At 70.2% G+C, this 55867-nt stretch carries 51 protein-coding genes and 2 pseudogenes (2 of these 53 cut by a window edge); 28 read left to right on the top strand and 25 right to left on the bottom strand.

What is annotated here, in order from left to right:
- The 3 genes from ACZ3TS_RS16650 to ACZ3TS_RS16640 form a co-directional block, all read right to left on the bottom strand.
- Positions 1 to 1648, bottom strand: partial view of an ABC transporter permease gene (locus ACZ3TS_RS16650; protein WP_467618339.1) — the 5' portion only. The gene continues 635 nt to the left of window position 1, outside the view; the window shows 1648 of its 2283 coding nt (coding positions 1-1648); its start codon is at positions 1646 to 1648; the stop codon falls past the left edge of the window.
- Positions 1649 to 1711: 63 nt separating this feature from the next.
- Positions 1712 to 2461, bottom strand: coding sequence for an ABC transporter ATP-binding protein (locus ACZ3TS_RS16645; RefSeq protein WP_467618337.1), 750 nt, complete (start codon positions 2459 to 2461; stop codon positions 1712 to 1714).
- On the bottom strand, positions 2458 to 2973 hold the full coding sequence (locus tag ACZ3TS_RS16640; RefSeq protein WP_467618334.1) for a PadR family transcriptional regulator: 516 nt from the start codon (positions 2971 to 2973) through the stop codon (positions 2458 to 2460). The genes ACZ3TS_RS16645 and ACZ3TS_RS16640 overlap by 4 nt, the downstream gene beginning before the upstream one ends.
- A 124-nt stretch (positions 2974 to 3097) precedes the next feature.
- On the opposite strand from ACZ3TS_RS16640, the gene ACZ3TS_RS16635 reads away from it, so the two are divergent.
- The 5 genes from ACZ3TS_RS16635 to ACZ3TS_RS16615 all read left to right on the top strand — a co-directional run bounded on the left by ACZ3TS_RS16635 (position 3098) and on the right by ACZ3TS_RS16615 (position 9764).
- Positions 3098 to 4369: an ABC transporter substrate-binding protein gene (locus ACZ3TS_RS16635; protein ID WP_467618332.1), complete on the top strand. Its 1272-nt coding sequence runs from the start codon at positions 3098 to 3100 to the stop codon at positions 4367 to 4369.
- A gap of 130 nt (positions 4370 to 4499) precedes the next feature.
- Entirely contained in the window at positions 4500 to 6182 is a 1683-nt protein-coding gene (locus ACZ3TS_RS16630; RefSeq protein ID WP_467618330.1) for a glycoside hydrolase family 13 protein, read from the top strand.
- A 52-nt stretch (positions 6183 to 6234) separates the two neighbouring features.
- The gene (locus tag ACZ3TS_RS16625) at positions 6235 to 7560 is read left to right on the top strand and encodes an ABC transporter substrate-binding protein (RefSeq protein ID WP_467618328.1); all 1326 of its coding nucleotides are present in this window, start codon (positions 6235 to 6237) and stop codon (positions 7558 to 7560) included.
- A gap of 6 nt (positions 7561 to 7566) precedes the next feature.
- Complete coding sequence (locus tag ACZ3TS_RS16620; protein ID WP_467618327.1) at positions 7567 to 8928, top strand: ABC transporter permease; 1362 nt, start codon at positions 7567 to 7569, stop codon at positions 8926 to 8928.
- On the top strand, positions 8925 to 9764 hold the full coding sequence (locus ACZ3TS_RS16615; RefSeq protein WP_467618324.1) for a carbohydrate ABC transporter permease: 840 nt from the start codon (positions 8925 to 8927) through the stop codon (positions 9762 to 9764). The genes ACZ3TS_RS16620 and ACZ3TS_RS16615 overlap by 4 nt, the downstream gene beginning before the upstream one ends.
- 73 nt (positions 9765 to 9837) lie before the next feature.
- Here the strand turns inward: ACZ3TS_RS16615 and pgl are convergent, their stop codons facing one another.
- Genes pgl through tkt form a run of 5 tightly spaced genes read right to left on the bottom strand, consistent with a single transcriptional unit; the run spans position 9838 to position 16461 of the window.
- A complete protein-coding gene (pgl, locus tag ACZ3TS_RS16610; RefSeq protein ID WP_467618322.1) occupies positions 9838 to 10620 on the bottom strand; it encodes a 6-phosphogluconolactonase in 783 nt (260 codons plus the stop codon).
- Complete coding sequence (opcA, locus tag ACZ3TS_RS16605) at positions 10617 to 11672, bottom strand: glucose-6-phosphate dehydrogenase assembly protein OpcA (RefSeq protein ID WP_467618320.1); 1056 nt, start codon at positions 11670 to 11672, stop codon at positions 10617 to 10619. Before opcA ends, pgl begins: the two co-directional genes overlap by 4 nt.
- Complete coding sequence (gene zwf / locus ACZ3TS_RS16600; RefSeq protein WP_467618317.1) at positions 11669 to 13201, bottom strand: glucose-6-phosphate dehydrogenase; 1533 nt, start codon at positions 13199 to 13201, stop codon at positions 11669 to 11671. Before zwf ends, opcA begins: the two co-directional genes overlap by 4 nt.
- Before the next feature lie 4 nt (positions 13202 to 13205).
- Complete coding sequence (gene tal, locus ACZ3TS_RS16595) at positions 13206 to 14324, bottom strand: transaldolase (RefSeq protein WP_467618315.1); 1119 nt, start codon at positions 14322 to 14324, stop codon at positions 13206 to 13208.
- A 34-nt stretch (positions 14325 to 14358) separates the two neighbouring features.
- Positions 14359 to 16461: a transketolase gene (gene tkt / locus ACZ3TS_RS16590; RefSeq protein ID WP_467618313.1), complete on the bottom strand. Its 2103-nt coding sequence runs from the start codon at positions 16459 to 16461 to the stop codon at positions 14359 to 14361.
- A 370-nt stretch (positions 16462 to 16831) separates the two neighbouring features.
- Here tkt and ACZ3TS_RS16585 point away from each other — a divergent pair, with 370 nt between their 5' ends.
- The 3 genes from ACZ3TS_RS16585 to ACZ3TS_RS16575 all read left to right on the top strand — a co-directional run bounded on the left by ACZ3TS_RS16585 (position 16832) and on the right by ACZ3TS_RS16575 (position 19527).
- The gene (locus ACZ3TS_RS16585) at positions 16832 to 17818 is read left to right on the top strand and encodes a heme o synthase (protein ID WP_467618353.1); all 987 of its coding nucleotides are present in this window, start codon (positions 16832 to 16834) and stop codon (positions 17816 to 17818) included.
- Positions 17819 to 17884: 66 nt separating this feature from the next.
- On the top strand, positions 17885 to 18241 hold the full coding sequence (locus tag ACZ3TS_RS16580) for a hypothetical protein (RefSeq protein ID WP_467618311.1): 357 nt from the start codon (positions 17885 to 17887) through the stop codon (positions 18239 to 18241).
- Positions 18242 to 18420: 179 nt separating this feature from the next.
- Complete coding sequence (locus ACZ3TS_RS16575) at positions 18421 to 19527, top strand: amidohydrolase family protein (RefSeq protein WP_467618308.1); 1107 nt, start codon at positions 18421 to 18423, stop codon at positions 19525 to 19527.
- Between the two features lie 36 nt (positions 19528 to 19563).
- On the opposite strand, the gene ACZ3TS_RS16570 is transcribed toward ACZ3TS_RS16575, so the two are convergent.
- The 4 genes from ACZ3TS_RS16570 to ACZ3TS_RS16555 form a co-directional block, all read right to left on the bottom strand.
- Complete coding sequence (locus ACZ3TS_RS16570) at positions 19564 to 20553, bottom strand: COX15/CtaA family protein (RefSeq protein ID WP_467618350.1); 990 nt, start codon at positions 20551 to 20553, stop codon at positions 19564 to 19566.
- A gap of 279 nt (positions 20554 to 20832) precedes the next feature.
- Entirely contained in the window at positions 20833 to 21549 is a 717-nt protein-coding gene (locus ACZ3TS_RS16565) for an ABC transporter permease (RefSeq protein ID WP_467618348.1), read from the bottom strand.
- A gap of 50 nt (positions 21550 to 21599) precedes the next feature.
- Positions 21600 to 22523 carry an ABC transporter ATP-binding protein gene (locus ACZ3TS_RS16560; RefSeq protein ID WP_467618306.1) on the bottom strand — a complete coding sequence of 308 codons (924 nt, stop codon included), beginning with the start codon at positions 22521 to 22523 and terminating at the stop codon, positions 21600 to 21602.
- 52 nt (positions 22524 to 22575) lie between these two features.
- Positions 22576 to 23367 carry an AAC(3) family N-acetyltransferase gene (locus ACZ3TS_RS16555; RefSeq protein ID WP_467618303.1) on the bottom strand — a complete coding sequence of 264 codons (792 nt, stop codon included), beginning with the start codon at positions 23365 to 23367 and terminating at the stop codon, positions 22576 to 22578.
- 161 nt (positions 23368 to 23528) lie between these two features.
- Between ACZ3TS_RS16555 and ACZ3TS_RS16550 the strand changes: the two genes are divergently transcribed.
- From ACZ3TS_RS16550 to ACZ3TS_RS16515, 8 genes are all read left to right on the top strand, one after another.
- Positions 23529 to 24299, top strand: a complete 771-nt coding sequence (locus ACZ3TS_RS16550; protein WP_467618300.1) for a helix-turn-helix transcriptional regulator — start codon at positions 23529 to 23531, stop codon at positions 24297 to 24299.
- Complete coding sequence (gene sufB / locus ACZ3TS_RS16545) at positions 24296 to 25717, top strand: Fe-S cluster assembly protein SufB (RefSeq protein WP_467618298.1); 1422 nt, start codon at positions 24296 to 24298, stop codon at positions 25715 to 25717. The genes ACZ3TS_RS16550 and sufB overlap by 4 nt, the downstream gene beginning before the upstream one ends.
- An 84-nt stretch (positions 25718 to 25801) precedes the next feature.
- Positions 25802 to 27022 (top strand): Fe-S cluster assembly protein SufD, encoded by a 1221-nt coding sequence (gene sufD, locus ACZ3TS_RS16540; RefSeq protein ID WP_467618295.1) that lies wholly within the window; start codon positions 25802 to 25804, stop codon positions 27020 to 27022.
- Positions 27019 to 27348, top strand: coding sequence for a non-heme iron oxygenase ferredoxin subunit (locus ACZ3TS_RS16535; RefSeq protein WP_390742277.1), 330 nt, complete (start codon positions 27019 to 27021; stop codon positions 27346 to 27348). Before sufD ends, ACZ3TS_RS16535 begins: the two co-directional genes overlap by 4 nt.
- A 7-nt stretch (positions 27349 to 27355) precedes the next feature.
- Complete coding sequence (gene sufC / locus ACZ3TS_RS16530) at positions 27356 to 28120, top strand: Fe-S cluster assembly ATPase SufC (RefSeq protein ID WP_467618293.1); 765 nt, start codon at positions 27356 to 27358, stop codon at positions 28118 to 28120.
- Positions 28117 to 29373 (top strand): cysteine desulfurase, encoded by a 1257-nt coding sequence (locus ACZ3TS_RS16525; protein WP_467618291.1) that lies wholly within the window; start codon positions 28117 to 28119, stop codon positions 29371 to 29373. Before sufC ends, ACZ3TS_RS16525 begins: the two co-directional genes overlap by 4 nt.
- Before the next feature lie 18 nt (positions 29374 to 29391).
- Entirely contained in the window at positions 29392 to 29859 is a 468-nt protein-coding gene (gene sufU, locus ACZ3TS_RS16520; protein ID WP_467618288.1) for a Fe-S cluster assembly sulfur transfer protein SufU, read from the top strand.
- Positions 29856 to 30191 (top strand): metal-sulfur cluster assembly factor, encoded by a 336-nt coding sequence (locus tag ACZ3TS_RS16515; RefSeq protein WP_189315932.1) that lies wholly within the window; start codon positions 29856 to 29858, stop codon positions 30189 to 30191. The genes sufU and ACZ3TS_RS16515 overlap by 4 nt, the downstream gene beginning before the upstream one ends.
- An 84-nt stretch (positions 30192 to 30275) precedes the next feature.
- On the opposite strand, the gene ACZ3TS_RS16510 is transcribed toward ACZ3TS_RS16515, so the two are convergent.
- The gene (locus ACZ3TS_RS16510; RefSeq protein ID WP_467618286.1) at positions 30276 to 31133 is read right to left on the bottom strand and encodes an AbfB domain-containing protein; all 858 of its coding nucleotides are present in this window, start codon (positions 31131 to 31133) and stop codon (positions 30276 to 30278) included.
- Positions 31134 to 31699: 566 nt separating this feature from the next.
- Between ACZ3TS_RS16510 and ACZ3TS_RS16505 the strand changes: the two genes are divergently transcribed.
- The 3 genes from ACZ3TS_RS16505 (at position 31700) to dapD (ending at position 33659) form a co-directional block, all read left to right on the top strand.
- Positions 31700 to 32020 carry a DMT family transporter gene (locus ACZ3TS_RS16505; protein WP_467618284.1) on the top strand — a complete coding sequence of 107 codons (321 nt, stop codon included), beginning with the start codon at positions 31700 to 31702 and terminating at the stop codon, positions 32018 to 32020.
- Positions 32020 to 32553, top strand: coding sequence for a TetR/AcrR family transcriptional regulator (locus ACZ3TS_RS16500; RefSeq protein ID WP_467618282.1), 534 nt, complete (start codon positions 32020 to 32022; stop codon positions 32551 to 32553). The genes ACZ3TS_RS16505 and ACZ3TS_RS16500 overlap by 1 nt, the downstream gene beginning before the upstream one ends.
- Before the next feature lie 116 nt (positions 32554 to 32669).
- Positions 32670 to 33659: a 2,3,4,5-tetrahydropyridine-2,6-dicarboxylate N-succinyltransferase gene (gene dapD, locus ACZ3TS_RS16495; RefSeq protein ID WP_467618279.1), complete on the top strand. Its 990-nt coding sequence runs from the start codon at positions 32670 to 32672 to the stop codon at positions 33657 to 33659.
- A gap of 175 nt (positions 33660 to 33834) precedes the next feature.
- Here the strand turns inward: dapD and ACZ3TS_RS16490 are convergent, their stop codons facing one another.
- The 3 genes and pseudogenes from ACZ3TS_RS16490 to dapA all read right to left on the bottom strand — a co-directional run bounded on the left by ACZ3TS_RS16490 (position 33835) and on the right by dapA (position 36578).
- On the bottom strand, positions 33835 to 35037 hold the full coding sequence (locus ACZ3TS_RS16490; RefSeq protein WP_467618277.1) for an aminotransferase class V-fold PLP-dependent enzyme: 1203 nt from the start codon (positions 35035 to 35037) through the stop codon (positions 33835 to 33837).
- 359 nt (positions 35038 to 35396) lie between these two features.
- A pseudogene (locus ACZ3TS_RS16485) lies at positions 35397 to 35615 on the bottom strand (hypothetical protein); the annotation flags it as partial.
- 57 nt (positions 35616 to 35672) lie between these two features.
- Positions 35673 to 36578, bottom strand: coding sequence for a 4-hydroxy-tetrahydrodipicolinate synthase (gene dapA, locus ACZ3TS_RS16480; RefSeq protein WP_467618276.1), 906 nt, complete (start codon positions 36576 to 36578; stop codon positions 35673 to 35675).
- Between the two features lie 478 nt (positions 36579 to 37056).
- On the opposite strand from dapA, the gene ACZ3TS_RS16475 reads away from it, so the two are divergent.
- From ACZ3TS_RS16475 to ACZ3TS_RS16455, 5 genes are all read left to right on the top strand, one after another.
- Entirely contained in the window at positions 37057 to 37197 is a 141-nt protein-coding gene (locus ACZ3TS_RS16475) for a hypothetical protein (protein WP_467618273.1), read from the top strand.
- Positions 37194 to 37856 carry a hypothetical protein gene (locus ACZ3TS_RS16470; RefSeq protein ID WP_467618271.1) on the top strand — a complete coding sequence of 221 codons (663 nt, stop codon included), beginning with the start codon at positions 37194 to 37196 and terminating at the stop codon, positions 37854 to 37856. Before ACZ3TS_RS16475 ends, ACZ3TS_RS16470 begins: the two co-directional genes overlap by 4 nt.
- A gap of 146 nt (positions 37857 to 38002) precedes the next feature.
- A complete protein-coding gene (locus ACZ3TS_RS16465; RefSeq protein ID WP_467618270.1) occupies positions 38003 to 38707 on the top strand; it encodes an antibiotic biosynthesis monooxygenase in 705 nt (234 codons plus the stop codon).
- Positions 38708 to 38815: 108 nt separating this feature from the next.
- On the top strand, positions 38816 to 39496 hold the full coding sequence (locus ACZ3TS_RS16460; protein ID WP_467618267.1) for an ArsR/SmtB family transcription factor: 681 nt from the start codon (positions 38816 to 38818) through the stop codon (positions 39494 to 39496).
- A gap of 29 nt (positions 39497 to 39525) precedes the next feature.
- Positions 39526 to 40260: an SRPBCC family protein gene (locus ACZ3TS_RS16455; protein ID WP_467618265.1), complete on the top strand. Its 735-nt coding sequence runs from the start codon at positions 39526 to 39528 to the stop codon at positions 40258 to 40260.
- An 83-nt stretch (positions 40261 to 40343) separates the two neighbouring features.
- On the opposite strand, the gene ACZ3TS_RS16450 is transcribed toward ACZ3TS_RS16455, so the two are convergent.
- The gene (locus ACZ3TS_RS16450) at positions 40344 to 42170 is read right to left on the bottom strand and encodes an endonuclease/exonuclease/phosphatase family protein (protein WP_467618263.1); all 1827 of its coding nucleotides are present in this window, start codon (positions 42168 to 42170) and stop codon (positions 40344 to 40346) included.
- 350 nt (positions 42171 to 42520) lie between these two features.
- Between ACZ3TS_RS16450 and ACZ3TS_RS16445 the strand changes: the two genes are divergently transcribed.
- From ACZ3TS_RS16445 to ACZ3TS_RS16435, 3 genes and pseudogenes are all read left to right on the top strand, one after another.
- Positions 42521 to 43948 (top strand): hypothetical protein, encoded by a 1428-nt coding sequence (locus ACZ3TS_RS16445; RefSeq protein WP_467618261.1) that lies wholly within the window; start codon positions 42521 to 42523, stop codon positions 43946 to 43948.
- Between the two features lie 313 nt (positions 43949 to 44261).
- Complete coding sequence (locus tag ACZ3TS_RS16440; protein WP_467618258.1) at positions 44262 to 45704, top strand: alkaline phosphatase PhoX; 1443 nt, start codon at positions 44262 to 44264, stop codon at positions 45702 to 45704.
- Between the two features lie 158 nt (positions 45705 to 45862).
- A pseudogene (locus ACZ3TS_RS16435) lies at positions 45863 to 46461 on the top strand (pyridoxal-phosphate dependent enzyme); the annotation flags it as partial.
- On the opposite strand, the gene ACZ3TS_RS16430 reads toward ACZ3TS_RS16435, so the two are convergent.
- Positions 46446 to 47909, bottom strand: a complete 1464-nt coding sequence (locus ACZ3TS_RS16430; RefSeq protein ID WP_467618256.1) for an MFS transporter — start codon at positions 47907 to 47909, stop codon at positions 46446 to 46448. The pseudogene ACZ3TS_RS16435 and the gene ACZ3TS_RS16430 sit on opposite strands and share 16 nt — an antisense overlap.
- 161 nt (positions 47910 to 48070) lie before the next feature.
- Here ACZ3TS_RS16430 and ACZ3TS_RS16425 point away from each other — a divergent pair, with 161 nt between their 5' ends.
- The gene (locus ACZ3TS_RS16425) at positions 48071 to 48637 is read left to right on the top strand and encodes a TetR/AcrR family transcriptional regulator (RefSeq protein ID WP_467618254.1); all 567 of its coding nucleotides are present in this window, start codon (positions 48071 to 48073) and stop codon (positions 48635 to 48637) included.
- 62 nt (positions 48638 to 48699) lie between these two features.
- On the opposite strand, the gene ACZ3TS_RS16420 is transcribed toward ACZ3TS_RS16425, so the two are convergent.
- From ACZ3TS_RS16420 to ACZ3TS_RS16390, 7 genes are all read right to left on the bottom strand, one after another.
- Complete coding sequence (locus ACZ3TS_RS16420) at positions 48700 to 49905, bottom strand: TerD family protein (RefSeq protein ID WP_467618346.1); 1206 nt, start codon at positions 49903 to 49905, stop codon at positions 48700 to 48702.
- Positions 49906 to 49996: 91 nt separating this feature from the next.
- The gene (locus ACZ3TS_RS16415; protein WP_467618252.1) at positions 49997 to 50986 is read right to left on the bottom strand and encodes a zinc-dependent alcohol dehydrogenase family protein; all 990 of its coding nucleotides are present in this window, start codon (positions 50984 to 50986) and stop codon (positions 49997 to 49999) included.
- A complete protein-coding gene (locus ACZ3TS_RS16410; RefSeq protein ID WP_467618250.1) occupies positions 50983 to 51828 on the bottom strand; it encodes a carbohydrate ABC transporter permease in 846 nt (281 codons plus the stop codon). The genes ACZ3TS_RS16415 and ACZ3TS_RS16410 overlap by 4 nt, the downstream gene beginning before the upstream one ends.
- Positions 51825 to 52763, bottom strand: a complete 939-nt coding sequence (locus ACZ3TS_RS16405; protein ID WP_467618248.1) for a carbohydrate ABC transporter permease — start codon at positions 52761 to 52763, stop codon at positions 51825 to 51827. Before ACZ3TS_RS16405 ends, ACZ3TS_RS16410 begins: the two co-directional genes overlap by 4 nt.
- Positions 52760 to 54130: an ABC transporter substrate-binding protein gene (locus ACZ3TS_RS16400; protein ID WP_467618245.1), complete on the bottom strand. Its 1371-nt coding sequence runs from the start codon at positions 54128 to 54130 to the stop codon at positions 52760 to 52762. The genes ACZ3TS_RS16405 and ACZ3TS_RS16400 overlap by 4 nt, the downstream gene beginning before the upstream one ends.
- 96 nt (positions 54131 to 54226) lie before the next feature.
- On the bottom strand, positions 54227 to 54997 hold the full coding sequence (locus ACZ3TS_RS16395) for a DeoR/GlpR family DNA-binding transcription regulator (RefSeq protein ID WP_467618244.1): 771 nt from the start codon (positions 54995 to 54997) through the stop codon (positions 54227 to 54229).
- A 256-nt stretch (positions 54998 to 55253) separates the two neighbouring features.
- Positions 55254 to 55867: the 3' portion of an NAD-dependent epimerase/dehydratase family protein gene (locus ACZ3TS_RS16390; RefSeq protein WP_467618241.1), read on the bottom strand. It continues 196 nt past the right edge of the window; only the last 614 of its 810 coding nucleotides appear in the window; the start codon falls outside the window, past its right edge — the gene reads right to left on this strand; the stop codon is at positions 55254 to 55256.

Raw genomic sequence — 55867 nt, 5'->3', positions numbered from 1 at the left:
GGATCTGCGGCTGGTCGCCCACCGTCATCCGCACCCAGTCGCCGACGCCCACGTCGAGCAGGTCGAGCAGCCCCTGCCCGGCCACGGCCTCGTCGCGGCCCCGCGCGGGTCGGCCCTCGGCCAGGGCGTAGGGGTACGGATCCTGGCGGGTGCCCAGGCCACGCAGGGCGATCGTGGCCGTCTGGCCCGGCACCAGGGCCGCCACCTCGACGCCCGGATAGGCGTCGGCGACCCGCGGGTTGCTCTCCAGCAGGGAACGGGCTGCCGCGGCGTCCAGGCTGCCGTCGGGGCGGACGGTGAGAGCGGCGGCGAGGCCGACCTCCTCGGGCCTGCTGTGGAAGCGGTCGATGGTGGTCCACGCGCTCATCGCCACCACGATCAGCAGCAGCGGCAGTGCCAGCCGGGCGACCGTGGCCAGCGACCGGGGCCGGCGGGTGAACGCCTTGTGCCAGCCCAGGACCAGAGCGGGCGGCAGGCGCAGCCCGAGGGCCCCGCGCGCCACGCCCGTCAGGCGCCCGCCCGCCGGGGCCGCGGACCGTGGCACCGGTACGGGAGGCACCCGCCCCGCGCGCCAGGCCGCGAGGCCGGTGGTGACGGCGATGAACAGCACCGCAGCCACCGGTACCGCGAACAGGGCCACGGTGTGTCCCGGCAGCCCCTGCCACACACCGACCGCGTCCCCGAGACGGCCCGGGACACGGCTGCCCCAGCCCTGCGTGAGTGCCGCCGCGGCCACGGCGCCGAGCAGCGCGTACGCGACGTGCTGGAGGAGGAAGATCCGAACGACCTGGCCGGGCGTGAAGCCGATCGCCTTCAGCACGGCTATGTCCCGCAGATGCCCGCGGATGCGGGTGCCGATCGCCCCGTGCACGGCGAACCCGGCGGCAACGAGCGCGCCGAGACCGAACAGGCCCAGCACCTGACCCAGCAGCCGGTTGTCGCCCTGCGCCTCGGCCCGCGCCTGCTGCCACGTCGAGACCTCGCTGACCCTGCCCGCCCCGAGCACGGTGACGGCGCGCTGGACGGCGTAGTCCGTGTCCCCGGGATCGGCCAGGCGCAGCCCGGTCACCTCGCCACCGGGATCGCGCACGGCGGACGGCGGCGCCCAGACGAGCCCCGGCTGTTCACCCGGGCTGTAGCGGGGTTCGGCGCTGTCCGCGATGCCCACGACCGTCAGCGTCCGGGCCGTGCCGGCCACCGTCAGGATGTCGCCGGGCTCGGCCAGCAGTGCCCGGGCGAGCCGGCTCTCCAGCACCACGCCGTCGGGCTGCGCCGGGCTCAGCCAGTGGCCCGAGGTGAGCAGCGGGCGGCCGACCGACGGCAGCCGGGGCGAGCCGCGCAGTTCCACCGAGGCGCGGGTGCCGCGGGAGGCAAGGGTCGCGGACTCGGTGGGATAGGGCCCGGCGACGGACTCGACGCCGTCCAGACCGGCCAACTTCGCCGCGTCGGCACCGCGGTCCGTGTGGATCAACACATGGGCGCCCCTCGCCTGTGTGAAGACCCGCTGCCAGGGGTTGGTCGCATACCCGAGGAGCGATGTGGCCAGCAGCAGGGAGGCGACGATGCCGGCGGTGGCGAGGACGATGAACAGTGCCTCGCCGCGATGCGTCCGCAGATCGGAGTGCGCCCAGCGCAGGGTGGCTCGCACGGCGTCAGCCCCTCGGCTCGCGCGGGACGGAACGGTTCACCCTCGGATCGTCGTGCACCGCTGTCAGCCCTTCAGCTCCAGCACACCGGATGTCCCGGTCCTGCGCGACGGGGTGCCGTCCAGTTCCGCGTCGTCGACGATCCGGCCGTCGAAGAAGCTGATCACCCGGTCGGCGGCACTCGCCAGCCGGGCGTCATGGGTGACCAGCAGGATCGTCTGGCCGCGCTGGTGGAAGCGGGAGAGCAGCCGCATGACCTCGCGGGTGCCCTTGCTGTCGAGGCTGCCCGCGGGTTCGTCGGCGAGCAGCAGCGGCGGATGGTTGACCAGGGCCCGGGCCAGCGCGACCCGCTGCTGCTCGCCGCCGGACAGCTCGCCCGGCATGCTGCGCTCCTTGCCGGCGAGACCCAGCTCGGCCAGCAGCTCCTCCCGCTCGGCCCGCGCCTGCTTCGGCGGCCGGCCGGCGAGCAGCGCGGGCAACTCGACATTGTCCGCCACCGACAGGTTGGACACCAGGTTGAAGAACTGGAAGACGATCCCGATGCGCTTCCTGCGCTCCACGGCCCAGCGCGCCTCGGTGTAGGAGTCCGTGGACTCGCCGTCCAGCCGGATACTGCCGCTGTCCGGCCGCTGCAGGCCGCCCAGCAGGTGCAGCAGCGTCGACTTCCCGGCGCCGGACGGGCCGGTGACGGCCACGAACTCGCCCCGGGTCACGCACAGGTCGACCCCGCGCACGGCGTGGGCGGGTGCGCCCTCGCCGTAGTGGGTCTTGACGAGGCCCTCGGCCCGCAGCAGAGGAGTGGGGCGCTCGCTCACTCCGGCTCCTCCAGTTCCTCCTGGCACCGCTCCAGCCAGTCGAGGTCGGCCTGCAGGTGCAGCATCGCGCCCTCGATCAGCAGATGGGCCATCCGGTTGTCGCGGTCCTCGGCGGCGGCCAGTTTCGACAGGTTGCGCATGGTGTTGAGGTACTGGCGCCGTTGCTTGTTGATCAGGGCGATCTGGTCGGCGAGACCGGTCTGCGGAGCGAGTGCCAGCTTCATGAAGAACTCGTCCCGCACCCGCGGCTCGTCGGCCGTCTCCTCATACCAGGCGCGCAGCGCCTCCCGCCCGGCGTCGGTGAGGTGGTAGATCTTCTTGTTGGGCCGGCTGGACTGCTCGACCTCCTCGCCCTCGATCAGTCCCGACTTCTCGAGGCGGCCGAGGGTCACGTAGATCTGGCCGACGTTCGGCTGAGGGTACGCGGAGCCCAGCAGTTGCTCAAGGTCCTGCTTGAGCTCGTAGCCATGGGCTGGGCCGCGCGCGAGGAGGGCCAGGAGGGGCAGGCGCACTCGTGCTGTCCTCCTCGGGTCCTCGTATTGTGTTCCAGGCCCTAGTATCGCCCATACCTAACAGGTATACATGGCCTCTGATTCCGGGCAAGGATGCCCGGTGCCGGTGTACAGGGAGGAACCTATGCGGTGGATGCGCGCCGCCGGTAGGGGCCTTCTCGTCCTCGCCGTGGTCCTGACCGGCTACGTAGCCTCCGGCGCCCGTGCCGACGACGGGACCGTGGGCGGCCGCGGCCCGCTCACCCTGGCCACCGCCGGAGACCTCACCGGCTATCTCGGACCGCTGCTGGAGGGCTGGAACCGCACCCACCCCGGCGAGAGGGTCACCCTCGTCGAGCTCCCGGACTCCGCCGACGAGACCCACGCGCAGATGACCACCGACCTGCGCGGCGGCGACCGCAGCCGGTTCGACGTCCTCAACATCGACGTCGCCTGGACCTCGGAGTTCGCCGCGGCCGGCTGGATCCGTCCGCTGCCGCGCGACCGTTTCCCGCTCGACAGCTTCCTGCCACCCGTCGTCGACACGGCGACCTACGACGGCCGGCTGTACGCGGTGCCCTACGTCACCAACGCCGGTCTGCTCCTGTACCGCAAGGACATCCTCGCCAAGGAGGGCGTGGCACCACCGCGCACCTGGGCCGAACTGGAGCGGGACGCGAAGACCATCGCCCCGAAATACGGACTCGACGGCTACGCGGGGCAGTTCCTGCCGTACGAGGGTCTCACCGTCAACGCCGCCGAGGCGGTGTACTCGGCGGGCGGCACGATCCTCGGGGCCGAGGGCGAGCGGGTCACCGTGAACTCGGCCGCGGCGCGCGAGGGCATCGGTTTCCTCGCCCGGGGCCTGCGCGAGGGCTGGATCCCGAAGGAGGCGCTGACGTACAAGGAGGAGGAGTCCAAACAGGCCTTCCAGGACGGCCGGCTGCTCTTCCTGCGTAACTGGCCGTACGCGTACGTCGTCGCCTCCGCCAAAGGGTCCGAGGTCGCCGGGAAGATAGGCGCCGTACCGCTGCCGGGACCGCACGGGCCGGGAACCAGCGTCCTCGGCGGGTCCAACCTGGCGGTCAACACCCATGCACGGCACCCCGAGTCGGCCGCGCGTCTGATCGCGTACCTGACCGGCGAGGGCGTCCAGCGCGAGGTGCTCACACGCGGCGCTCTGCCGCCCGTACGCGCCGCGCTCTACGACGACCCGGAGCTGGTACGGCAGTTCCCGTATCTGCCGACCCTGCGCGCCGGCGTCCTCGCCGCCGCCCCGCGCCCCAAGAGCCCCCGCTACGACCAGGTGAGCCTGGCGGTGCAGGCGGTCGTGCACGATGCGCTGACCGGGCGGGAGACGCCCGAGAGCGCGGTGCGGCGGCTGGCGGGTGAGCTGGCCGCCATCTCGCGGCGCTAGTTACTTGTTAGGTAACGCGGATATCTCATTACTGCTCTCTGCGGGCTGATATGTCCGGATATGGTTCCCCAACTTCCGGGAGATCTCTATCTGTTCGTTGACACTTGCTCGACACCTCTACCTAACATGCATGCATAACCGTAAGCACGCACAGACAGGTCGACGGGTGAGTCTCCAGCGCATCCGCACCCACCACTGGTGGCGCGACGCAGTGATCTACCAGGTGTACGTCCGCAGCTTTCTGGACAGCACGGGTGACGGGATCGGTGATCTGGCCGGGGTCAGGGCCGGGTTGCCGTACCTGAAGAAGCTCGGCGTCGACGGGATCTGGCTGAGCCCCTTCTACCCCTCGCCGCAGCACGACCACGGCTACGACGTGGCCGACTACTGCGACGTCGACCCGCTCTTCGGCGACCTCGCCGAGTTCGACCTGCTGGTGGCGGCCGCCCGGCGGCTCGGCATCAAGGTGCTCCTGGACATCGTCCCCAACCACTGCTCCAGCGAGCACCCGTGGTTCAGCGAGGCGCTCGCCTCCGCTCCCGGCAGCGCGGCCCGCGCGCGCTTCCACTTCGCCGAGGGGCGGGGCCCCGACGGATCCGAGCCGCCCAACAACTGGCACGCCATGTTCGGCGGCCCGGCCTGGACCCGGGTCACCGGGGCGGACGGGCGCCCCGGCCAGTGGTACCTGCACATGTTCACGCCCCAACAGCCCGACTGGAACTGGCGCGACCCCGAGGTCGCCGCCGAGTTCGACCGGGTGCTCCGCTTCTGGCTCGACCGGGGCGTCGACGGCTTCCGCATCGACGTCGCGGCCGGTCTCTTCAAGCACCCGGAGTTGCCGGACTCGCCGGACCCCGAGGCCGACGCCCGCACCCGTGACTCGGTCAACCCGCTCGCCTGGAACCAGCCCGAGGTGCACGACGTGTGGCGGCGCTGGCGTGCGGTGTGCGAGGAGTACACGGCGCGCGACGGCCGCGAACGCCTGCTCGTCGGCGAGGTCTCCGTGCCGACCGCTCGCGAACACGCCCAGTACGTCCGCCCGGACGAACTGCACCAGGCGTTCTTCTTCGACCTGCTCAGCGCCCCCTGGAACGCCGACTCCTTCCGCAAGGTCATCTCGGAGGCCATGCAGGACATAGCCGGCACGGGCTCCACGGTCACCTGGGTCCTCAACAACCACGACCAGGTCCGCACCGTCACCCGCTACGGCGAACCGGCAACAGAGCGCAGCGGCCTGGGCGCCGCCCGGGCCCGTGCCGCCGCGCTGCTGATGTTGGCGCTGCCCGGCGCCGCGTACATCTACCAGGGCGAGGAACTGGGCCTGCCCGAGGTCGTCGACCTGCCCGACGACGTGCTCACCGACCCGATCTTCCGCCGCACCGGCAGCCGCGCCCGCATCCGCGACGGCTGCCGAGTGCCGCTGCCGTGGTCGGGACAGGCCTCCCCGTTCGGCTTCACCTCCGGCGCCGAGGGGGCCAAGCCGTGGCTGCCGCAGCCCGAGTGGTTCGCCGAGCACGCCACCGACCGGGCCCTCGCCGACACCCGCTCCTTCTGGCACCTGTACCGCGACGGCCTGCAACTGCGTGCCGCGCTCTCCCAGTTGGGCGAGGGCACCCTGCGCTGGCTGGACTCCCCGCCCGGCGTCCTCGCCTTCGTGCGCGGCGGCGACCTCGTCTGCGCCGTCAACTTCACCACAGCTCCCATGCCCGCGCCGGTCTCCGGCACGCCCCTGCTGGCAAGCGGTCCCTGCCCGCCCGGGTTGCTGCCCGGCTCGACGGCCGCGTGGTGGATCAGCGACGGCACCGACCTCTGACCAAGCCCCTCCGAAGCCCGTCAACTCCGCATTCCCCGAAGGGACATCAACGATGATGCGACGACGCACCACCCTGCTCACCGGCTGCACCGCGCTCGCCCTGACGCTCGGCGCCACCGCCTGCGGCGGCGGTCCCGTCACCGCGGGCGGCGGCGACAAGGCGCTCAGCGGTCAGACGGTCACCGTGGCCGGCGTCTGGTCCGGCAGCGAGCAGAAGAACTTCCAGAAGGTGCTGGACGCGTTCTCCGCGAAGACGGGCGCCAAGACGCAGTTCGTGTCCACCGGCGACAACGTCTCCACCGTCGTCGGCAGCAAGATCGAGGGCGGCAACGCGCCCGACGTGGTGATGGTCCCGCAGGTCGGCGTGCTCCAGCAGTTCGCGAAGAAGGGCTGGCTCCAGCCCCTGTCCAAGACCGCCCAGCAGACTGTCGACGCCGACTACGCGAGCGTGTGGAAGAACTACGGCAGCGTCGACGGCACCCTCTACGGCTTGTACTTCAAGGCCGCCCACAAGTCGACGGTCTGGTACAGCCCGGACGCCCTCACGCAGGCCGGGGTCAAGCCGCCGACCACGTACGAACAGATGCTGCAGGCCGGGCACACGGTCTCCGACTCGGGCCTCGCCGCCTTCGCGGTCGCCGGGCAGGACGGCTGGACGCTCACCGACTGGTTCGAGAACATCTACCTCTCCCAGGCCGGTCCCGAGAAGTACGACGCCCTCGCCGCCCACAAGCTGAAGTGGACCGACGCGAGCGTGGTCAAGGCGCTCACCACGCTCGGCAAGCTCTTCAAGGACAAGCAGCTGATAGCGGGCGGCCAGAAGGAGGCACTCAACACCGACTTCCCGGGCTCCGTCGAGAAGGTCTTCGGGCCCAAGCCCGAAGCCGGAATGGTCTACGAGGGCGACTTCGTGGCCGGCGTCGCCAAGGACCAGTTCGGGAAGACCATCGGGAAGGACGCGAACTTCTTCCCGTTCCCGGCGGTCGACGGCGGTACGGCACCCGTGGTCAGCGGCGGTGACGCCGCGGTCGTCCTCAAGGACGGCAAGAACGCCAAGGCCGGCATGAAGCTCCTGGAGTACCTGGCGGGTCCGGAGGCCGCGGCCGTATGGGCGAAGGCGGGCGGTTTCCTTTCGCCGAACAAGAAGCTCGACCTCGCCTCCTACGGTGACGACGTCACCCGCGCGACGGCCAAGTCCCTCGTCGACGCCGGTGACTCGGTCCGCTTCGACATGTCCGACCAGGCACCGGCGGCCTTCGGCGGCACGAAGGGCGCCGGCGAGTGGAAGCTCCTGCAGGACTTCCTGCGTGACCCGTCCGACCCGAAGGCGACCGCGGCCCAGCTGGAGGACGCGGCGGCCAAGGCGTACCAGGGCTGAGCGGACATGACCGCCACCTCCCTCGTGAAAGAGGCGAGTTCCCCGCCCGTCGCGCTCGCCGACCGCGTTCGGCGTACGCGACGGCGCGGGCGGATCATCGCCCTGCTCTTCGTCTTCCCCGCGCTGCTGCTGCTCGGCGCCCTCGTCGTCTATCCGGTGCTCTTCTCGATCGGGCGCAGCTTCTTCGACGCCTCCGGTACCCGTTTCGTGGGCGGCGGCAACTACACCGAGATGTTCCGTGACCCGGCGACGCTCAAGGCCATCCGGAACACCACCATCTGGGTGGTCGTGGCGCCGGCGCTGCTGACGGGGCTCGGCCTGATCCTGGCCGTCCTGGTGGAGAAGGTCCGCTGGGCGACGGCGTTCAAGTTGCTGCTGTTCATGCCGATGGCCGTGTCCTTCCTCGCCGCGGGCATCATCTTCCGGCTCGCCTACGACGAGGATCCGAACAAGGGCGTGCTGAACGCCGCCGTGGTCTCGGTCCATGACGCCTTCAAGGGGACCTCGTCGTATCCGACGGCCCGTGCCCGCGAGGGGCAGGGGCTGACGCTCGGCCGCGACGGCGCGTACCGGACGAACGCGAGTGTCTCGCCGGGCGACTCGGTGGCCCTCGGGCTGGTCGGGGTGCTGCCCAAGGACCTGCCCGAGGGTGCCGGGCCCGCGTACGCGGCGGCCGGGAAGAGGGCCGCCGCGCACGAACTGCGCGGGGTGGTCTACCTGGACTTCACGCCCGGCGGGGGCGGGAAGCAGGGCAAGGTCGACCGACGGGAGAGCGGGCTGCCGGAGATGAAGGTCGAGGCGGTGCGTGACGGGCGGACCGTCGCGAGCACGACGACCGCGTCCGACGGCTCCTTCCGCTTCCCGGGAGTGGCCTCCGGCACGTACACGGTGAAGCTGTCGGCGTCGAACTTCTCGCCGCCGTACCAGGGTGTGTCCTGGCTCGGGCCGACGCTGGTCACCCCGGCGATCATCGGGGCCTACCTGTGGATCTGGACCGGCTTCGCGATGGTGCTGATCGGTGCGGGTCTCGCGACGCTGCCGCGGGACGCGCTGGAGGCGGCGCGGATGGACGGGGCCAACGAGTGGCAGATCTTCCGGCGGATCACGGTCCCGCTGCTCGCACCGGTGCTGACCGTGGTCTTCGTGACGCTGGTGATCAATGTGATGAAGGTCTTCGACCTCGTCTACATCATCGCGCCCGGGCCGGTGCAGGAGGACGCGACCGTGCTCGCGACGCAGATGTGGCTGGTGTCCTTCGGTGGCGGCAACAACCAGGGGCTCGGCAGCGCGCTCGGGGTGCTGCTCCTGCTGCTGGTGATCCCCGCGATGGTCTTCAACGTCCGCCGTTTCCGAAGGAGTCAGCGATGAACGCGGTCAGGCGTGGCCTGGGCAACGGGGTGGTGCAGGGCTTCCTCGTCGTGATCGGCCTGATCTGGCTCACCCCGCTGGCAGGGCTGTTCGTCTCGTCGCTGCGGTCGGTCGAGGACACGGCGAAGGGCGGCTGGTGGACGGCGCTGGCCAGTCCCGGGCAGCTGTCCTTCGACAACTACTCGGCGCTGCTGAAGAACGCCGGGATGACGCAGGCGTTCTGGAACACGGTGCTGATCTCGGTGCCGGCGACCGCACTGGTCGTCGTGATCGCCGCGCTCGCCGGATACGCCTTCGCGTGGCTGGACTTCCCCGGGCGCGAGCCGCTCTTCCTGCTGGTGGTCGCGTTGCTGGTGGTGCCGGTGCAGATCGGTCTGCTGCCGGTCGCCAAACTCTTCGGTCAGCTGGGTCTGTTCGGGACGATCCCGGGAGTGGTCCTCTTCCATGTGGCCTACGGTCTGCCGTTCGCCGTGTTCCTGCTGCGGAACTACTTCGCCGAGATGCCGAAGGAGATGCTGGAGGCGGCACGCATGGACGGCGGCAGCGAGTGGCGCGTCTTCACCCGGCTCGTGCTGCCCGTGGGCCGCCCCGCCATCGCCAGCCTCGCCGTCTTCCAGTTCCTGTGGGTGTGGAACGACATGCTGGTGGCGCTGCTGTTCGCCGACAGCTCCTCCCAGCCGCTGACGGTGGAACTCCAGTCCCAGATACGGCAGTTCGGCAGCAACATCGATGTGCTGGCGCCCGGGGCGTTCCTGTCGCTGATCGTTCCGGTGGTGGTGTTCTTCGCGTTCCAGCGGCACTTCGTGCAAGGGGTCATGGCGGGGTCGGTGAAGTAGCCCCTCGAAGCCGAACGCCGGACGGGCTGAATCCAGCCCGTCCGGCGTTCGGCATGCGAGAGGAGGCCGTTCCTCAGGCCGACGCCGGCGGGTACAGCGACCGCGGAAGCTTCGACGCCGCCGCCGCGTCCAGCAGCCACAGCGTTCGCGACCTGCCGTACGCGCCCGCCGCCGGGGCCTGGATCTCACCCGCGCCGGACAGAGCGATGGCCACCGCCTGTGCCTTGTCCTCGCCGGCCGCCAGCAGCCACACCTCGCGGGCGGACCGGATCGCCGGCAGCGTCAGCGTGATCCGGGTCGGCGGCGGCTTGGGCGCGCCGTGCACGCCGACCACCGTCCGCTCGGTCTCCCGCACCGCGGGCAGCTCCGGGAAGAGCGAGGCCACGTGTGTGTCCGGACCGACGCCCAGCATCAGGACGTCGAAGGTGGGCACCGAGCCGTGGTTCTCGGGGCCCGCGGCCCGCGCCAGCTCCGCGGCGTATGCTTCGGCCGCCGCTTCGGCGTCCGCGCCGTACGGGCCGTCCGACGCGGGCATGGGGTGCACGCGCTTCGGGTCCAGCGGCACGACGTCGAGCAGCGCCTCGCGGGCCTGGGTGTAGTTGCGCTCCGGGTCGCCCTCCGGCAGGTAGCGCTCGTCGCCCCACCACAGGTCGATGCGGCCCCAGTCGATCGCGTCCCGGGCGGGCGCGGCGGCGAGCGCGGCCAGCAGGCCGTTGCCGTTGCGCCCGCCGGTGAGCACGACCGAGGCGGAGCCGCGCGAGGCCTGCGCGTCCACGACCTTCGTGATCAGCCGGGCCGCCGCGGCCTGGGCCATCAGCTCCTTGTCGCGGTGCACGACGAGCTGCGGAGTACTCACTTCGCCGTCGCCTTCTTCGCGGGTTCCTGCACCGTGGCCGGTGCCGGTGCGACGGCCGTCACCGCTTCCTCGGTGACCGAGCCGCCGGCCACGGCTTTCGCGGCCGGAGCCCCGGCCGGCTCAGCCTCGGCGCCCAGCCGGTCCACGCCGTAGCGCAGCGCCGACGCGTAGGTGTCGTCCGGGTCGAGCCGCCGCAGCTCCTCGGCGATCAGTTCCGCCGTGTCGCGGCGCTTGAGCGCCACCGCGCGGTCCGGCTGGCCCTCGATCGACAGCGTGGCCAGGGAGCCGTCGGCGCGGTCGAGGACGATCGGGCCGCAGCTCGTGTCCATCCGCACGGCGGTGAGTCCCGGGCCGGGGGAGAGGGAGCGTTTGACGGGGACGCTCAGCCGGTCCGCGAGCCACATGGCCAGCAGCTCGCAGCTCGGGTTGAACTCCTCGCCCTCCACCTCGACACCCTCGACCTCACAGGTGACCTGATCGAGGGCCGCCGCCAGCATCGAGCGCCAGGGCGTGATGCGGGTCCAGGACAGGTCGGTGTCGCCGGGCGTGTAGGCGTCGGCACGGGCGCTCAGCTCCCGTACGGGTGCCTCGGCCGTGTAGGTGTCCGTGACCCGGCGCTGCGCGAGCGCACCGAGCGGGTCGTTGGCCGGGTCGAGCGGTGCGTTCACCGGCCACCAGGCGACGACCGGGGCGTCCGGCAGCAGCAGCGGCAGCACCACGGACTGGGCGTGGTTCAGGACCTCGCCGTACAGCCGCAGCACCACCGTCTCGCCGGTGCCCGCGTCCGCGCCCACCCGTACCTCGGCGTCCAGACGCGAGGACGTGCGGTCGCGTGGCGAACGCGAGACGCGCTTGATGACCACGAGAGTGCGCGAGGGGTGCTCGCGCGAGGCCTCGTTGGCGGCCTTCAGGGCGTCGTAGGCGTTCTCCTCGTCGGTGACGATGACCAGGGTCAGGACCATGCCGACGGCGGGGGTGCCGATGGCGCGACGCCCCTGCACCAGCGCCTTGTTGATCTTGCTGGCCGTGGTGTCCGTGAGGTCGATCTTCATGGCCGGCGCCAGCTCCGTCCGTCTCGTTCGAGCATCTCGTCGGCCTCGCGGGGCCCCCATGTGCCGGCCGGGTACTGCGCGGGCTTGCCGTGCTTGTCCCAGTACTCCTCGATCGGGTCGAGGATCTTCCAGGACAGCTCGACCTCCTCGGTGCGCGGGAACAGGTTCGAGTCGCCGAGCAGGACGTCCAGGATCAGGCGCTCGTACGCCTCGGGGCTGGACTCCGTGAAGGACTCGCCGTAGGCGAAGTCCATGGACACGTCCCGGATCTCCATCGAGGTGCCCGGCACCTTGGAGCCGAAGCGGACGGTGACGCCCTCGTCGGGCTGGACGCGGATGACGACCGCGTTCTGCCCGAGCTCCTCGGTGGCGGTGGTGTCGAAGGGGGAGTGCGGGGCGCGCTGGAAGACGACCGCGATCTCGGTGACCCGGCGGCCGAGGCGCTTGCCGGTGCGCAGATAAATGGGGACGCCCGCCCAGCGGCGGTTGTCGATCTCCAGCTTGACCGCGGCGTAGGTGTCGGTCTTCGACTTGGGGTCGATGCCCTCCTCCTGGAGGTAGCCGACCGCCTTCTCGCCGCCCTGCCAGCCGGCCGTGTACTGCGCGAACACGGTGTCGCGGCCGAGGTCCCTGGGCAGCCGGACGGCACCGAGCACCTTGGTCTTCTCGGCGGCCAGCGCGTCCGCGTCGAAGGAGGCGGGCTCCTCCATGGCGGTGAGGGCCAGCAGCTGGAGGAGGTGGTTCTGGATGACGTCACGGGCGGCGCCGATGCCGTCGTAGTAACCGGCACGGCCGCCGATACCGATGTCCTCGGCCATGGTGATCTGCACATGGTCCACGAAGGACCGGTTCCAGATCGGCTCGAACATGGTGTTGGCGAACCGCAGCGCCAGGATGTTCTGGACGGTCTCCTTGCCCAGGTAGTGGTCGATGCGGAAGACCTGGTCCGGGGCGAAGACCTCGTGCACGATCGCGTTGAGCTCCTCGGCCGACTTCAGGTCGTGGCCGAAGGGCTTCTCGATGACCGCGCGCCGCCAGGAGCCGCCGGTCTGGTCGGCCAGGCCGTGCTTCTTCAGCTGCTGGATGACCACGGGGAAGGACTTCGGCGGCACGGACAGGTAGAAGGCGAAGTTGCCGCCTGTGCCCTGCGCCTTGTCCAGCTCCCCGATCGTGGAGCGCAGCCGCTCGAACGCGTCGTCGTCGTCGAAGGTGCCCTGGACGAAGCGCATGCCCTGGATGAGCTGCTGCCAGACCTCCTCGCGGAACGGCGTACGGGCGTGCTCCTTGACCGCGTCGTGAACCTCGTTGGCGAAGTCCTCGTCCTGCCACTCGCGGCGGGCGAAGCCGACGAGCGAGAAGCCCGGCGGCAGCAGACCGCGGTTGGCCAGGTCGTAGACGGCAGGCATCAGCTTTTTCCGTGACAAATCGCCCGTAACGCCGAAGATGACCAGGCCCGACGGCCCCGCGATACGCGGAAGCCGTCGGTCCGCGGCGTCACGAAGCGGATTCGCTCCGTGTATGGATGTCAAGGTGTCAGCCCTCCGAGGGGGCGAGGCGCTGCAGCTCCGCCTCGGTCGACTTGAGCAGGTCGTTCCAGGAGGCCGCGAACTTGTCGACGCCCTCGACCTCCAGGAGCTGGACCACGTCGTTGTACGAGATCCCGAGCTTCTCGACGGCGTCGAGACCGGCGCGCGCCTGTTCGTAGGTGCCCGCGATGGTGTTGCCGCGGATCTCGCCGTGGTCCTCGGTGGCCAGCAGGGTGGCCTCCGGCATGGTGTTCACCGTGTTCGGCGCCACCAGCTCCTCGACGTACATGGTGTCCTTGTAGGCCGGGTCCTTGACGCCGGTGGAGGCCCACAGCGGACGCTGCTTGTTGGCCCGCGCCTTGTCGAGGGCCAGCCAGCGGTCGCTGCCGAACACCTCTTCGTACGCCTGGTAGGCGAGCTGCGCGTTGGCGATCGCCGCCTTGCCGCGCACCGCCTTCGCCTCGGGAGTGCCGAGCTCGTCGATCCTCTTGTCGATCTCGGTGTCCACACGGGACACGAAGAAGGACGCCACCGAGTGGATCTTGGACAGGTCCAGGCCGCGCTCCTTAGCCTTTTCGAGGCCGGTCATGTAGGCGTCCATGACCTCGCGGTAGCGCTCGAGCGAGAAGATCAGCGTGACGTTGACACTGATGCCGTTGGCGATGGTCTCGGTGATCGCCGGGAGGCCCGCCTTGGTGGCCGGGATCTTGATGAGCGTGTTAGGGCGGTCGACGAGCCAGGCGAGCTGCTTGGCCTCGGCGACGGTGGCCCGGGTGTTGTGCGCCAGGCGCGGGTCGACCTCGATCGACACCCGGCCGTCCTGGCCCTGCGTGGCGTCGAACACCGGGCGCAGGATGTCCGCCGCGTCCCGGACGTCCGCCGTGGTGATCATGCGGACCGCCTCTTCGACGGTCACCTTGCGGGCGGCGAGGTCGGCGAGCTGCTGCTCGTAGCCGTCGCCCGACGAGATCGCCTTCTGGAAGATCGTCGGGTTGGTGGTGACGCCCACGACGTGCTGCTGGTCGATCAGTTCGGCGAGGTTGCCGGACGTGATCCGCTTGCGCGACAGGTCGTCCAGCCAGATCGCGACGCCTTCTTCGGAGAGGCGCTTGAGTGCGTCTGTCATGGAAAATGCATCTCCTACATATCGTATATCAGCGTCAGCGCTGGGCTGCGGCGATCGATTCCCGGGCGGCGGATGCGACGTTCTCGGCAGTGAAGCCGAACTCGCGGAAGAGGACCTTGCCGTCGGCCGAAGCACCGAAGTGCTCCAGGGAAACGATGCGGCCCGCATCCCCGACGAACCGGTGCCAGGTCAGACCGATCCCGGCCTCCACCGCGACCCGCGCCCTCACCGACGGCGGCAGGACGCTGTCCCGGTACCCCTGGTCCTGCTCGTCGAACCACTCCACGGACGGCATCGACACGACTCGCGTCGGAACACCCTCGGCCTGGAGCTGCTCGCGGGCCTCGACGGCCACGTGCACCTCGGAACCGGTGGCGATCAGAATGACCTGCGGCCCCGTGCTCTGCCCGTCGGGCCCTTCGGCCTCGAACATCACGTAACCGCCGCGCGCGGTGTCCTCGTTCGGCTCGTACGTCGGCACGCCCTGGCGGGTCAGCGCGAGACCGTGCGGGGCACCCTTGCCGAACTCCTTGGTCCAGCGCCGCAGCACCTCGCGCCAGGCGATCGCGGTCTCGTTGGCGTCGGCCGGGCGGACGACGTTCAGGCCCGGGATGGCGCGCAGCGAGGCCAGATGCTCGACGGGCTGGTGGGTCGGGCCGTCCTCACCGAGGCCGATGGAGTCGTGCGTCCACACGTACGTCACCGGCAGGTGCATGAGCGCCGACAGACGCACCGCGTTGCGCATGTAGTCGGAGAACACGAGGAACGTGCCGCCGTAGACGCGGGTGTTGCCGTGCAGCGTGATGCCGTTCATCTCCGCGGCCATGGAGTGCTCGCGGATGCCGAAGTGGATCGTGCGGCCGTACGGGTTCGCGCCCGGGAGCGGGTTGTCCGCCGGCAGGAAGGAGCTGTTCTTGTCGATGGTCGTGTTGTTCGAGCCGGCCAGGTCGGCCGAGCCGCCCCATAGCTCCGGGATGACCGCGCCGAGGGCCTGCAGCACCTTGCCGGAGGCGGCACGCGTGGCGACACCCTTGCCCGCCTCGAAGACCGGGAGCTTCTCCTCCCAGCCGGTGGGCAGCTCACCCTTGCTCATGCGGTCGAACTCGGCGGCGCGCTCCGCGTTCTTGTCGCGCCACTCCTGGAACGACTTCTCCCACTCGGCCTTCGCCTCACGGCCGCGCTCGAGGGCCTTGCGGGTGTGGTTGATGACCTCGTCGGTCACCTCGAAGCTCTTGTCCGGGTCGAAGCCCAGCACACGCTTGGTGGCCGCGACCTCGTCATCGCCGAGCGCCGAGCCGTGTGCGGCCTCGGTGTTCTGCGCGTTCGGGGCCGGCCAGGCGATGATCGAGCGCATCGCGATGAAGGACGGCCGGTCCGTGACCTTCTTGGCCTCCTGGATCGCGTCGTAGACGGCGTGCGGGTCCAGGTCGCCGTCCGGCTTGGGGGCGACGCGCTGGACGTGCCAGCCGTACGCCTCGTAGCGCTTGACGGTGTCCTCGGAGACGGCCGTCTCGGTGTCGCCCTCGATCGAGATGTGGTTGTCGTCCCACAGCAGGACCAGATTGCCGAGCTTCTGGTGGCCGGCCAGCGAGGAGGCCTCGGCGGAGATGCCCTCCTGGAGGCAGCCGTCACCGGCGATGCAGTAGATGAAGTGGTCGAAGGGCGAGGCGCCCTGCGGGGCGTCCGGGTCGAACAGGCCGCGCTCGTACCGGGAGGCCATGGCCATGCCCACCGCGTTCGCGACACCCTGGCCCAGCGGGCCGGTCGTCGTCTCCACGCCGCGCGTGTGCCCGTACTCGGGGTGGCCGGGGGTCTTGGAGCCCCAGGTGCGGAAGGCCTTCAGATCGTCCAGCTCCAGCCCGAAACCGGCCAGGTAGAGCTGCGTGTAGAGGGTCAGGGACGTGTGGCCGGCGGACAGTACGAAGCGGTCACGGCCCACCCACTCGGGATCCACCGGGTCGTGGCGCATCACCTTCTGGAAGAGGGTGTAGGCGGCCGGAGCAAGGCTCATCGCCGTACCGGGATGGCCGTTGCCGACCTTTTGTACGGCATCGGCGGCCAGGACGCGGGCGGTGTCGACGGCCCGCTGGTCCAACTCGGTCCACTCGAGGTCTGTTGTGGTCGGCTTGGTGCTCACCCTGGGTCAGGGCTCCTCTCCACATGTCGAATGCCGGTGCACTGGGCGCCCACCGGCCGTTGCTGAGCCTACCCCCGTAAGTACGTGCGTCTTTTCGAGTCATTCCAGACTGCCGGGAGTCGCCGGGATCCGCCTCCCGACCGGGTTGATCCGTAGTCGGCATCTGAATACGGAGCCGCTCATCCGACTGCTCAATCGAGCGAAGTCCGGCTCGTGTCCTGCCGCTCTTTCGCCGACCGCACGACCGCTGCCAACACGACCCACCCCCGCGAAGGGGGCGCTGTGGGCAACGTCTAAAGTTGCGTGAGTACGCGCGAGCCTTTACCCGGAATTCACAGCCGGCGGGCTTGCTGGGATGTCTCTGTCAGGGGTGTACGTGACGGCCGTCGAATCCCGTCCAACGGGTGGGGGCACCGCCCACGCCCTTAAGGCTGTGGAGGAGCTCGGGACGAGCAGCAGCCTGGGCCAGCGGCCGTTTGGGGCCCGTGTCAAGGCGTTCGTGGCGCTGACCAAGCCGCGGATCATCGAGCTGTTGCTGATCACCACCGTCCCGGTGATGTTCCTCGCCCAGCAGGGGGTGCCGAGCCTCAGGCTGGTGCTGCTCACCTGTATCGGCGGTTACCTCTCGGCGGGCGGCGCCAACGCGCTCAACATGTACATCGACCGTGACATCGACGCGCTCATGGAGCGCACCTCGCAGCGCCCCCTGGTCACCGGCATGGTCAGCCCTCGTGAGTGCCTCACTTTCGGCATCACATTGGCAGTCGTCTCGACGCTGCTGTTCGGATTCACCGTCAACTGGCTGTCCGCCTGGCTGTCGCTCGGAGCGCTCCTTTTCTACGTCGTCGTCTACACGATGATCCTCAAACGGCGTACTTCGCAGAACATCGTCTGGGGCGGCATCGCCGGCTGTCTTCCGGTCCTCATCGGCTGGTCGTCCGTCACGAACTCCCTGTCGTGGGCGCCGGTCATCCTCTTCCTCGTCATGTTCTTCTGGACGCCGCCGCACTACTGGCCGCTGTCCATGAAGGTCAAGGAGGACTACGCGCGCGTGGGCGTGCCGATGCTGCCGGTCGTCGCCTCCAACAAGGTGGTCGCCCGCCAGATCGTGATCTACAGCTGGGTGATGGTCGTGGTCTCGCTGCTGCTCACCCCGCTCGGTTACACCGGCTGGTTCTACACGGTGGTGGCGCTGGCGGCCGGCGGGTTCTGGCTGTGGGAGGCGCACGGACTGCAGAACCGGGCCAGGGCCGAGGTGACGGGCGTCAAGCTCAAGGAGATGCGCCTGTTCCACTGGTCCATCACCTATGTGTCCATCCTCTTCGTCGCCGTCGCGGTGGATCCCTTCCTGCGCTGAGGGCGTGGCCCAGCACACGCCCCCGTGCTCTCGCCAGTCGATCTACCCGTGAGTAGCATCCTGACCATGGCAGACACCAAGCAGGTTGACGAGGGCACCGACGCCAAGCGGGCCGCCAAGGCCGAGCGCAGGGCGGCCCGGCTCGCCAAGGAGATCAGCGCCTTCGCCAAGGCGCACGGCGGCGCCGAGGGACAGGTCGCCTACATCGGGGAGCGAGGCGCCCGGATCGTGCTCGTCGGCGAGGACGGCGGTTGGGGCGACCTCGTCGCATCGACGTACGAGATCGCCGAGAAGGCCGTGCAGAAGGCCGGAATCACCGTCCATGAGGCGTTCGACGGCGAGTTCGCGGGCAAGGTGAAGACCGGCCCGTACGAGTGGACGCGCATGGCGGGAATCCAGCTCGGTGGCCCGGCCAACAGCTGAACAACTGACCGAAGGGCGCGGCGCCGTGACGATATGCGGCTCCGTCGCGTGGGCGTGACCAGCCACGACGGCCCGCAGGCGCCGAATCACTCGCACCCCCCGAACGGCCCCCAACACCTACACCCCGGTTCACCCGTTAGGACCTGTAAGGCAAGCGCAGCGTCCACGCGGGAGTCCGGATGATCGAAACGCCGTCCCTGGTGGACCAGTACTGCCATGGCGTGCTCCGTACCGAGCTGGGCCTCGGTACCTTCGAGGCCCACCTCGCCCGTACCGAGGGCCCGCCTGCGGCCGGCACCACCCTCTTCGACACGCAGACGGGCTTCGCCGTACGCCGCTGGTGTCCGCCGCTGCTCGGTCTGGAGCCGCACTGCCCGCCCGCCCGCTACCTCGCCCGGCGCCGTGAACTCGGCGTCCTGGAGGCGGGGCGCAGACTGCTGCGGGGCAGCGGCATCACGACCTACCTCGTCGACACCGGGCTGCCCGGCGACCTCACCGGGCCCGCCGAGATGGCCTCCGCAGGAGCCGCCGAGGCGCACGAGATCGTCCGCCTGGAGTTGCTCGCCGAACAGGTGGCCGACACCTCGGGCACGGTGGAGTCCTTCCTCGCCAACCTCGCCGAGTCGATCCACGGGGCGGCGGCGCACGCGGTGGCGTTCACGTCGGTGGCGGGCGTACGGCACGGTCTGGCGCTCGCGCCCGAACCGCCGGGGCCGGGTGAGGTACGGGGCGCGGCCGGCCGCTGGCTCGCGGGGCGCCGGGTGGGCGGGACCCTGTCGGACCCGGTCCTGCTCCGCCATCTGCTGTGGAGCGCGGTGGCCTCGGGGCGGCCCCTCCAGCTCCACGCCGGCCTCGGTGAACCGGGCCTGCGCATCGACCGCACCGACCCGGTCCTGCTCACCGACTTCGTACGCGCCACGGCGGGGCTCGGCACGGACCTCGTCCTGCTGCACGGCTATCCGTACCACCGGCACGCGGCGCATCTGGCCGGGGTGTTCCCGCACGTGTACGCGGACCTGGGCGCGGTGCTCGTCCGCACGGGCGCCCGGGCCGCCGACGTGCTGGCCGAGATCCTGGAACTGGCCCCCTTCGGCAAGCTCCTCTTCTCCAGCGGCGCCCACGGCCTGCCCGAGCTCCATGTGGTGGGTGCCCGCCTGTTCCGTGAGGCGCTCTCGCGACTGCTGGGTGGCTGGGTCACCGAGGGCGCCTGGTCGCTGGCGGACGCGCAGCGGGTGGCGGGGATGATCGCGGCGGGGAACGCGCAGCGGGTGTACGGGCTGAAGTGAGCCGCCGGGGCCGTGCTTACGGCTCCGGAGGGGGCGTCAGGCGGCGGTGAGGGCCGACTCCGCCGAGGGACCCGGGAGGTCCGCCGTCACCTCGGACCGTTCGCGCAGCGACAGCAGAACCCGGAGCACCCCGATCCACACCAGACAGGAGCCGAGCATGTGCAGGCCGACCAGGACCTCGGGAAGGTGTGTGAAGTACTGGACGTAGCCGATGACGCCCTGGCCGAGGAGGACCAGGAACAGCTCCCGTGTGCGGTGGAGCGGGCCCCTGGGTGCGTCGACCGCCTTCAGGACGAACCAGAGGGCGAAGGTCAGCGTCACCACGATCCAGGCGAGCACGGCGTGCAGCTTGGCGACGGTCTCCCAGTCGATCTGGATGCGCTCGACGTCGCTGGAGTCGCCCGCGTGCGGGCCCGCGCCGGTGACCACCGTGCCGACTGCGATCAGCAGGACCGAGGCGACGACCAGGAACCACACCAGCTGCTGCACGGCCTTGCCGACCAGCGGACGCGGTGCCGCGTCACCCTCCCGTGTGCGCTGCCACATGACGGTCGCCACCGTGATGAGCGCGGTGGAGAGCAGGAAGTGGGCGGCGACGGTGTACGGGTTGAGGCCCACGAGGACCACGATGCCGCCGAGGACCGCGTTGCTCATGACGACCCAGAACTGGGCCCAGCCGAGTCGGGTGAGACCGCGTCGCCACGGCTTCTGCGAGCGCGCGGCAATGATCGCCCAGCCGACCGCCGCGCACAGCACGTACGTCAGCATGCGATTGCCGAACTCGATGGCGCCGTGCATGCCCATGGCGCTGGTCGTGGTCAGCGAGTCGTCCGTGCACTGCGGCCAGGTCGGGCAGCCGAGCCCCGAACCCGTGAGGCGTACGGCACCGCCGGTGACGACGATGACCACCGACATGACGAGCGCGGCGAGTGCCGCCCGCTGAACGGTCCGGGGCTCCGGGGTCCAGCGTGCGGCGATGAAGGCGAGCGGGTTGCGCACGGCCGCTACGGCGTCGGCGCGGGTCACGTTTGGCACGCCCCCATCGTAGGGGGGCGCTTGTGCACGAATTCACGTGGGTGTGCCACGGCCCGAACGGGCGGGTTCCGCTGCCGGGACGCTCGGACGTGAGCACCCGTAGCCGGCGCCTCACGCACATGGGGAGCGCGTGATCCGTGCCGTACGCCTGCTCGTAGCGCCGTAGCGCCGTAGCGCCGTAGCGCCGTAGCGCCGTAGCGCCGTAGCGCCGCGCCCGGTACGTCGACCGCCGGGCCCTCGTGGCCCTGGGCGACGCCCCTTCCGGGCTGCTCACTCCCAGCGGAAGAACCGGCCGGCCGCAGCCAGCCCCACGACCGCCCACACGGCCAGTATTCCCAGGTCGCCGACGGGCATGCCGCCGCCGTGCTGGAGGACGCTTCGCAGGCCGTCCGACAGCGCGGAGATGGGGAGCAGACCGAGGACGTCCTGGGCGCCGGAGGGGAACTTGTCCAACGGCACGATCACGCCGCCGCCGACGAGCAGCAACAGGAAGACCAGGTTGGCGGCCGCCAGGGTCGCCTCGGCCTTCAGCGTGCCCGCCATCAGCAGGCCGAGACCGGAGAAGGCCGCGGTCCCCAGGACCAGCAGGAGCAGCACGGACAGCGGGTCACCGTGCGGCGACCAGCCGAGGGCGTAGGCGATCACCGTCAGCAGGATCACCTGGAGGACCTCGGTGACCAGGACGGAGGCCGTCTTGGCGGACATCAGCCCCCAGCGGGGGAGCGGCGAGGAGGCGAGCCGCTTCAGCACGCCGTACCGGCGCTCGAAGCCGGTCGCGATGGCCTGCCCCGTGAACGCGGTCGACATCACGGCGAGCGCGAGGATGCCGGGTGTGAGGAAGTCGACGGCCTTGCCGGCACCGGTGTCCACGATGTCGACGGAGCCGAAGAGGACCAGCAGCAGTGTCGGGATGACGACCGTCAGGAGCAGCTGCTCGCCGTTGCGCAGCAGCATCTTCGTCTCGAGCGCGGCCTGTGCCGCGATCATGCGCAGAAGGGGGGCGGCGCCGGGCTTCGGCGCGTAGGTACCGGCGGTGGTCACGAACGCAGCTCCTTGCCCGTCAGCTCGAGGAAGACGTCTTCCAGGGTGTGCCGTTCGACGGAGATGCTGTCGGGCATCACCCCGTGCTGGGCACACCAGGAGGTGACCGTCGCGAGCAGCTGCGGGTTGACCTTGCCCACGACACGGTAGGCGCCCGGCGTCAGCTCCCCCGCCGTGCAGTCCGCCGGGAGCGCCTTCAGCAGGGACGCCACGTCGAGGCCCGGGCGGCCCGTGAAGCGCAGGGTGTTCTCGGCGCCGCCGCGGCACAGCTCCTCCGGGGAGCCCTGCGCGATGACCCGGCCCCCGTCGATGATCGCGACGTCGTCGGCGAGCTGCTCGGCCTCATCCATGTAGTGCGTCGTCAGGATCACGGACACGCCGTCGGCGCGCAGATCGCGTACGAGGTCCCAGGTGGCCCGGCGGGCCTGGGGATCGAGGCCGGCGGTCGGCTCGTCCAGGAAGACCAGGTCCGGGCGGCCGACGACGGCCATGGCGAGCGCCAGCCGCTGCTGCTGTCCGCCCGACAGGCGCCGGTAGGCCGTGCGTCCGCAGCCGCCCAGCCCCAGTCGCTCGATGAGAGCCTCCACGTCCAGCGGGTGTGCGTGCAGCTTGGCGACATGGCGGAGCATCTCGTCGGCCCGGGCGCCTGAGTAGATGCCGCCGGACTGGAGCATGACACCTATGCGGGGACGCAACGCCGAGGCTTGGCGGACCGGGTCGAGGCCCAGGACGCGCACCGTGCCGGAGTCCGGCTTCCGGTACCCCTCGCAGGTCTCGACCGTGGTCGTCTTGCCCGCCCCGTTGGGGCCGAGCACGGCGGTGACACCCGCCCGGGCCACCAGGTCGAGGCTGTCCACCGCGGTCTTCCCGCCGTACCGCTTCACCAGGGACTGGACCTGGACGACCGGCTCACTTCGCATGGGTCCAGAGTCTAGGTAGGCGTGTCGGGCGCGGGACCAGGGGGTCCGAAAACTACTCCTCGCCCGGCCGGTGCAGCGCCAGCCACCGCTGCGCGTACGCCACCGCGTCCGGCACGGGGAACAGCCGTACGGGGGCCGCGCCCACCTTCCCCTGTACGACCGGGCGGTCCCGCTCGAAGTCGTGGCCCAGCTCGTCGAACCGGTCCGAGGTGATCGCCACCTCGGTCACGACCTCCCATCCGCCCCGACCCGGCCTGCCCACCCGGACCAAGGGCGACGGGATGCGGTACTCGGCCAGGTGGAAGCTCGTGCACGCGTGGTAGCCGGCCCCCAGCAGGAGCACGCGCGCTCCCATCGCCTCCAGCCGGGCCAGCGGACTGCGCTCACCGAGGCGGCAGTCGGGCGCGTGGCCCTCGACGACCTCCGCCGCCCGCGCTCCGACCGCCGCGAACGACGTCTGGGGGTGCGCGCTGCGCAGGGCACCGGGCCATGTGCGCACGGTCTCCGGTATCACGCCGACCCCGCGCGAGGGTGTGACGAGCGGGTCGTACGCGGGCATCGTGGCCCGGATCGTCTCCCACCACTCTTCGGGCACCGGCGGATTGCCCCACACCGCCGGGTCCGAGAGGTCGCCGGACTGGGTGGGGACCACCAGCGTGCCCTCCGGACCGAGCGCGTCGAGCAGCCCCTGGACGACCGCGACGACACCTCCGCACACCCAGCCCAGCGAGCTGAGGGAGGAGTGCACGAGGAGTGTCTCACCGGGCGCGACGCCGAGCGTGCGCAGCTGTGTGAAAACCGTGTCCCGGGTGACAAGAGGGTTGGTCGGAGGGGGTGTGGGCATGGTTCGGCAGTCTTGCTGACGGGCCCGGCCCGCGCCACCCGTTTGATCGACCAAAGATCGTTTCCGCAGGTCAGTTTAGGTATGCCTAAGTGATGTACCGCACCGCCGGGCCGCCCGGGCGGCGCTTGTCAGGCTCTGAGGAATTACGCAACAATGGCGTTGTGAAAAACGTCGGCGAGGCTCGGGAGGTCCCCATGGGGGCCCCTCAGGAGGAGCTCGCGACCGGGGAGCGCTCGACGCGCAACCGGGTCGCGCGGTCCATCCTGGACCACGGCCCCTCGACCGTCGCCGAGCTCGCCGGGAGGCTGGGGCTCACCCAGGCGGCCGTACGGCGGCACCTGGACGCACTGGTCGCCGACGATGTCGTTCAGGCCCGTGAGCAGCGCGTGTACGGGGCGCGTACGCGCGGTCGCCCCGCCAAGGTCTTCGCGCTCACCGACTGCGGCCGCGACGCCTTCGACCAGTCGTACGACAAACTGGCTGCGGACGCGCTGCGCTGGATCCAGCAGCGGTACGGCGGGGACGATGCCGTCGTCGCCTTCGCGCGCGCCAGGCTCGCCGAGCAGGCCACCGCCTACCGCAAGGCGATCGAGGCCGCCGATCCGGAACAGCGGACCGAAGCGCTGGCCAAGGCCTTGAGCGTGGACGGGTACGCTGCCACGGCGCGCAGCGCACCGGTCGGCGAGCAGCTCTGCCAGCACCACTGCCCGGTCGCCCATGTCGCGGAACAGTTCCCGCAACTGTGCGAGGTCGAGACGGAGATCTTCTCCCAGCTGCTCGGCACGCACGTCCAGCGGCTGGCGACGATCGCGCACGGCGACGGCGTCTGCACGACGTTCATCCCCAAGGCGCCCCCAGCAGCCGAATCCCCAAAGATTTCCAAGACCACCAACAACGCATCTGCCAGCACGGCCGGGAGGAACCCCGCATGACTCTCCCCACGGAGACTGCCCACCCCGAACTCGAGGGCCTGGGCAACTACGAATACGGCTGGGCCGACTCCGACGAGGCCGGTGCCGCGGCGAAGCGCGGTCTGAACGAAGACGTCGTCCGTGACATCTCGGCGAAGAAGTCCGAGCCGGAGTGGATGACCAAGCTGCGCCTCAAGGGTCTGAAGCTCTTCGAGAAGAAGCCCATGCCGAACTGGGGCTCGGACCTGTCGGGCATCGACTTCGACAACATCAAGTACTTCGTGCGCTCCACGGAGAAGCAGGCGGAGTCCTGGGAGGACCTGCCCGAGGACATCAAGAACACGTACGACAAGCTGGGCATCCCGGAGGCGGAGAAGCAGCGCCTCGTGGCCGGTGTCGCGGCGCAGTACGAGTCGGAGGTCGTCTACCACCAGATCCGCGAGGACCTGGAGGAGCAGGGCGTCATCTTCCTCGACACCGACACCGCGCTGAAGGAGCACCCGGAGCTCTTCAAGGAGTACTTCGGGACCGTCATCCCGGCCGGTGACAACAAGTTCGCCTCGCTGAACACCGCCGTGTGGTCCGGCGGCTCCTTCATCTACGTGCCGCCGGGCGTGCACGTGGAGATCCCGCTCCAGGCCTACTTCCGCATCAACACGGAGAACATGGGCCAGTTCGAGCGGACCCTGATCATCGTCGACGAGGGTGCCTACGTGCACTACGTCGAGGGTTGTACGGCCCCGATCTACAAGTCGGACTCGCTGCACTCCGCGGTGGTCGAGATCATCGTCAAGAAGAACGCCCGCTGCCGCTACACGACCATCCAGAACTGGTCGAACAACGTCTACAACCTGGTCACCAAGCGCGCCGTGGCCTACGAGGGCGCGACCATGGAGTGGATCGACGGCAACATCGGCTCCAAGGTGACGATGAAGTACCCCGCCGTCTACCTGATGGGCGAGCACGCCAAGGGCGAGACCCTCTCCATCGCCTTCGCGGGCGAGGGCCAGCACCAGGACGCCGGTTCCAAGATGGTCCACATGGCCCCGAACACCTCGTCCAACATCGTCTCCAAGTCGGTGGCGCGCGGCGGCGGCCGTACCTCGTACCGCGGCCTGGTCGAGATCGGCGAGGGCGCTGCGGGCTCCAAGTCCAACGTGCTCTGTGACGCGCTGCTCGTCGACACCATCTCCCGTTCCGACACGTACCCCTACGTGGACGTCCGCGAGGACGACGTCTCCATGGGCCACGAGGCCACCGTCTCCAAGGTCTCCGAGGACCAGCTCTTCTACCTGATGAGCCGTGGTCTCTCCGAGTTCGAGGCGATGGCGATGATCGTGCGCGGCTTCGTCGAGCCGATCGCCAAGGAGTTGCCCATGGAGTACGCGCTGGAGCTCAACCGGCTGATCGAGCTGCAGATGGAAGGCGCGGTCGGCTGACCCGCCCTCCAAGTAGCGGCGGCCCGCCCGTACGGGGCGGGCCGAGGATCACAACTGACGTAGGAAGAGAGCACAAGACCAGCCATGGCTGAGGCCCAGAACTCCCCCACTCTCGGCTCCGCTCGAGCGGGGGGACCCCCACCGGCAGGCTCCACCACCGCCGGCCAGATCGCGGTGGCGGCCGAGTCGACCGTCGCCACCCGCATGAGCGCGCCGCCGTCCTTCGACGTGGCGGACTTCCCGGTCCCGCACGGCCGTGAGGAGGAGTGGCGGTTCACGCCGCTGGAGCGGCTGCGCGGGCTGCACGACGGCACCGCCGTCGCCAATGGCGGTGGCGTGAAGATGACCGTCGAGGCCCCCGAGGGCGTCGCCGTCGAGACGGTCGGCCGCGACGACGCCCGGCTCGGCAAGGCGGGCACCCCGGTGGACCGCGTCGCCGCGCAGGCATACTCGGCCTTCGAGAAGGCCGGCGTGGTCACCGTCCCGAAGGAGGCCGTGCTCACCGAGCCGATCCGCATCGCGGTGCACGGCGAGGGCGGGGTCGCCTTCGGCCACCAGCTGATCGAGCTCGGCGCCTTCGCCGAGGCCGTGGTGGTCATCGACCACACCGGTGACGCGGTGCTCGCCGCCAATGTCGACTACGTCCTCGGCGACGGCGCCAAGCTGACCGTCGTCTCCGTCCAGGACTGGGACGACAAGGCCGTGCACGTGGCTCAGCACAACGCGCTGGTCGGCCGGGACGCCTCGTTCAAGTCGGTCGTCGTGACCTTCGGCGGCGACGTCGTACGCCTGCACCCGCGCGTGACCTATGCGGGCACCGGCGGCGAGGCCGAGCTGTACGGCCTGTACTTCACCGACCAGGGCCAGCACCAGGAGCACCGGCTCTTCGTCGACCACAACACCCCGCACTGCAAGTCGAACGTCGCCTACAAGGGCGCGCTCCAGGGTGAGGACGCGCACGCCGTGTGGATCGGTGACGTGCTCATCGAGGCCAAGGCCGAGGGCACGGACACGTACGAGATGAACCGCAACCTGGTCCTCACGGACGGCGCCCGCGTCGACTCGGTCCCCAACCTGGAGATCGAGACCGGCGAGATCGTCGGCGCCGGCCACGCCTCCGCCACCGGCCGCTTCGACGACGAGCAGCTCTTCTACCTGATGGCCCGCGGTATCCCCGAGCACGAGGCCCGCCGCCTCGTGGTCCGCGGCTTCTTCGCCGAGCTGGTCCAGCAGATCGGCGTCGCGGACATCGAGGAACGCCTGATCGCCAAGATCGAAGAGGAGCTGGAGGCGTCGGTCGCATGACTGACTCGTCGAAGTTCGTACGCGTCTGTGGGCTGAGCGAGCTGGAGGAGGACACCCCGAAGCGGGTGGAACTCGACGGCACGCCCATCTCGGTCGTCAGGACCGAGGGCGAGGTGTTCGCGATCAACGACATCTGTTCCCACGCGAATGTCTCGCTGTCCGAGGGCGAGGTCGACGACTGCCACATCGAGTGCTGGCTGCACGGCTCGCGCTTCGACCTCCGTTCCGGAAAGCCCGACGCCCTCCCGGCGACGCGCCCCGTCCCCGTATACCCCGTAAAGATCGAAGGGGACGACGTGCTCGTCTCCCTCACCCAGGAGTCCTGAGGCACCCATGGCAACGCTTGAAATCCGAGACCTGCACGTCACCGTCGAGGCCGACAACGCCACGAAGGAAATCCTCAAGGGCGTCGACCTCACCGTGAAGCAGGGCGAGACGCACGCCATCATGGGCCCCAACGGCTCGGGCAAGTCGACCCTCGCCTACTCGCTCGCGGGTCACCCCAAGTACACGATCACCAGCGGCACCGTGCTGCTCGACGGCGAGAACGTCCTGGAGATGTCCGTCGACGAGCGCGCCCGCGCGGGCCTGTTCCTGGCCATGCAGTACCCGGTCGAGGTCCCCGGCGTCTCGGTCTCCAACTTCCTGCGCACCTCCGCCACCGCGATCCGCGGCGAGGCCCCCAAGCTGCGCACCTGGGTGAAGGAGGTCAAGGAGACCATGGAGCGCCTCAACATGGACCCGTCCTTCGCCGAGCGTAACGTCAACGAGGGCTTCTCCGGCGGTGAGAAGAAGCGCCACGAGATCCTCCAGCTGGAGCTGCTCAAGCCGAAGATCGCGATCCTCGACGAGACGGACTCCGGTCTGGACGTCGACGCCCTGCGCATCGTCTCCGAGGGCGTCAACCGCGTCCGCGAGACCGGCGAGGTCGGCACCATGCTGATCACCCACTACACGCGCATCCTGCGCTACATCAAGCCCGACTACGTCCACGTCTTCTCCGCCGGACGGATCGTCGAGTCCGGCGGCGCCGAGCTCGCCGACAAGCTGGAGGACGAGGGCTACGAGGCCTACACGAAGGGTGGCGCATCCGCGTGACACAGCTGCCGGGCCTCCTCGACACCGAGGCGATCCGTAAGGACTTCCCTGTCCTGGACCGGTTGGTCCACGACGGCAAGAAGCTCGTGTACCTGGACAACGCGGCGACCTCGCAGAAGCCGCGCCAGGTGCTCGACGTCCTCGGCGAGTACTACGAGCGCTACAACGCCAACGTCCACCGCGGTGTGCATGTGCTCGCCGAGGAGGCCACGGCGCTGTACGAGGGCGCGCGTGACAAGGTCGCCGCGTTCATCAACGCTCCGAGCCGCGACGAGGTGATCTTCACCAAGAACGCCTCCGAGTCGCTCAACCTCGTGGCGAACATGCTGGGCTGGGCCGACGAGCCCTACCGCGTGGACCGCGACACCGAGATCGTCATCACGGAGATGGAGCACCACTCCAACATCGTGCCGTGGCAGCTGCTGTCGCAGCGCACGGGCGCGAAGCTGAAGTGGTTCGGGCTGACCGACGACGGCCGTCTGGACCTCTCCAACATCGACGAGATCATCACGGAGAAGACGAAGATCGTATCCTTTGTGCTGGTGTCCAACATCCTCGGCACGGTCAACCCGGTCGAGGCGATAGTCCGCCGCGCCCAGGAGGTCGGCGCGCTGGTCTGCATCGACGCCTCGCAGGCCGCGCCGCACATGCCGCTGGACGTCCAGGCCCTGCAGGCCGACTTCGTGGCCTTCACCGGCCACAAGATGTGCGGCCCGACGGGTATCGGCGTGCTGTGGGGCCGCCAGGAGCTGCTGGAGGACCTGCCTCCGTTCCTGGGCGGCGGCGAGATGATCGAGACGGTGTCGATGCACTCGTCGACGTACGCTCCCGCCCCGCACAAGTTCGAGGCGGGCACGCCGCCGATCGCTCAGGCGGTCGGCCTCGGTGCGGCGATCGACTACCTGACCTCGATCGGCATGGACAAGATCCTCGCCCACGAGCACGCGCTCACCGAGTACGCGGTGAAGCGGCTGAGCGAGGTTCCCGACCTGAAGATCATCGGCCCGACCACGGCCGAGGACCGGGGCGCGGCGATCTCCTTCACGCTCGGCGACATCCACCCGCACGACGTGGGCCAGGTCCTCGACGAGCAGGGCATCGCGGTCCGGGTCGGCCACCACTGCGCCCGCCCCGTCTGCCTGCGGTACGGAATTCCTGCGACCACACGAGCGTCGTTCTATCTGTACTCCACGCCGGCCGAGATCGACGCACTGGTCGAGGGGCTGGAGCACGTACGGAACTTCTTCGGCTGAAGGACGTGAGCTGAGACCGTGAAGCTGGATTCGATGTACCGGGAAGTCATCCTGGACCACTACAAGCACCCGCACGGGCGTGGTCTGAGGGATGGCGACGCCGAGGTGCACCACGTCAATCCGACCTGCGGCGACGAGATCACGCTGCGTGTGAAGTACGACGGTACGACGATCAAGGACGTCTCGTACGAGGGCCAGGGCTGCTCCATCAGCCAGGCCTCGGCCTCCGTACTGAACGAACTCCTCGTCGGCAGGGAGCTGGCCGAGGCGCAGAAGATCCAGGAGACCTTCCTGGAGCTGATGCAGTCCAAGGGCCGGATCGAACCCGACGACGCGATGGAGGACATCCTGGAGGACGCGGTCGCGTTCGCCGGTGTCTCCAAGTACCCGGCGCGGGTGAAGTGCGCCCTCCTCAGCTGGATGGCGTGGAAGGACGCGACGGCCCAGGCGCTGGGCGGAGCCGACGCCGAAAGGAAGACGGCATGAGCGACACCGTGGAGATGAAGCCGGTCTCGGAGGAGGAGCTCCGCGAGGCCCTGATGGACGTCGTCGACCCCGAACTGGGCATCGACGTCGTCAACCTCGGGCTGATCTACGGCATCCACATCGACGACGCGGCGAACATCGCCACCGTCGACATGACCCTGACCTCCGCGGCCTGCCCGCTGACGGACGTCATCGAGGACCAGGCCAAGTCGGCCACGGACGGTCTCGTGAACGAGCTGCGGATCAACTGGGTCTGGATGCCGCCGTGGGGCCCCGACAAGATCACGGACGACGGCCGCGAGCAGCTTCGGGCGCTCGGCTTCAACGTCTGAGATACCTGGCTTTTCCAGGCCGAAGAGAAACGGCGACGCCCACGGGCGTCGCCGTTTCTCGTTTCTCGTTCTCGCTTGTCGTGGTCAGTCCAGCCCGTCCACCAGCCGGAACGCCGAGTCCGCTCGGTACAGGCCGGAGTACTGGTACGGATCCAGCTTGAGCTGGAAGTTCTGGTGGCGCAGGAAACGGCCCGGGTAGTTGACCGACTCCAGCATGACCGCGCCCGAGTACGAGGACGAGCGGGGGCAGAAGGTGGCGTCCTGCTTGAAGAGCGCGGAGCCGTCGTTGCGTTCGGCGCGCAGCAGGAAGTTGCGGTGGCGCAGGTAGGTACCGTCGGCCGTGGCGAAGGAGTAGCAGGAGGCGTCGGTCAGGCCCTCGACCAGTTCGAAGGTGGCGGCCCGCCGGGCGGAGGCCGAGCCGACCGGGTCGAGCTTCACATGGTCGCCGCTCACGTGCCAGTAGCGGTCCGGGTGGTTGACCGACCGCACCGACCTCCGGGTCGTGGAGGGCGTGGACGTGGCGGGCTTGTCGGCTGCGGTCTTCGACGGGTGGGCGGACGGCCGCCGGGAGCCGGCCGTGTGCTTCCCGGACTGCGGAGTGGGCGAGGCGTTCGTGGCCGTGCGGGACGACTGGACGGAGGTCATGCCGCTCTTCCCGGTGGGCGCGGCGGCGGGGGAGGCGGGCAGCGAGAAGTCGGGCACGTTCGGGTCACCCAGCGTGGCCGCGGTGTCCTTCGCGCCCTCCGATGATGGATCGTCAGTTCCCTTGCTCGCCAAGGAGATCGCTATGGCGCTGGTGGAGAAGACGGCCACGGCGAGCAGGCCGGCCATCCAGAGCCTCCGCGTCCCGGGCGTCCTGGGATCGCCCGGAGCGTCGCCGGTCTCCCACACGGGGGAGGGGGCGGACTGGTCCGGAGCGGGTGGGGGGTTCGTTTCTGGCATGCGGTTCCTTCGGCGTCGCGCGACGGCGCACGCTGAATCGTCAAGTGGGCGTGGCACAGCGGGGAGCACAACGGGGGCGCACGGAGAAAGGCAAGGGGCAGCCGGGTCACGGGCGCACGGAACGGCGGTGGCCGCGGGCGCGGGGTGAGCGGCCGGTGAAACAGTAGTGGACATGGCGGGTTTGCAGCACCCGTTTCGGAGAGCGGTTTCTCCGCGGTAAGTCCTCGCCCCAGGGGCGCCGACCCGGAGGGCCGGCTGCGGTCCTTCCGGTCGGCGTTCAGCGGCTGGGGCCCCCTCAGATCGGTCTGCGCGGGGCGGCGTTGGGCGGATCCCTCGGCCGTCACGGCCACGCGCCGCCGAGCCGCCCGGCCCCATCCCGCCGAGCTGCTGCACATTCACCGCGTGGCCGCCCTGTGCCGCGCGGCCCGCGCCGGACGGCGGCTGCGCGACCGCCCGGCGAGACCGCGTGAGCCGGGTCCGGTCGCCGCGCGGCCGACGACGATCGGAGCGAGCCGGCGCCGTCGGCTTGTGTACAGTCGTACGCATCGATGCGTACACTCGTACACATGGGATATGCCTTCCTCTCCGGGGCCATCGCCGCCGAAGTCGTCGCCACGACCGCCATGAAGTACAGCGACGGCTTCAGCAGGTTGTGGCCGTCGCTGATGACCCTCCTGGGTTATGTCGTTTCCTTCGCGCTGCTCGCGCAGACCCTGAAGACCCTGTCGATCGGCACCGCCTACGCGATCTGGGCCGGGGTCGGCACCGCGACCGTCGCCTCCATCGGGCTGGTGCTCTTCGGGGAGGGGCTGGGTCTCGCGAAGATCGTCGGTATCGCGCTGATCATCGGCGGGGTGGTGGTGCTCAACCTGGGAGGCGCGCACTGATGCCCCGGCGGTACGACCCCGAGCGGCGGCAGCGGATCATCGACGCGGCGATCCGGGTCGTGGCCAAGAAGGGCATCGCCGGACTGAGCCACCGTTCCGTCGCCGCCGAGGCCGACGTGCCGCTCGGCTCCACGACCTACCACTTCAAGACGCTCGACGAACTGATGGTCGCCGCGCTGCGTCAGACGAACGAGGGCTTCGCCAAAGTGCTCGCCGCGAGTGGTCTGGAGGACGCGGAGGGCGACCTTGCCACGGACCTCGCCAGGGCCCTGGGGGAGTGGCTGGGCGGCGACCGCACGGGCGTCGAGCTGGAGTACGAGCTCTATCTCGCGGCCCTGCGCCGGCCCGCCCTGCGGCCCGTCGCCGCCGAGTGGACGGAGGAGACCGCCGAGCGACTGGCCCGGCGCACGGACGAGGTCACCGCGCGGGCCCTGCTCGCGCTGATGGACGGGATCTGCCTGCAGGTGCTGTTGACCGGGTCGCCGTACGACGAGCAGTACGCGAGACAGGCACTGGCACGTGTGATTCCGTGACGACTTGGCTGATCGCCGCGGAGGCGGCCGCACTGCCTCCCCGGGCGCGCCCGGCAGGTGAGACGCTCGTTTCACCGGTTCGCCCACGCGCCACCCGCCACGTTAGGTTTTTCCCCATGACCGACACGACTGCTCCTCGTACCACCGGTGCCGTGGCCGCCGGACTTGCCACGATCGCCGCCGACGGCACCGTCCTCGACACCTGGTTCCCCGCGCCCGAGCCGGCCGCCGAGCCCGGCCCGTCCGGCACGGAGCGGCTGTCCGCAGAGCGTGCCGTGGAGCTGCTCGGTGAAGGCGCCGCGAAGGCGATCGGCCCGGACGCCCGCCGGGGCGTCGAGGTGGTCGCGGTCCGCACGGTCATCGCCTCGCTCGACGAGAAGCCGATCGACGCACACGACGTCTACCTGCGCCTGCACCTGCTCTCGCACCGCCTGGTCAAGCCGCACGGCCAGAGTCTGGACGGCATGTTCGGCTTCCTCGCGAACGTCGCCTGGACCTCGCTCGGCCCGGTCGCCGTCGACGACATCGAGAAGGTGCGCCTCAACGCTCGCGCCGAGGGCCTGCACCTCCAGGTGACCTCCATCGACAAGTTCCCGCGCATGACGGACTACGTCGTGCCCAAGGGCGTCCGCATCGCCGACGCAGACCGGGTCCGCCTGGGCGCGCACCTCGCCGAGGGCACCACCGTCATGCACGAGGGCTTCGTCAACTTCAACGCCGGCACCCTCGGCACCTCCATGGTCGAGGGCCGCATCTCGGCCGGTGTCGTGGTCGGCAACGGCTCGGACATCGGCGGCGGCGCCTCCACGATGGGCACGCTCTCCGGCGGCGGCAACGTGATCATCTCCATCGGCGAGCGCTGCCTGGTCGGCGCCGAGGCGGGCGTGGGCATCGCACTCGGCGACGAGTGCGTCGTCGAGGCCGGCCTGTACGTCACCGCCGGCACCCGGATCACCATGCCCGACGGCCAGATCGTCAAGGCCCGCGAGCTCTCCGGCGCCTCGAACATCCTCTTCCGCCGCAACTCGGTCACGGGCGCGGTGGAGGCCCGCCCGAACAACGCGGTCTGGGGCGGTCTGAACGAGATCCTGCACAGCCACAACTGATCATCGGCGGCCGTGACCTGCGGTCGCCTCCTCGATCACGGCTGTGACCTGCCGCTGAGCTGTCGGCGGTTGTCGACGTCGGTCACCTTTGAGCGCCCTCCGGGCCCCGAAACGGGCCGGGAGGGCGCTCATTGCGTGAGGGGAGAGGTCGCAGGTCGTGGTCGATCCCATCGGATCACCCGGTGCCGTGGTCGGATGACGTACCCGGCGCCGGCAGGGCGCTGACCAGCCGGTCGATCTCGTCGTCCGTGTTGTAGTAGTGGGCGGAGGCGCGGACGACCGATGTGAGGGCGCGGGCTTCGAAGTCCCAGCGTGCGTAGTCCGCGACTGAGACCGAGACGTTGATCCCGTCGGCCTGCAGCGCGCGTGCGATGTCGTGGCTGTTGTGGCCGTCGACGGTGAAGGTCACGATGCCGCACTGCCGCACTCCCCGGTCATGGATCCGTACCCCGGGCAGGTCCCTGAGGCGTGCGCGCAGGGCAGCGGCGAGCTGGGTCACACGGTCCTCGATCGCGTCCAGGCCGAGGTCGAGGGCGTAGTCGACGGCGACGCCGAGGCCGATCTTGCCGGCGTAGTAGGTCTCCCAGTTCTCGAACCGGCGGGCATCGGCCCGGACCTGGTAGGTGTCCGATGACGTCCAGGTGGCAGCGTGGAGATCCAGGAAGGGCGGGTCCAGCTGCTCGCGGATTCGCGGGGAGCAGTACAGGAAACCTGTGCCGCGCGGTCCGCGCAGGAACTTGCGGCCGGTCGCGGTGAGCAGGTCGCAGCCGATCTGTCCGACGTCGACGGCCATCTGGCCGACCGACTGGCATGCGTCCAGCAGGTAGACCACACCGGCTTCGCGGGCCACCTTCCCGATCTCGGCGGCCGGGTTGACCAGACCGCCCTGGGTGGGCACATGTGTGATCGCGATCAGTTTGACCCGTTCGTCGATCATGGCGCGCAGCGCGTCGACGTCGAGCTGGCCGTGCTCGTCGTCGGGCACCACGTCGATACGGACGCCATGGCGGCGGGCGGTCTGCAGGAAGGCGATGGCGTTGCTCGCGTACTCGGCACGGGCCGTCAGTATCCGGTCGCCGGCCGCCCAGGTTAGTGAGTAGAAGGCCATGTCCCAGGCACGGGTGGCGTTCTCCACCACCGCGATGTCGTCCCGTCCGGCGCCCACCAGGCGAGCCAGCGCGTCGTACGTGCCCTCGATCCGCTCGGCTTGCGTGGCCGCCGCCTCGTACCCGCCGATCTGCTCCTCCAAGCGCAGATGCCCGACCACCGCGTCGACCACCGGGCGAGGTGGCAGAGCCGCCCCCGCGTTGTTGAGATGGACGACCCGCCCGGCGCCTGCCGTCTCCTGTCGGACCCGCTCGACGTCAATCTGCGCCACCAGCACCCAACTCCTTCAAGACCCTCACGTCCTCAGCAATTCGTCTGGGCGCCCGACTTGGGGCTGCTGTGCCTCTCACCTGCTGCGACGATCCGTAGACGTCCGTGCTTGTCCGCCACTGTACGTCGGCGTCGTCACGCAGTCGGACACTCACCTACCCGCGACGCTTGCGGCTTCCAGGCCAGACGCTCGGAAGGCGCCGGCACATCCGGGTGCCCCCGAGGCGGTGTCGTTGCTGTCCTGGGAAGGACCGGGAGGATGGAGCCCGAGGCCGGCTGGGCATCACGTCAGCCGCAACTGATCACCGTTCGCGCCGGCCGGACGCCTCCCGAGGCGCGCACCGCGGGAGGCATCCGCGTCTATCCCGAAACCGTCCCCGCGAACTCCGCCAGCACCGCGAAGTCGCTCTTTCGCAGCCCGACCCGGGGGCTGACGTGGTACAGCAGGGCCGGTCCTGGGTGGTGGGCGGTGACGTACGCCTCGTCCGCCGGGCTCTGTTCGTCGTCCACCCACGCGAACGGGCGGCCGGCCGCGTGGGTCACGATCGACTCGGTCTTCCAGTGCACGCCGTCGGGGCGCAGCGACAGGGGCGGCGGTGAGGCGACGGATTCCGTCCTCGCCGCGACCACCCGTGGTCACTCGGCGCCGGTCAGTTCGTCGTAGGCCGCCAGCAGGCCGTCGACCGTCTTGGCGTCGGCGGGCCGCAGCGGGGGTCGGACCGGGCCGGACGGCAGCCCGAGCCGGCCGAGCAGACCCTTCGCCGTGACCGTGCCGGGCAGACCGGAGGCCGTCATCAACTCGATCAGTGCCATGGCCCGTTGCTGGAGGCGCGCCGCCTCCGCCGTCGCGTCGGCGTCGAACGCCTCCAGGACGGCGCGGAACTGACGCGGCGCCACGTTCGCGACCGTGCTGACATATCCGGTGCCGCCGACCGCGTACAGCGCCAGCACCTGCTCGTCGCAGCCCGCGTAGTAGGCCAACTCCGTCTGGGCCAGGACCTTCTGGGTGCCGAGGAGGTCGTACGCGCAGTCCTTGACGCCCACGATCCGCGGGTGCTCCGCGAGGCGGATCATCGTCGCCGGTTCGATGCGGGTTCCGGTGCGGCCGGGGATGTCGTACAGCACGAGCGGCAGCCCGGAGGCGTCGGCGATCTCGCGGAAGTGGGCCTCGACCGCGTCCTGCGGGGGCCGGCTGTAGTAGGGCGTGACCACCAACAGTCCGTCCGCGCCCGCCTGTTCGGCCGCCAGCGACAGTTCCACGGTGTGCCGCGTGTCCGACGTGCCCACGCCCGCCACGATCGCCGCCCGTCCGCCGACCGCTTCCCGCACCGCCCGCACCAGCGCGGTCTTCTCGGCGTCGGTCGTGGTCGGCGACTCGCCCGTGGTGCCGGACAGCACCAGACCGTCGCAGCCCTCGGCCACGAGCCGGTCGGCGAGCCGCTGCGCCCCGTCGAGGTCGAGCGCACCCGCCTCGGTGAAGGGCGTGACCATCGCGCAGAGAGCGCGGCCGAAGGGAGGGAAGGCCAGGGCCGATGTCGTCATGGGAGTAGTCTCGGCAGGACGATAGTGAAGCTCCACTTAATTCTTCTACAGGGTATTGGTTAGGGATGCTGCGACATGGGGGGGCGAGGGATCGACCTGGGCGAGGTTCCGTACGAGCACGCGATGCGGGAGATGAGTGACTGGGTCGCCGTCGGCGTGCCGGGGAGAGCAAGGACCGGCTCGTCCTGCTCGGCCACCCGCCCGCCCTCACCCAAGGCTCCCGAACGCCGCTCGCCGAACTGCCGGTGGATTGGCCGATTTCGCTGGTCGGGTGGACCGCGGCGGCCCGGCGACGTACCGCGGTACCGGTCAGGTCATCGGTGCTGCCCCACTCTCCGCTTCTCTCGAGCGGGAGGTGCCGGACGTGGTGGCGGGGCGCTCGGAGCGCGGTGAGAGGGCGCGGAGGCTCGGGCACTGGTGCCAAAACGGGCTTCGTGGGTCACCATGGCCGGGACGGTAACCAACAGCGGGAGGCGTCATGAAGCTGGGCAAGGCACTCGCCACCGGGGTCGCGGAGGAGCGCCCGGAGGCTCACCAGGACGAGGCCGACCTCCGGGTCGTCGAAGCCATCGAGGAGTCGGAGGCGTCCGCTCCCGAAGAGGTCCCGGTCGCGCGATGAGACTGCGGCTCCCCGAGGAACACCCGACGGAGCCGCCGACCGGATACAAGATCGCCCACCCGGTGCTGTCCCAGGACGGCATCCGGGCCGGGTTCACCGGTGTGTCGCTGGGCGGTGCGCTGCCCTACGGGGTTCTCGACGAGGCCCGGTGCGTCTACGGGCTGCGACATCGCGCGCCGCACCGTCGTTGCGACTGCGGCTTCCACTGCGTGCACGACCGCGAGGAGGTGGAGGCGCTGCTGTGCACCGCCGAGCATCGGGCGGCCGTGCTGCTCGAGGTCTCCGTCCTCGGCGCGTACATCCGTTTCGAACGCGGTTTCCGGTGCGCGCGCCAGCGGGTGCGGATCATGACGGTCGGCCCGTGCGCCTGCGGGGCCACGGCCGTGGCGCTGGCGGACGCGGGCTGGGGGCGGCCGGGCTGGCGCGCGCTCCAGGCGACGTGCGCCGGGTGCGTGCGCGGTCGTACGTCGCTGTCGCTCGTGGCGTTCGGGCGGCTGGCGGGGGAGGGCCTGCGGGTACGGGCCGGTCAGGGCTCCGTGCCGTTGTCCGCCGGACTCGGGGTGTCCGAACTGGTCGCGGAAGCGGCCCTTCTGCAGGCCCGACTCGACTGGTTCCAGACCCAGTTGGCCCGCCTGGAGGAACACGGGCCGAAGGGGTAGGGGCCGGGGAGCAGGCGAGAGGCCGGGGCCGTCCCGAGTCACGACCGAGGCCCGGGACCACGGCACGGATCCGGGCTTGACCTGAACCTTGGTCGAGGTCGGAACGTGGTCGGTGCATTGCGTCAGCACCGACCACGGAGGCCGTCATGACCCGTCGTACCACCGCGCACCCCGACCTCGCCGACGCCAGGGCCCAGGCGCCCCTTTTCAGCGTCTGGCGGGTAGGCACACCCCTGCGGCAGCGGCAGACGGTGGAGGCCATCGCCGAGACGTGGGAACGCCGGCCGTGGCCCGCCGGCGACCTGCTCGGCTACTACGTGTACACCGGGCACGACGGTTCCAGCCTGCTGCACCACTCGCGGTGGACCGGCGAGCAGGCGTACGAGGGCTTCGCGAAGACCCGGCGGCAGGAACGCGTGGACGAGATCGACACCGCCGTGCCGGGGATCGAGAGGCTGTGGCTCGGCCGGTACCGGCACTACCGCAGCATCGGCCGGGCCGACCGGGGCGGGCGCGTGCCCGGCTGCATCGTGGTCGTCGACGTCGAGTTCGAGGGGCCCGATGCCGGGCGGCAGCGCGCCTGGGTCGACGCCGTCCTCGATGCCCTCGAGAGTGAACCGAGCCCGCACCCCGGCGGTATCTCCGCCCACTTCCATCTCGGCACGGACGGCACCCGGATCCTGAACTACGCCGAGTGGGAGAGTGCGCAGGCACATGTCGAGGCCCTTGCCGCGCCCGGCGACGGAATCGGCTCGGCCACGGCCCAGTGGGAGCGCGTACGGACCTGGCCGGGAGTCAAGAGCAGCACGGTCGGCCGCTTCGACTACGCGCTCGGACTCGTCCCCGACTGACGACCCGGCGGCTCGGATCCCTGCAGCGACCTTCAACTGAAAACCCGACCTTCAACCGAAAACTCTGACCGTCTGGACAAAAAAAGTTTTCGGTGAGAGGATGAAGCCATGTTGGACGTCACCGTGATCGAGGACCCCGAGGCCGCGGCCGTCTCGCTGGATCCGACAAGGGCCCGGCTCCTCGCCGAACTCGCGGCCGGGCCCGCGTCGGCCGCCATGCTGGCCGGCAAGGTAGGGCTGCCCCGGCAGAAGGTGAACTACCACCTGAAGGCCTTGGAACGGCACGGCCTGGTCGAACTGGCCGGCGAGCGCCGCAAGGGCAACGTCACCGAGCGGCTGATGCGGGCCACCGCCGCGTCGTACGTGATCAGCCCGCTCGCGCTCGCCTCCGTCCAGCCCGACCCGGACCGCTTCCGGGACCAGCTCTCCGCACGCTGGCTGCTCGCCCTCGGCGCCCGGCTGGTGCGGGACGTCGGCTCGCTGATCACCGGCGCGGCGAAGGCCCGCAAGCGGCTCGCCACGTACGCGCTCGACGGCGAGGTGCGCTTCGCCGCGGCCGCTGACCGTGCCGCGTTCATCCAGGAGCTGACGGCGGGTGTCAGCACCCTGATCCGCAAGTACGACGCCCCGGACGCCGAGGGCGGCCGTGACCACCGGATCGTCCTGGCCGTTCACCCCACGGTCGTACCGCAGGCCCCCGAACCACCCGCCGACGAACGCCGGGCCGTCGAGTCCCAGGCCGACGAACCCCGACCCCCAGAGCAGCCGGCTGCCGAACTCGCCGACTGACACATCCACTTGACGCGCAGGAGCCCACCATGTCCAAAGAATTCGAGATCGCCCGCGAGTTCGAGGTCGACGCCACGCCCGAGCAGGTGTGGGAGGCCATCACCACCGGCACCGGCGGCTGGCTGTGGCCGATGGACGCACCCGAGCCGCGGGAGGGCGGCAAAGGACCGTTCGGATCCACGATCACCGCCTGGGACCCGCCGCACCGCTACACCAACCGCGTCGCGGACGTGGAGGGCATCGCCCAGCAGACGCTCAACCAGCTCGACCACACCATCGAGCCACGTGAGGGCGGTCGGCGCTCCTGGGTGCGGTACGTGCACAGCGGCATCTTCGTCGAGGACTGGGACAACCAGTACGACGGCGCCGACAAGCACACCGACTTCTACATGCACACCCTGCGCGAGTACCTGACCCACTTCGCGCCCCGCCCGGTCGCCTTCGCGACCCTGAACGGCCCCGAGGCGTCCACGGCGGGCGACGCCCTGGCCGCCGTGGTAGGGGCGCTCGGGTTGCAGGAGGACACCGTCGAGGGAACCACCGTCGAGGTGCGGGGCCCGGAGAACCGGCTCTTCGACGCGGTGGTCGACTACCGCAACCCGTACTTCCTCGGGCTGCGCACCGACGACGCACTCATCCGCTTCTTCGGCCGCAACCACTGGGGTGCCCCGGTCGGCATCAGCGTCCATGACTTCGCGCCCGCCGCCGACGCGAAGGCGAACGAGACCGCCTGGCAGGGATGGCTGGACGCGGTCTTCGTCTGACCCTCGCGCACACGGAACGAGCCCGGCCCCGGACGAAGGGGCCGGGCTCGTCGGCGCGGAAGGCTGCGGGCCGCGTACCGGCACTACGGCCGGAACCGCAGCACCTGGGGGTCGTGATCGCTGATCTGGTCGTGGAACTCCGAGTTGATGTGCACGCTGTCGTAGTCCAGTTCGCAGCCACTGCGGATCGACGGGCTGACCAGGATCTGGTCGAGGACCTGGCTGTTGCCCTGGTAGTCGTACGTGTAGCGCTCGCTCCTCGGCAGCGACTTGATCGCCGACCACAGCTCGCCGTCACCCTCGAGGATCTTCGTGGTGTCGGAGAACTGGAAGTCGTTCATGTCGCCGAGCGCGATGACGTCGGCGTTCTTCTGGGTGTCGAGGATGTCCTTGACGAAGGTGTTCACCTCGGTCGCCTGGAGGTGGCGCTGCGTCTCCGAGCTGCGGGTCGGAGGCTGGTACTGCGAGGTGAGCCCCTGATCGCCGCCCTTGGAGTTGAGGTGGTTGGCGATCACGAAGACCGTCCGACCGCGGAAGACGAACTCGCCCACCAGCGGCTTGCGGCTGCTCTTCCAGGCGTCGCCGGCCGGGTCGATCCGGCCGGGGGAGACCGTCAGCTGCGCCTTGCCCCGCACCTTGGTGACGCCGACCGCGGTCGTGGAGTCGCCGCCCGGGCGGTCGGTGAAGGAGACCCGCTCCGGGTTGAAGAGGAAGACCTGGCGGATATTGCCGCCGGGCTCGCCGCCGTCCTGGTCATTGACCGGGTCGATCGAGCGCCAGTCGTACTGAGGGCCGCCCGCCGCGACGATCGCGTCGATCAGCTTCTTCACCGTCTGGCTCGCGCCGACCGTGCCGTCGTCCGTGGCGCCGTTGTCGTCCTGGATCTCCTCCAGGGACACGATGTCGGGCGACTGCAGGTTGTTCACGATCGCGGCGGCGTGGGCCGCGAAGGTGCTGTCGGACGGGTCCAGGTTCTCCACGTTGTACGTCGCCACGGCCAGCTCGCCGCGGGTCTGTTTGCGGGTGGTCTCCCGCTGCAGGCCGCCGCTCTCCAGGGTGCCGATCCGGTTCGCGACAAGGGTGTAGCCGCCGTACTGGTTGTAGTCGAGCGGCCCCGTGGTCGTGCCGGTGAGCGTGTCCCCGACGTTCGCGGCCGGGAAGTCGGCCGTCGAGCCGAGCGACTGGATCTGCAGCCGGCCGGTGTTCTGCGAGTCGTAGGAGCCGTAGACCGCGCCGCCGCGGCGGTTGGCGTGCTCGTGCGGCTTCACCGTGACCCACAGCTCGGTGTACGGGTCGGTGGCGGTGACCACTCGGGTGTCGGCGACCTCGACGTTCATGCCCTCCAGGGACTCGTAGTGGTCCAGGGCGTATGTCGCCGGCTCCAGGGTCAGGCCGTTGATCGAGCCGTTCGCGGCCCTGTCTCCGGCCGGGGTGTACTCGGACGGCACCGAGTTCGCGTCGATGACGACCGGCGCCGGGACGGCGTTGCCGCTGGAGAGCACCGTCACCGTCGGCTTGGTGATCTCGGTCAGCGACTGGTTGCCGGAGGAGGCCCCGCCCGGGACGTACTCGGAGACGGTGCCCGTCACCGTGACCGAGTCGCCGACGGCGACCTTCGGGGTGGAGCTGGTGAAGACGAAGACGCCCTCACTGGTGGCCGGGTCGTCGTCCGTGTCGGGGTCCTGGATCCAGAACCCTCTGGACGAGCCGTAGGTCCGCACGCCCGTGACGATTCCGGCCACGTCGGCGACCTTCTGGCCGGCGAGCGGCGATATGCGTGTGGTGCCCTGGATGTCGTGGATGCTCACGGTGTCCGCGTGGGCCGGCGTGGTGAGCACCACGCCGGAGACGGTGGAGCAGGCGGCGGCGACGGTGAGCGCGGCGAGGCGCGTGGAAGACTTGCTCGGCAACGGGATCCCTCCGGGGAATGCGTGGGCGCCGGGACGAAGGTGGCACGTGGAACCTCGGGGCCGCGACCGGTGGGGCGGTGCGACGCGCGTAGAAAACGGGGGACCCCGACGTGTCCCGACGATCCCCAGGCGAACGCCGGACGACCTTCGTGAGCCTCGGTGAACAAGTGTCCGCCGACTTCTACGCGCGTCAATCTCCTGTGTTCTCAGGCCAGTTGTCAAGGTTTCAGCCATGTACAGCTCCTGGCAAGGAGATGAACCGGGCGGCATGGGTGGAAATCCGTCTAGGCTGAGGATGTGTTTCGGGGTACCCCCTCGGTCACTACGTACGTCCCAAGGAGACCCAGCCGATGTCAGACAGCTCCCCCTTGCCGCCGGTTCGGCTGCACTCCGAAGCGGAGCTCGCGCGGGACGCGCTCGCCACACCCTTGCTCTCCCGCGCCGCCCGGCTCGCCCGCTGGGCCGGCCCTGACACGCGTGTCGGCGCCGGGGGCGAGCTCGTCGAGGAGCAGCTGCCCGCCGCGGCCGAGATCCTCGGGCTGAGCGGCGAGGACGCCGCCGCCTGGGCCGGTGAGGCCTGGCGCATCGCCGTCGACACCGGCCTGGTCGAGGTCGTCGACGAGGAGGAGGGGACGGTCACCGGGGGCGCCGACCTCGCGCTGCTCACCTCCGGCAGTCCGGGCGACGTGCTCGGCCTCTGGCTGGGCGCGCTGGAGGCCGCGCTCGCCGACGCGAGCGTGCCCGACCTCGACGACCTCGTCGACGCCGTGGGCGAGGGCGGCGACATCGACTTCTCCTCCCTCGCCTGGGACCCGGAGGCGGAGGCCGAGTTCCTCGACGGGGTGCTCGCCAACCTCTACCTGCTGACGGTCAGCGAGGAGGGCCCCGGCAACAGCCCGGTGCCGCTGCCCGCGCTCGCCGCGTCGATGATCGTGCCCGACGACATGGCTGAACCCACCAATGACGTGCTGGAACAGGTGTCGGACGCCATGATGCGGCTCGACGACCAGTTCCGGATCCTCGCGCCGATCGGACTCGTCGAGTTCCAGCCGGTCGACGAGGCACTGATGGCCGACCCCGACGAGGAGCCTGCGGCGCCCGTCGACGAGACCGACGTTAGCCGGTACGGGATGGTGCGGCTGACCCCGCTCGGCCTGTACGGGATGCGCACGCGGCTGCTGGAGGCCGGGATGACCGTGCCCGCGGTGGGGGAGCTGGCGGACAAGGGCGCCGACGCTCTGCTCGCCGGCACGTCCGCGTTTCCGCCGGCGGCGGCGCAGGCCGAGACGGAGCAGTGGCTGGCCCGCCGTGAACCGCTCGCGGCGGCAAGGGATTTGCTCGCCGCGGCGCGCGGTGCGGACGCCGGTGCGCCGCTGCGTCGGCTGCTCTGTCAGCAGGCGCTCTCCCTGGTCGGGGCGGATGCGGAACCGGCGCTGCGCGAGGTGCTGGACGACGCGGAACTGGGCGGGCTGGCGCGGGTCTGGCTCACCGAGCACGGGGCGGCCGACGTGCCAGCGCCGCCGGAGTCGATGGTGTTCTGGCTGACCATCGACACCCTCGCCGCGCAACTCGCGGCCGAGGGCCACTCGGAGGAACTGCAGGCGCTGGTGGAGGGCCTGGCGGCGCAGCACAGCGGTTTCTTCGCGACGGCATGGCGGGTCGACCACCCCGCCACCCCGGAGGTCCTGGAGGCGATGGGGCGCCTGCACCCGGACAAGAGGGTGGCGAAGGAGGCCCGGAAGGCGGCGTTCAAGGCGCGTTCGCAGCAAGGTGGTTGAGGGAGCGCTGCGCCGCATCGTTGATCAGCCGCGACGGCGGTGACGATTTCCCTCGGCTGGAACCGGCTGCCGCGCCGGTAGGGGCTGCTGCGCCGGTAAGGGCTGCTGCGTCGGCAGGGATTGCTGAGCCACTGCCGGTTCTTGGTGTGCGCGCGACCGTTCCGGGACGAGTGCATGGGCGATTCATGGAACACCGCCCCTTGACGTCGGTCCCCGTTCAATCGGTGTTCAGGCGGGAGCGGGAGCGTGTGCGCGCAACCGGAGTCCGCTCGCCACCCCCTGACCGACTCACTCCCCTTCCACAGGAGACAGCATGTCGCTCACCCGCAGGGACTTCGCCAGACGGTCCGCGCTCACCGGTGCCGGCATCGCCCTGGCCGGCAGCGTCGGCGCTCTCGCGAGCGCTCCCCAAGCCCTCGCGTCCGCCGACACCGAGACCGCGGACGGCCAGGAGGAGGACCGGCACGGCGGCGTCGGCTACGGACCGCTGATCCCCGACCCCAAGGGCGTGCTCGCGCTGCCCGCCGGGTTCTCGTACCGCGTCATCACCTACAGCGGGAAGACCAAGCTGGAGTCGGGCGAGTTTACCCCCTCCAATCACGACGGCACGTCCACCTTCGACGGCCCGCGCGGCGCCACCCTCCTGGTCAACAACCATGAGCTGAAGGGCCCCCGCGCCAACTGGAAGTACCCCGTACCGCTCACCGAGGGCCTCGTCTACGACCCGGCCGCTTCAGGCGGCTGCACCGTCGTGGAGGTGCGGCACGACAAGGTCGCGGAGTGGGTCGGCATCGCGGGCACCTCCACCAACTGCGCGGGCGGCAACACCCCCTGGGGCACCTGGCTCACCTGCGAGGAGACCGAGGACAAGGCCGGCCAGAACGGCATGACCAAGGACCACGGCTACGTCTTCGAGGTCGACCCCGAGGACCGGCGTGCCAACCGCGACCCCAAGCCCATCAAGGCGCTGGGGCGCTACGCCCACGAGGCCGTCGTCGTCGACCCCAAGCGCGGCCACCTCTACCTGACCGAGGACGCCTCGGGCCCCAACGGTCTGCTGTACCGCTGGATCCCGCCCGAGGGCTTCCACCACGGCCGCGGCAAGCTGCGCACGCTCGCCGACGACGCGGGCCGCCTCCAGACATTCAAGTGCTTCGACTCCGGCGGCCGGTATGTCGACGACCTCTCCCGTGCCACGAAGATCGGCACGGTGTACGGGGTCGACTGGGTCGACGTACCGGACCGCGATGCCAAGACGGTCTCCGTCCGCAAGCAGTTCGCGGCAGGCGAGGTCACCCGTGCCCGCAAGCTGGAGGGCATGTGGTGGGGCGACGGCGGCGCGTACATCGTCTCCTCGTACGCCCGCGAGGAAAGCCCCGTCCAGCACGACGGCCAGGTCTGGTTCTACGACCCCCGGCGCCGCACCCTGACGCTGAAGGTCCTGCTCGGCGTGAACCCCGACCCGGCGAAGGACGGCAACTTCGACGGGCCCGACAACATCACCGTCTCCCCGTACGGCGGTCTGGTCATCGCCGAGGACGGTGAGGGCATCCAGCACCTCTTCGGTGCCACGGACAGCGGCCGCACGTATCCGATCGCCCGCAACGAACTGAACATCGGCACCGAAGAGGAGCCGGAGTACAGCGAGTTCACCGGCGTCACCTTCTCGCCCGACGGGAAGACCCTGTTCGCCAACATTCAGGAGCCCGGCATCATGCTCGCCATCACCGGGCCCTGGAAGCGCCAGCAGCGTTAGAACGGAGTGCCACTCGTACGGGTGGGCCCAGTCCGATTCCGCGGACGGGCGAGGGCGCTGCGCCGGCCCGGTGGTGCGCTTCCGTAGGGGCGATTCGGGTGCTGAAGATCCCGCCTGAGGCAGGTTGAGGGCCCGCACTTCGATGCGGGCCCTCTTAGAGCTGGGAGCAGGCGCTGCGCGAGGTGGAGGACGCGGGCGGCAAGCCGTACGCGATCCCCGCCGGAGCTCCGACCACCCGCTCGGCGGCCTCGGATTCGCGGGCTGGGCGTACGAAGTCGCCGCGCGAGAGCGGGAGTTGGGTCGCTTCTTCGACACCGTGATCGTGTGTTCCGTGACCGGTTCGACCCAGGCCGGCATGGTCGCGGGGTTCCGGGCGCTGGAGGAGGCGGGCGGACGTCGACGCCGCGTGATCGGCATCGACGCGTCGGCGGAGCCGGCCCGCACCCGGGAGCAGATCGCCCGGATCGCCCGCAACACCGGGCAGCTGATCGGTGTGCGTGCGGAGTTGACGGAGGCGGACGTGGAACTGGACGAGCGGTATCACGCGGGCACCTACGGCATCCGGGACGAGACCACGCTGGAGGCGATGCGGCTGGCGGCCCGCACCGAGGGTATGGTCACCGACCCCGTCTACGAGGGGAAATCGATGGCCGGGCTCGTCGACCTCGTCTCGCGCGGGGAGATCGGCCTGGAGTCCACCGTCCTCTACGCCCACCTGGGCGGACAGCCCGCGCTGAACGCCTACAGCGCGCTGTTCTGGGCGGCCGAGCGGGCCTTCGGCCTGTTGCCCGTGATCGCGAAAGCCGACACCAGCAGGGCGGTCAGCGCGATCAGCGAGCCGACACCGAACGCGCGGGCCGCGCCGTGGGTGAGGATCTCCGCCGGGGAGCCGGTCGCATGCCGCGTCGCCGTGCCGAACACCGTGACCAGAACGGACAGGCCGAGGGTGCCGCCGAGCCATTGCAGGGTCTGGAGCAGACCGGAGGCGGCACCGGCCTCGCGCGGCTCGATTCCGGCCAGGACGGTCGCGTTGAGCGGCATGAAGCTCAACCCGACGCCGAGCCCCATCAGTAGCAGTGGGCCGAGCAGCCCGGCGGTGTAGCCGTCGCCGGGCCGCAGCCGCCACAGCCAGGCGGCTGCCCCGACGAGCAGGGTCATGCCGGTGAGCAGCACCGGCTTGGCGCCGAGGCGCGCGAGCAGCCGGGGCACCAGGCGCACGGTCGTGAACATCGCCAGGGTCAACGGCAGGAAGGCGAACCCCGCGCGCAACGGGCTGTAGTCCAGGACCTGTTGGCTGATGAGGGTGAGGAAGTAGAACGCGCCGAACATGCCCGCGGGCAGCAGCAGGACGCCCGCATAGCCGCCCGCGCGGTTGCGGCTGGCGAACAGGCGCAGCGGCATGATCGGCTGTCCGGCCCGGGATTCGATCAGGGCGAAGCCCGTCAGCAGGGCCGCCGCCGTGCTGAAGCCGAGGAGCGCCCCCGGGTCGCTCCAGCCCTGCTCCGAGACGCGGATGAACGCGTACACGAGCGAGGCCGTCCCGGCCGTCCCGGTGAGCGCGCCCGTCGCGTCGAACCGGCCCGTGTGGCGCGGGGTCTCGGCGACGAAACGGGGGAGGGCCCAGGCGACCGCGACGCCGATGGGCACATTGATCAGCAGGGCCCAGCGCCAGGATGCCCAGGAGGTGAGCATGCCGCCGAGGACCAGGCCCACGGAGGCACCGATGCCGGCCGTCGACGAGTAGACGCTCAGGGCGTGGTGGCGGCGCGGGCCCTCCGGGAAGGTGGTGGTGATCAGGGCGAGGGTGCTGGGTGCGGTGAGGGCGGCGCCGATGCCCTGGAGCGCGCGGGCCACCAGCAGCCAGGATCTCTCGGAGGCGAGGCCGCCGAGGAGGGAGGAGAAGGCGAAGAGCAGGACGCCGACGGTGAGCGTACGGCGCCGCCCGACGATGTCGCCGACGCGCCCGCCGAGCAGCAGCAGTCCGCCGAAGGCGAGGGTGTAGGCGTTGAGGACCCAGGACAGGCCGGTGCGGCTGAAGTGCAGGTCCTGTTGGATGCCGGGCAGCGCGACATTGACGACGGTGGAGTCGACGCCGACCATCAGGTAGGCGGTGACGACGACGAAGAGGACGGTGCCGGGCCTGGCGGGTGGTTGTTGTGCGGAGCGTGCGTCGGCGGTCGTGGACGGTGCGGACGGGGTGGACATGGAGTTCTCCCGGTCTCGTGTCCCCGGGCGAGAGGTGTGCGGGCAGCACGGAGGAACGGTGCGCGGGCAGCACGGACCGCCCGCGGAGATAACCGGGGACTGTCTCCGTTTAATGCTCGATAAGATACGGAGAGGGTCCCCGGTTCGCAAGGAGTATCTGGATGGCGCAGGTCAGGCCCATGCGCGCGGACGCCCGTCGCAACTACGAGCGGTTGCTGAAGGCGGCGGCCGTCGCGTTCGCCGAGCACGGTGAGAACGCGTCGCTCGATGACATCGCCAAGCGGGCGGGGGTCGGATCCGGCACGCTCTACCGGCACTTCCCGACGCGTCAGGCACTGTTGGAGGCGGCCTACGTCGACCGGATCGAGGCGATCGCCGGGCGGGCCGACGAGCTCGCGGAGGAACTGCCGCCGGGCGAGGCGCTCGTGGAGTGGCTGGTCGAACTCTGTGTCGGGACGATCCAGGTGCGCGGTCTGAAGGCCCTGTTGGGGTCGGCCGTGACGGACGGCAGCTCGGTCGCCGTCACCGCCTGCGGCATCTCCATGAAGGAGGCCGCGGGGCGTCTGGTCGAGGCGGCACAGCGGGAGGGGACCCTGCGGGCGGACCTCGAGCCGATCGAGATCCTGCGGCTGGCGCACGGGGTGGCGACGGCGTCCGAGCTGGCGAACGGACAGGGCAAGCACATCCGCCGGTATCTGTCGCTGCTCACGGAGGGGTTGCGGCCATAGGACGCCGGCCGCCGTGCCTGCGGGCACCCCCGACTCGGGCGCCCGCAGGTGTCGTACGACTGCTACAGCGCCTGCGCCGCCGGCTTCACCATGTTCCGCACGGTGCGGGCCTTGACGAAGTCGCCCATGGCCGTCATGTCCCACTCCCCGGAGAACTGCCGGACGAGCTTGGCCATCATCACGCCCGTCTGCGGCTCGGCGCTCGTGAGGTCGAAGCGGACCAGCTCCTGGTCGGTCGCGGCGTCCACGAGGCGGCAGTAGGCCTTGGCGACCTCTGTGAACTTCTGTCCGGAGAAGGAGTTCACGGTGAAGACCAGGCCCGTGACCTCCTGCGGAAGGCGTCCGAGGTCGACCACGATGACCTCGTCGTCGCCTCCGCCCTCACCCGTGAGGTTGTCGCCGGAGTGCTTGATCGCGCCGTTCAGGATGGTCAGCTTGCCGAAGTAGCAGCTGTCGATGTGGTTGCGCTGGGGGCCGTACGCGATGACGGACGCGTCCAGGTCGATGTCCTTGCCGCGGAAGGCGGGCTCCCAACCGAGGCCCATCTTGACCTGGGAGAGCAGCGGGCGCCCGCCCTTGACGAGGGAGACGGTCTGGTTCTTCTGGAGGCTGACCCGGCCCTTGTCGAGGTTGATCTTCCCGGCGCCGGGGGCCGGGGCGGGCGGGGCCGGGGGAGCGGCGGGCGCCGGGGGTGCGGCGAGGGTCGGCGCCGGTGGGGCGGCCGGCGGCTGCATGGCGGGCGCGGCCGGGGCGACGGGCTGGGCGGGCGAGGCCGGCTCCTCCACCGTGACGCCGAAGTCGGTCGCGATGCCCGCCAGGCCGTTCGCATACCCCTGACCCACGGCGCGGGCCTTCCAGCCGCCGCTGCGGAGATAGATCTCGACGATGACCAAGGCGGTCTCCGAGCCGAGCTGGGGCGGGGTGAAGGTGGCCAGAACAGAGTTGTCGTCCGCGTTGCGGATCGTGGCCGTCGGCTCGATGCCCTGGAAGGTCTGGCCGGCGGCGTCCGGGCTGGCCGTGACGACGATCTTCTCGATGCCCGGGGGGACGGCCGAGGTGTCGACCGTGATCGAGTCGGGGCTCGTACCGCCGCCGGACCGGTAGCTGACGCCCGGGCCCGAGGGCTGGTTGTAGAAGATGAAGTCGTCGTCGGAGCGCACCTTGCCGTCGGCGGTCAGCAGCAGGGCCGACACGTCGAGGCGCACCGGGGCGGCGACGTCGACCGCCGTGCGGGTGACTCCGAGAGGGATGTTCGAGCCGGGGGTCATAGCTGTCATGGCCGGTGAACGAACGGGACCGCTTTACCGTTCCCTTACCTGGGGGCCATATGGCTGAGCGGACGGCCCCCGGCCCGCATCCCTACGGCACCACCACGATCTTGCGCCCCACTCCCGCCGCGAACTGCTCCAGGGCCTGCGGGTACCGCTCCAGCGGGATCCGGTCGCTGATGAACACCCCGGGGTCGAGGACACCGCCCGCGAACAGCTCCGCAGCCCGCTCGAAGCTGTGCAGTACCGCCATCGATCCGGTGATGGTGATCTCCTGGTTGTAGATCCGGTACGGGTCGATGGTGACCCGTGTCGCGTAGTCCGCCACCCCGAACTGCAGGAACGTGCCCGCTTTGGCCACCCGCCCCAGACCGTCCTGGATCGCCGCAGCGTTGCCCGTGGCGTCCACGACCAGGTCCCAGCCCTGCGGACGGTCCAGTTCGTCGGCGTTCGCCGCGGACGCCGAGACACCCAGCCGCCGCGCCGTCTCCAGGCGCGCCGGGTTCACGTCCACCACGTCCACGCTCGCGGCGCCCGTCCGCTTCGCCAGCTCAAGCATCATCAGGCCCATCGTTCCGGAGCCGTAGATCAGGACGTGCGCGCCCAGTTGGGATCGCAGGACGTCGTAGCCGCGCACCGCGCAGGACAGCGGTTCGATCAGCGCCGCGTCCTGGGTGCGGACGTGCTCGGGGAGCTTCACACAGTTGGCCACGGGCGCCACCGCGTACTGTGCCGCTCCGCCGGCCGTCGTGACGCCGATCGCTGCCCACCGCTCACACAGGTTGTTGTGGCCCGTACGGCAGTACCGGCACTCGTAGCAGTACAGGGACGGGTCCACGGCCACCCGGTCGCCGACCGACACCTCGGTGACTTGGGTGCCCACCCCGACCACCTCACCCGCGAACTCGTGCCCCGGCACGATCGGCAGTTTGGGCGCGAACTCGCCCTGGAGGATGTGCAGGTCGGTACCGCACAGACCGCAGGCCGCGACCTCGACGACGACCTCGCGGGGCCCGGGCGTCGGGTCCGGGACTTCGGAGACGACGGCGCGGCCCACGGACTCGATGACGGCGGCCTTCATTTCACGGCTCCCAACGACAGGCCCTGGACCAGCTTGTCCTGGGCGGCGAACCCCGCGGCGAGCACCGGCAGGGAGATGACGAGCGACGCGGCGCACACCTTCGCCAGGAACAGGCCCTGGCTGGTGATGAAGCCGGTCAGGAAGACGGGGGCGGTCTCGGCGACCACGCCCGTGAGCACTCGAGCGAACAGCAGTTCGTTCCAGCTGAAGATGAAGCAGATCAGGGCCGTCGCGGCGATGCCCGGCAGGGCGATGGGGGCCACCACACGCGCGAGGACCGTCGGCAGCCGGGCGCCGTCGATCTGTGCCGCCTCGATCACCGCCACCGGGACCTCGGCGAGGAACGACTGCATCATCCACACCGCGATCGGCAGGTTCATGGAGGTGTAGAGGATGACCAGCAGCCAGATGTTGTCCAGCATCCCCGTGTTCTTGGCGAACAGATAGATCGGCAGCAGGCCCGCCACCACCGGCAGCATCTTCGTGGAGAGGAAGAAGAACAGGACGTCGGTCCACTTCTTCACCCGGCGGATGGAGAGCGCGTATGCCGCCGGGAGGGCCAGCAGCAGGACGCACAGGGTCGACACCAGCGACGCCACCGTCGAGTTGATCAGGGCGGGCCAGGGGCTCGCGCCGCCGCCCACGCCGAAGAAGTCGCGGTAGCCGTCCAGGGTCAGGGCGGCCCCGAAGGACGGGGGGTTCGTTGCGGCGTCCGCCTCCGAGTGGAAGGACGTCAGGGCCATCCAGGCGATGGGCAGGAAGAACAGCAGACCGACCAGCCAGGCCAGCAGGCCCAGGCCCGCTCCGCGGCGGCTGCGGATACGTACGGCGACGGCGCTCATGCGCGGGACACCTCCTCGCGGAACAGGGACGACACCACGCGCAGGGCGAAGGTCGCGATGACGATCGAGCCGATGACGACCAGGACGCCGGCGGCCGAGGCCAGGCCGTTCTCATGGGCCTGGTAGAAGCTCTGGTAGACGGTGTAGGGGAGGTTCGCGGTGCCCAGACCGCCCGAGGTGAGCGTGAAGACCGCGTCGAAGTTCTGGACGATGTAGATCGAGCCCAGCAGGGCTCCGAGTTCGAGGTAGCGGCGCAGATGCGGCAGCGTGAGGTGGCGGAAGATCTGCCAGTCGCTCGCGCCGTCCACCCGTGCGGCCTCGATCTGCTCGTGGTCGCGGCTCTGCAGGCCCGCCAGCAGGATCAGCATCATGAACGGCGTCCACTGCCAGACCAGCGAGGCCTCGACAGCGAGGAGCGGGGTGTTGGAGATCCAGTCCGGCTGAGGGCCGCCCACATAGTGCAACAACCCATTGAGCAGACCGTATTCGGGGTTGTAGAGCACGTGCTTCCACAGCAGGGCCGCGGCGACGGGGACCACCAGGAACGGGGCGATCAGCAGCGTGCGGACCACACCGCGACCCCGGAACCTCCGGTCGAGGAGCAGCGCCAGTGCCAGGCCGAGGACCAGGCTGGCCAGCACCACCGCGACCGTCAGCAGGACCGTCGTCCACACCGAGTGACGCAGGTCCGGGTCGGTCAGGACCTGGTGGTAGTTGTCGAGTCCCGTGAAGTGGCGGGCCTTCGGATACAGGGCGTTCCAGTCGAAGAACGAGATCACCAGAGTCGCCACGAAGGGCAGCTGGGTCACGGCGATCATGAAGATCAGGGCGGGCAGGAGCGGAGCCCGGGTGGCCCAGGCGCGCAGGCGGGCCGAGGGCCGGTGTGCGGTGCGTACGGGAGTCGCGGCCACAGGGGCCGTCGTCGTGGCGGTCATCGTCCCTCGTACTCCTTGGAGATCTGCTCGGCGAGCTTCTGGGACTTCTTGAGGGCCGCGTCGACGGACTGGCGTCCGGCGATGGCCGCGCTGATCTCCTGGGAGACCTTGGTGCCGAGGTCGGTGAACTCGGGGATGCCGACGAACTGGATGCCGGGCGCGGGGCGCGGCTGTACGCCGGGGTCGGTGGGCCTGGCGCCCTCGATGGCCTCGCGGGTCATCTCCTGGAAGGAGGCCGCCTCCTTGCGGTAGTCCGCGTTCTCGTACGTGGAGGCGCGCTTGCCCGCGGGGACGTTGGCCCAGCCGCTGGTGTCGCCGACGAGCTGCTCGTACTGCTTGCTGGACGCCCAGGAGATGAACTTCCAGGCCTTGTCCGGGTTGCGGGACGCCTTCTGCAGGCCCCAGGCCCAGGTGTAGAGCCAGCCGGAGTTCCGCGTCTTCTCCACCGGCGCCGGGGCATAGCCGAGCTTCCCCTTGACCGGGGACTTGGGGGCCTCCAGGAGGCCGGCCGCGGATGTGGCGTCGTACCACATGGCGACCTTGCCCTGGGTCATGTTGTTGAGGCACTCGGCGAATCCGGACTGCGCGGCGCCCGATTCGCCATGCTGACGGACCAGGTCGACATAGAACTTCGTCGCCTTCACGAACTCGGGCGAGTCCAGGTGCGCCGTCCAGTTCTTGTCGAACCAGGTGCCGCCGAAGGTGTTCACCACCGTGGTGAGCGGTGCCATGAGTTCGCCCCAGCCGGGAAGGCCGCGCAGACAGATGCCCCGCATCCCGGACCGCGCGCCGTCCACCTTGGCGGCGAGGTCGGCCACCTGCTGCCAGGTGGGGTGGGCGGGCATCGTCAGGCCCTTCTCGGCGAAGACGTCCTTGCGGTACATCAGGAAGGACGACTCGCCGTAGAAGGGCTGCCCGTAGAGCTTGCCGTCGTCGCCGGTCAGCGACTGGCGCATCGGCTTCAGCACGTCCTGCTCGTCGTAGGCGCCGTCCTTGGCGACGTACGAGTCCATCTCGTGCAGCCAGCCGTTGCGGGCGTAGATCGGTATCTCGTAGTTGCTCAAGGTGGCGACGTCGTACTGACCCGCCTGGTTGGCGAAGTCCTGGCTGATCTTGTCGCGGACGTCGTTCTCCGGCAGCACGGTGAAGTTCACCTTGATGCCGGTCTCCTTGGTGAAGTGCGCGGCGGTGAGCTTCTGCAACTCCACCATCTGCGGGTTGTTGACCATCAGCACGTTGACGGAGTCGCCGCCGGAACCCGACCCGCCCGCTCCGGCCCAGCAGCCGGAGAGAAGCGGGGCGAGCAGCGTCCCTGCGGCGGCCATGGCGAGTACGGCTCGCGGCCTCCGTCGGCTCTGGGTGCGCATGCATCGCTCCTGGACTTTTGGGGAGATAAGGGGCGCGCTCGGGCGTGGGTGTGCCCCTGGGGAAGTGGGCCGTTCTTGAGATGTTCCCGGGCGGTCTCAGACGCGGATGACCTGAGGGCCCTGCAACGAGTAGCGGTGTGCTTCGGACGCCGGCAGCAGCGTGCCGGTGACGATGGCCTCCAGGTCGCCGATCTCCGCGAACCGGCAGAAGCTCACCGCCCCGAACTTGGTGTGCACCCCGGCGAAGACCGTGCGGCGGGAGGCGCGGATGGCCTGGGCCTTGACCTCGCTGACCGCCGGGTCGGGCGTGGTCAGCCCGTGTTCGCGGGAGATGCCGTTGGCGCCGATGTACGCCAGGTCGATGACGAATCCGGCCAGCATCTTGGTCGTCCAGTGGTCGACGGTGGCGAGCGTGCCGGACCGCACCCGGCCGCCCAGCAGCAGGACCGTGGTGTTCTCCGCCTCCGCGAGCGCGCCCGCGGTGGCCAGGGACGCGGTGACCACCGTCAGCGGGCGGTCCCGGGGCAGCGCCTCGGCGATGAGCTGCGGAGTGAACCCCTCGTCCACGAAGACGGTCTCGGCGTCCCCGAGCAGCTCGGCCGCGGCGGCCGCTATCCGGCGTTTCTCGGGCACGTGACTGGTGGCGCGGAAGGCGAGGGTCGTCTCGAAGCCGGCGCTCTCCACGGGATAGGCGCCGCCGTGTGTGCGGCGGACCAGCCCGTGGTCCTCCAGGGCGCGCAGATCACGTCGTACGGTCTCCTTGGCGACGCCCAGTTCGGCGGCGAGCGAGGTGACGTCGACCGAGCCCGTGCGGCGGGCGGCCTTGACGATCTCGCGTTGTCGTTCTTCCGCGGTCTTCGCCGTCATCGCCGAACCTCCTGCCTGCCTGCGCTGTGCCCGTTCGGGCCCCGTAGGACCCATGGGGGATGTTCTACAGCCGCTGTGCGGCGGTGACCAGGTCTGTTGCGGGTCCGAGTATGCCCGATCCTGCCCGTATGGCGGAAAGTGTGCCCGGCGCGGACCAGCGGTGGAGCGGGGTGGCCGGTGAGATCGGGCAGCCTCCGTGCCCGAAAAGCGGGGCGGGCGGGCCCGTTCGGTGCCCGCCCGCCCTCGGTGCGTCTCGTCAGTACGGCCAGATCGGCGGTTCCGTGACGAAGTGGCCGCCCAGACGTGCGTGGGCCGGGTTGCCCGGCTCCAGCTCACCCTGCTCGGCGACCAGCTTCTCGGCGTAGGGCTCGGAGTCGTCCTGCGGCTCGTAGCCGAGCGCCCTGGCGGTCGTCAGGTCCCACCACAGGCGGGTGTTCGCGGACGAGCCGTAGACGACGGTGTGCCCGACGTTCTCGGCGGTCAGGGCCGCGTGGAAGAGCCGGGCGCCGTCCTCGGGGCTCATCCAGACAGAGAGCATGCGGACGCTGGTGGGCTCGGGGAAGCAGGAGCCGATGCGCACGGAGACCGTCTCCAGGTCGTGCTTGTCCCAGTAGAACTGGGCCAGGTCCTCGCCGAAGGACTTGGACAGGCCGTAGAAGGTGTCGGGCCGACGCGGGGTGTCGATCGGGATCAGCGGGTCGTCGCCCTGGGGGCGCGGGGTGAAGCCGACGGCGTGGTTGGAGGAGGCGAACACGATCCGGCGCACGCCCTCCTCGCGTGCCGCCTCGTACAGGTTGTACGTGCCCTCGATGTTCGCCTTGAGGATCTTCTCGAAGGTGGACTCCAGGGAGATACCGGCGAGGTGGACGA

This window comes from Streptomyces sp. NPDC022910, from assembly GCF_055561075.1.
Note: the sequence above shows the minus strand (reverse complement) of the source record. Positions and strands in the feature narration are given on the sequence as shown.

Excerpts from the sequence above, each read along its gene's own strand:
- ACZ3TS_RS16620 (WP_467618327.1), top strand. The coding sequence starts at position 7,567 with ATGACCGCCACCTCCCTCGTGAAAGAGGCGAGTTCCCCGCCCGTCGCG.
- ACZ3TS_RS16580 (WP_467618311.1), top strand. The coding sequence starts at position 17,885 with ATGGCAGACACCAAGCAGGTTGACGAGGGCACCGACGCCAAGCGGGCC.
- ACZ3TS_RS16615 (WP_467618324.1), top strand. The coding sequence starts at position 8,925 with ATGAACGCGGTCAGGCGTGGCCTGGGCAACGGGGTGGTGCAGGGCTTC.
- ACZ3TS_RS16455 (WP_467618265.1), top strand. The coding sequence starts at position 39,526 with ATGTCCAAAGAATTCGAGATCGCCCGCGAGTTCGAGGTCGACGCCACG.
- ACZ3TS_RS16560 (WP_467618306.1), bottom strand. The coding sequence starts at position 22,523 with ATGCGAAGTGAGCCGGTCGTCCAGGTCCAGTCCCTGGTGAAGCGGTAC.
- ACZ3TS_RS16635 (WP_467618332.1), top strand. The coding sequence starts at position 3,098 with ATGCGGTGGATGCGCGCCGCCGGTAGGGGCCTTCTCGTCCTCGCCGTG.
- ACZ3TS_RS16515 (WP_189315932.1), top strand. The coding sequence starts at position 29,856 with ATGAGCGACACCGTGGAGATGAAGCCGGTCTCGGAGGAGGAGCTCCGC.
- ACZ3TS_RS16460 (WP_467618267.1), top strand. The coding sequence starts at position 38,816 with ATGTTGGACGTCACCGTGATCGAGGACCCCGAGGCCGCGGCCGTCTCG.
- ACZ3TS_RS16430 (WP_467618256.1), bottom strand. The coding sequence starts at position 47,909 with ATGTCCACCCCGTCCGCACCGTCCACGACCGCCGACGCACGCTCCGCA.
- ACZ3TS_RS16400 (WP_467618245.1), bottom strand. The coding sequence starts at position 54,130 with ATGCGCACCCAGAGCCGACGGAGGCCGCGAGCCGTACTCGCCATGGCC.
- ACZ3TS_RS16555 (WP_467618303.1), bottom strand. The coding sequence starts at position 23,367 with ATGCCCACACCCCCTCCGACCAACCCTCTTGTCACCCGGGACACGGTT.
- ACZ3TS_RS16425 (WP_467618254.1), top strand. The coding sequence starts at position 48,071 with ATGGCGCAGGTCAGGCCCATGCGCGCGGACGCCCGTCGCAACTACGAG.
- ACZ3TS_RS16565 (WP_467618348.1), bottom strand. The coding sequence starts at position 21,549 with ATGATCGCGGCACAGGCCGCGCTCGAGACGAAGATGCTGCTGCGCAAC.
- tal (WP_467618315.1), bottom strand. The coding sequence starts at position 14,324 with ATGACAGACGCACTCAAGCGCCTCTCCGAAGAAGGCGTCGCGATCTGG.
- sufB (WP_467618298.1), top strand. The coding sequence starts at position 24,296 with ATGACTCTCCCCACGGAGACTGCCCACCCCGAACTCGAGGGCCTGGGC.
- ACZ3TS_RS16625 (WP_467618328.1), top strand. The coding sequence starts at position 6,235 with ATGATGCGACGACGCACCACCCTGCTCACCGGCTGCACCGCGCTCGCC.
- ACZ3TS_RS16500 (WP_467618282.1), top strand. The coding sequence starts at position 32,020 with ATGCCCCGGCGGTACGACCCCGAGCGGCGGCAGCGGATCATCGACGCG.
- ACZ3TS_RS16575 (WP_467618308.1), top strand. The coding sequence starts at position 18,421 with ATGATCGAAACGCCGTCCCTGGTGGACCAGTACTGCCATGGCGTGCTC.
- opcA (WP_467618320.1), bottom strand. The coding sequence starts at position 11,672 with ATGAAGATCGACCTCACGGACACCACGGCCAGCAAGATCAACAAGGCG.
- ACZ3TS_RS16440 (WP_467618258.1), top strand. The coding sequence starts at position 44,262 with ATGTCGCTCACCCGCAGGGACTTCGCCAGACGGTCCGCGCTCACCGGT.
- ACZ3TS_RS16410 (WP_467618250.1), bottom strand. The coding sequence starts at position 51,828 with ATGAGCGCCGTCGCCGTACGTATCCGCAGCCGCCGCGGAGCGGGCCTG.
- ACZ3TS_RS16630 (WP_467618330.1), top strand. The coding sequence starts at position 4,500 with ATGCATAACCGTAAGCACGCACAGACAGGTCGACGGGTGAGTCTCCAG.
- ACZ3TS_RS16420 (WP_467618346.1), bottom strand. The coding sequence starts at position 49,905 with ATGACCCCCGGCTCGAACATCCCTCTCGGAGTCACCCGCACGGCGGTC.
- ACZ3TS_RS16395 (WP_467618244.1), bottom strand. The coding sequence starts at position 54,997 with ATGACGGCGAAGACCGCGGAAGAACGACAACGCGAGATCGTCAAGGCC.
- ACZ3TS_RS16465 (WP_467618270.1), top strand. The coding sequence starts at position 38,003 with ATGACCCGTCGTACCACCGCGCACCCCGACCTCGCCGACGCCAGGGCC.
- ACZ3TS_RS16510 (WP_467618286.1), bottom strand. The coding sequence starts at position 31,133 with ATGCCAGAAACGAACCCCCCACCCGCTCCGGACCAGTCCGCCCCCTCC.
- ACZ3TS_RS16405 (WP_467618248.1), bottom strand. The coding sequence starts at position 52,763 with ATGACCGCCACGACGACGGCCCCTGTGGCCGCGACTCCCGTACGCACC.
- sufC (WP_467618293.1), top strand. The coding sequence starts at position 27,356 with ATGGCAACGCTTGAAATCCGAGACCTGCACGTCACCGTCGAGGCCGAC.
- dapD (WP_467618279.1), top strand. The coding sequence starts at position 32,670 with ATGACCGACACGACTGCTCCTCGTACCACCGGTGCCGTGGCCGCCGGA.
- ACZ3TS_RS16415 (WP_467618252.1), bottom strand. The coding sequence starts at position 50,986 with ATGAAGGCCGCCGTCATCGAGTCCGTGGGCCGCGCCGTCGTCTCCGAA.
- ACZ3TS_RS16505 (WP_467618284.1), top strand. The coding sequence starts at position 31,700 with ATGGGATATGCCTTCCTCTCCGGGGCCATCGCCGCCGAAGTCGTCGCC.
- sufD (WP_467618295.1), top strand. The coding sequence starts at position 25,802 with ATGGCTGAGGCCCAGAACTCCCCCACTCTCGGCTCCGCTCGAGCGGGG.
- ACZ3TS_RS16475 (WP_467618273.1), top strand. The coding sequence starts at position 37,057 with ATGAAGCTGGGCAAGGCACTCGCCACCGGGGTCGCGGAGGAGCGCCCG.
- ACZ3TS_RS16535 (WP_390742277.1), top strand. The coding sequence starts at position 27,019 with ATGACTGACTCGTCGAAGTTCGTACGCGTCTGTGGGCTGAGCGAGCTG.
- ACZ3TS_RS16445 (WP_467618261.1), top strand. The coding sequence starts at position 42,521 with ATGTCAGACAGCTCCCCCTTGCCGCCGGTTCGGCTGCACTCCGAAGCG.
- ACZ3TS_RS16470 (WP_467618271.1), top strand. The coding sequence starts at position 37,194 with ATGAGACTGCGGCTCCCCGAGGAACACCCGACGGAGCCGCCGACCGGA.
- dapA (WP_467618276.1), bottom strand. The coding sequence starts at position 36,578 with ATGACGACATCGGCCCTGGCCTTCCCTCCCTTCGGCCGCGCTCTCTGC.